The sequence below is a fragment of the Oerskovia sp. NPDC060287 genome, assembly GCF_042726775.1.
Taxonomy (GTDB): domain Bacteria; phylum Actinomycetota; class Actinomycetes; order Actinomycetales; family Cellulomonadaceae; genus Oerskovia; species Oerskovia merdavium.
In genome coordinates, this window is the sequence record NZ_JBHXBO010000007.1 from 1 (window position 1) to 44,449 (window position 44,449).

Here is a 44,449-nt window from a genome sequence, read left to right on the forward strand (position 1 = left end):
GGGCCGGGCTCAGTCCTCCGAGCCTGCCGGCTTCGCGAGCCCCGACGCGATGAGCGTCATGACGGACGAGTCCGCGAGCGTCGTCGCGTCCCCGACCGTGCGGTTCTCCGCGACGTCGCGCAGCAGGCGGCGCATGATCTTGCCCGACCGCGTCTTGGGCAGCTCGGGGACCACGAGGATCTTGCGGGGCTTGGCGATGGGCCCGATCTCCTTGGCCACGTGGTTGCGCAGCTCGAGCTCGACGGCCGCGGCGCCCTCCGGGTCCGCCGCGCGGGCAGCGTGCTCGCTGCGCAGGATGACGAACGCGACGACGGCCTGGCCCGTGAGCTCGTCCGTGGCGCCCACGACCGCGGCCTCGGCGACGAGCGGGTTCGAGACGAGAGCGGACTCGATCTCCGTGGTCGACAGGCGGTGACCCGAGACGTTCATGACGTCGTCGACGCGGCCGAGCAGCCAGATGTCGCCGTCCTCGTCCTTCTTGGCGCCGTCGCCCGCGAAGTAGATGCCCGGGAAGCGGGACCAGTAGGTGTCCTTGAAGCGCTCGAGGTCACCCCAGATGCCGCGCAGCATGGACGGCCACGGCTCGGACAGGACCAGGTAGCCGCCGCCCCCGTTCGGGACCGGCTGGGCGTTGTCGTCGACGACGTCCGCGACGATGCCCGGCAGCGGGACCTGGGCCGAGCCCGGCTTGGTCGCGGTGACGCCCGGCAGCGGCGAGATCATGATGGCGCCCGTCTCCGTCTGCCACCAGGTGTCGACGATCGGTGCCTTGTCGCCACCGATGACGCGGCGGTACCACATCCACGCCTCGGGGTTGATGGACTCGCCGACCGAGCCCAGGACGCGCAGGCTCGTGAGGTCGAACTTGTTCGGGATCTCCTCGCCCCACTTCATGCAGGCGCGGATCGCGGTGGGTGCGGTGTAGAAGATCGAGACCTTGTACTTCTCGATGATCTCCCACCAGCGGCCCTGGTGCGGGGAGTCGGGCGTGCCCTCGTAGATGACCTGGGTCGCGCCGTTGAGCAGCGGGCCGTAGGTCACGTAGGAGTGGCCCGTGACCCAGCCGATGTCCGCGGTGCACCAGTAGACGTCGGACTCGGCCTTGAGGTCGAACACGTTCTTGTGCGTGTACGCGGCCTGCGTCAGGTAGCCACCGGTCGTGTGCAGGATCCCCTTGGGCTTCCCGGTGGTGCCGGACGTGTAGAGGATGAACAGCGGGTGCTCGGCCTCGACCCACACGGGCGTGTGCTGGACGTCGGCCGCCTCGAGGGCGTCGTGCCACCAGACGTCGCGTCCCTGCGTCCACTCGACGTCCTGCTCGGTGCGGCGCACCACCAGGACGTGCTCGACCGTGGTGGGCTCGGCGCCGTCCTTGGCTGCGAGGGCCTCGTCGACCGCGGGCTTGAGCGCCGACGCGGACCCGCGGCGGTAGCCGCCGTCCGCGGTGATGACGACCTTGGCCTCGGCGTCGGCGATGCGGCTGCGCAGCGCGTCGGCCGAGAACCCGCCGAACACCACGGAGTGCGGGGCCCCGATGCGGGCGCAGGCCAGCATGGCGACGACGGCCTCGACGATCATGGGCAGGTAGATGACGACGCGGTCGCCCGTGGTCACGCCGAGCGCGTTCAACGCGTTGGCCGCGCGCGAGACCTCGCGCTGCAGGTCCGCGTACGTGACGGTGCGCGTGTCGCCGGGCTCGCCCTCGAAGTGGATCGCGACGCGTTCGCCGTTGCCGGCCTCGACGTGGCGGTCCACCGCGTTGTAGGCGGCGTTGAGCGTGCCGTCGCCGAACCAGCGCGCGACGGGCGCGTTCGACCAGTCGAGGGTCTCGGTGAAGGGCGTCCTCCACGACACGAGCTCGGTGGCCTGACGTGCCCAGAACGCGAGACGGTCGGCCTTGGCCTCCTCGTACAGCGCCGGCCGGGCGTTGGCCTGGGCGGCGAACTCGGGGCTCGGCGGGAAGCTGCGCTCCTCGTGGAGGAGGTTCTCCAGTCCCGTGGACTCGGGCTGCCCGTCGACCTGGTTCTCGGTGGCGGTCACATTCTCAGGCACTCTTACCTCCGGTGCGCATCGACTCTGGTGCGGGGGCTCATGACGTGAGATCCCCTCGGCCTGCGAGCGGCGCGGAGGGGTGCGAGACACGTCGAGCGACGGGGCCTGTCCTGCCCCGACTGGGCGAGTCTAGACCCGATCGGGTGACCGGCGTCACTGCTTCTCGAAATGGGCGAGGGTGCTGACAAAAGGGTGATCGGCGTCGTCCGGCCCGGGTTCCTCATGCGACAACGTCGCAGGAGTGCCACGATGGCCGGAACCCGAACTACTGACCAGGTGAGCACCCTGTGCTCGCTGCGAAAGGAACGTCGTGGCGCGATCTCGAGCAGTACGTCCTGTTCTCCCGGTGATCGCCCTGACCGGCGTCCTGGTCCTCATGGCCTGCACCACACCGGGCGGGAGCGTCGACGGCGCGAGCGCGGCGGGGGCCGACGGCACCGACGGCATAGTGCTCGCCGACGGCTACGAGCTGGGCGGGTACAACCCCGTCGCAGGCTTCGGGGCCGCGGGCGAGGCCAAGATGTACGACGGTCTGGTCCGCCTCACGGGAGGCGAGGGGATGCCCGGGTTCGAGCCCGCGCTCGCCGCGGAGCTCCCCACGGCCAACGAGGACGCGACCGTCTGGACCGTGAAGATCCGCCCCGACGTGACGTTCTCCGACGGCAGCACGTTCGGCGCCGAGGACGTGGTCGCGACGTACGAGGCGATCCTCGACCCGGCGTCCGCGTCCGAGGCCCGGTCGTCGTTCGACATGATCGAGGAGGTCGTCCAGACCGGCGACGACACGGTCGAGTTCCACCTCGCGTACCCCTACGCGCCGCTCCTGACAAAGATGCTCATCGGCGTCGTTCCCTCGGAGTCCGTCGCGACGCCGGGCCTCGCGGCCGAGTCCACGCTCAACACCGCACCGATCGGGACCGGGCCGTACACGCTCGTCGACCTGTCCCCGGACCGCGCGGTCCTCGAGGCCAACGAGGACTACTGGGACGGAGCACCCGAGGTCAAGAAGCTCACGCTCCTCTACGTCCCGGACGACAACACGCGCGCGCAGCGCATGGCCTCGGGCGAGATCGACGGCACCAACCTGCCGCCGCTGCTCGCGAACACGTTCGAGGGCAAGGACGGCATGACCGTCACGGCGCACACCTCGGCCGACTGGCGCGGCCTCTCGCTCCCCACCGACAACCCCGTCGCGGGCGACCCCGCGGTCCGCATGGCCCTCAACCTGGCCGCGAACCGGCAGTCGATGATCGACAATGTCCTGGGCGGGCACGGACGCGTCGCGGCGACCCCGATCCCTGAGGTCTACGGCGACGCCTACGAGCCCGGCGCGATCTTCACCTACGACCCCGCCCGGGCCGAGCAGATCCTCACGGACGCGGGCTGGATCGAGGGCCCGGACGGGATCCGGGTCAAGGACGGGCAGCGCGCGCAGATCGCGCTCATGTACAACTCGGTCGACACGGTCCGCCGGGACCTCGCGCAGGCCTTCGCGTCCGACGCGCTCGCGGTGGGCGTCGAGGTGAACCTCGAGGCGCTGTCCTGGGACCGGATCGACCCGCGCATCAACACCGACTCGACGCTCCTGGGCGGCGGCGACGAGCCGTTCGACCCGGACACGCAGGCGTACGGCGCCCTGAGCTCGGTGTTCGTCCAGCCCGACGTCGGCAGCATCTACGACAACCCGAGCGACTACCAGGACGCGACGGTCGACGCCGCGCTCGAGGTGGGGCGCCGCAGCCTCGACCAGGCCGAGCGCGACGCGGCCTACCGCGAGGTCCAGGACGCCTACGTCGACGACCCGGGCTACGTGTACCTCGTGTTCCTCGACCACACGTACGTCTCCAAGGACGCGGGCTGGACCATGTCGAGCCCCGTGCTCGAGCCGCACGCGCACGGCGTGACGTGGGGGCCGTGGTGGTCGCTGCAGTCCTGGACGCGGGACTGATGACCACGGTCCAGGCGGGGCGCGAGGAGCACCCGGCCGGTACCGGTCAGGACGCGGGGCAGGCAGGCACGGTGCCCGACGACGCCCCCCGCCCCTCGGAGGGCCAGGCACCCTCGGTGCAGGACCTGCGCCGGGGGCGCCACCGCGACATCTGGGCCATGGTGGGGCGCCGCCTGCTCTTCATCGTGCCGGTCACGGCGGCCGTCTCGGCGGGACTGTTCGCGGCGGCCAAGTACTCGCCGTTCGACCCCCTGGTCGGGTACCTCGGCACCCGGTACATGACCACGAGCGACGCCGACAAGGCGATCATCTCGGAACAGCTCGGGTTCGACCGGCCCTGGTACTCGACGTACTGGGGATGGGTGCAGGACCTGTTCGGCGGGGACCTGGGGCTGTCTCGGTCGTTCAACCAGCCCGTCGCCCAGGTCATCGGCGAGCGGCTGCCGTGGACGCTGCTCCTCGCGGGCACCGCGCTCGCGCTCGCGGTCGTGGTCGCGCTCGCGCTGGGGATCGCGGCGGGCGTGCGCAGCGGCGGGATCCTGGACCGGGGAGTCACGGCGCTGTGCGTCGTGGTGCAGGGGCTGCCGCCGTTCGTCATGTCGCTCGCGGCGATCGCGGTGTTCGCTCTCGCGCTGGGGTGGTTGCCCGCGGCCGGGCTCACGGACGGGGGAGCGGACCCCACGGTCGGGGGCGTGCTGCGGCACCTGGTCCTGCCGGTCGTGGTCCTCGCGATCTCGCAGGTGCCGTGGCTGCTGCTCGCGGTGCGCGAGTCGGTCGTGACGTCGAAGGGCGAGGACTTCGTGGCCGGCGCGGTCTCGCGCGGCATCCCGACGCCGACCATCACGCGCCGCCACATCGTGCCGACCTCGCTCGCGCCGTTCGTCAACATCGTCGGGGTGCGCCTGCCCGAGCTGGTCGTGGGAGCCGTCCTGGTCGAGGAGGTCTTCAGCTGGCCCGGCGTCGCGGGAGCGATCGTCACGTCGGCCCGCGACCTCGACATGGCGCTCCTGGCGTTCCTGACGATCGGGACGACGGTCGTGGTCATGGTCGGTTCGCTCCTCGCGGACGTCGTCGTGGCCCTGATGGACCCCCGGGTGAGCACCGATGGCTAGGCGCAACCTCGTGATCGCGGGCTCGGTCCTGGCCGTCGTGGTGCTCTACGCGGTCCTGGTCCCGTGGCTCGCGGGCGTCGACGACCGCGTCACGGACTTCGCGCAGGCACGCCAGGCGCCGTCGGCGGACCACCTGTTCGGCACCGACTCCGCGGGACGCGACCTGTTCGTCCGCATCGCGTCGGGCATCCGGACCTCGCTCGTCGTGGCGCTCCTGTGCGCGCTGCTCGCGACCGTGATCGGGGTCGTGGTCGGTACCGCCGCGGGGTTCTGGGGCGGGTGGCCGGACCGGATCATCATGCGCAGCACCGACGCGGTCAACGCGCTGCCGCACCTGCTGCTCGGGATCGTGATCGTCGCGATGTTCCGCGGCAGCCTCCTCGCGATCGTCCTGTCGATCGCCCTGACGCACTGGACGCAGGTCGCGCGCATCATCCGCTCGGAGATCCTCAGCCTGCGCCAGCGCCCGTACATCGACGCGGCGGTCCTCGCGGGCGCGAGCCGCTGGCAGGTCGCGGTGCGCCACCTGGTCCCCGCGACCGCGCCGCAGGCCATGATCGCCGTGGTCCTGCTCCTGCCGCACGCGGTGTGGCACGAGTCGACGCTGTCCTTCCTGGGCTTCGGGCTGCCTCCGCACGAGCCGAGCCTCGGCACGCTCCTCGAGGAGGCGCGCAGCTCGCTGCTCCTGGGCGGCTGGTGGACGCTCGTCTTCCCCGCGGCCGTGCTCGTGATCGTCACGCTCGCCGTGGCGTTCGCGGGACAGGCCCTGCGCAAGGTCATCACCCCACCCCAACCCTCGGAGCTGAGACTGTGAGCCTGCGCGTCGAGAACCTGACCGTGCGCCTGCCCCTGCCGAACGGGTCGGTCGTGCACGCCGCGAGCGACGTGAGCCTCGACGTCCCGCGGGGCACGATCACGGCCCTCGTGGGCGAGTCGGGCTGCGGCAAGTCGATCCTCGCCTCGGCCGTCATGGACCAGCTCCCGGCAGGGGCGCGCCGGAGCGGGTCGATCACGGTCACGACCCCGCAGGGCGCTCTGGACGTGTTCGCCGGCGAGCCCTTCCGGGGTCTGCATGCCGCGCTCGTCCCGCAGTCCGCGGCCACGCACCTCACGCCCGTGCGCACCGCGCGCTCCCAGCTCGACGAGACGATCACGACGCTCGGCTCCCCGCGCACGAGCGACGAGCTGGCCGTGCGCGTGGGCCTCGACCCGTCGGCGCTGGACTGCTACCCGCACGAGCTCTCGGGCGGGATGGCCCAGCGGGTGGCCGTCGCGGGGGCGCTCGCGGGCGACCCCTCGGTGATCGTCGCGGACGAGCCCACGGCGAGCCTCGACCGGGCCCTGACGGACAGGGTCCTGGGGCTGTTGCGCGAGTGCGCCGACGACGGTGCGGCGGTCCTGCTCATCACGCACGACCTCGCGTCCCTGGTCCGCACGGGCGTGGCCGACCGGCTCGCCGTCATGTACGCCTCGCGCCTCATGGAGACCGGCCCGGCGGCCGAGGTGTTCGACGACCCCTGGCACGACTACACGCGCGACCTCCTGGGCGCGCTGCCTTCACGCGGGCTGCACCCGCTGCCGGGCTCGCCGCCGCAGCTCACCGACCTGCCCGACGACTGCGTGTACTTCCTGCGCCGCCCCGAGACGCGGCAGTCGGGAGGCCCGACAGCCCTGGTCCAGGTCGGCGACCGTTCCTACCGCACGTTGCGCGAGGTGGCCTGATGAGCCTCGAGGCGCGTGGCGTCGTGGCGGGATACCGCCGCAAGCCCCCGGTCCTGACCGACGTCTCGATCAGCGTCCCGGCGGGCACGATCGTGGGACTCTCCGGGCCCTCGGGCACGGGCAAGACCACGCTCGCCCGTGTCCTGGCGCTGCTCGACGCACCGCGCGCCGGGACCGTGACCATCGACGACCAGGTCGCGACGGGCACGCGGTTCGCGGTCCAGGGGGACCTGCGCGGATCGGTCGCGATGCTCTTCCAGTCGCCGCGAGCCTCGACCGACCCTCGCCTGACGCTGCGCTCGATCATCGCCCAGCCCGCCGAGGTCGCCCGTCGCCCGGTCGACGTCGAGGGGGTCGCGGCGCGCGTCGGCCTGACCCCCGACCTGCTCACGCGCAGGCCTTACCAGGTCTCCGACGGGCAGCTCCAGCGGGCCTGCCTGGCCCGGGCGCTCGCGCAGGAGCCGCGCTACCTGATCTGCGACGAGGCGACCGCGATGCTCGACGCCGCGACGACCGCCACGCTCGTGCGCCTCGTCGAGGCCGAGGCCGCCGCGCAGGGCGTCGGGGTCCTGCTCATCAGCCACGACGAGGAGCTGCTCGCCGCGTGCTGCTCGCAGGTCAGCGCGCTCGCGGACCTGCGGCGGGCGCCGGCCCCCCGCTGAGCGGTCCGCGTCCGGGCGGGGCGGCCGGGGGAGAGGCGTCCTGCCCGACGGCGGTGCGCGGCGCCGTCGGGCACGTCGCCCCGACGAGAGGTCCAGCCGGGCCGGGCGTCGGTCAGACGACCGACGCGGCGGCCTCCTCCTCGCGTGCCGCGGCCTCGACGGCCGCCGCGACGACCGTCGTGACCTCGGGGTTGAACACGCTCGGCACGATGTAGGTCGGGTTGAGCTGGTCCTCGTGGATCGTCGAGGCGAGCGCTCGGGCCGCCGCGAGCAGCATGGTGTCGGTGATCTTGTGCGACTGCGCGTCGAGCAGACCGCGGAACACCCCCGGGAACGCGAGCACGTTGTTGATCTGGTTCGCGAAGTCGCTGCGGCCCGTGCCGACGATCGCGGCGTGCTGCGCGGCGTCGACCGGGTCGACCTCGGGCTCGGGGTTGGCCATGGCGAACACGATCGAGTCGGGTGCCATGGTCGCGATGTCGTCGCCCGTGAGGATGCCCGGCGCGGAGACGCCGATGAAGACGTCGGCCCCCGCGAGGGCCTCGACGAGCGTCCCGCTCACGCGCCGCGGGTTGGTGCTGATCGCCGTCCAGGCGAGCGCGGGCGACAGGCCGGGCCGGTCGGGGTGGATCACGCCGTCGACGTCGGCGACCACGACGTCGTGCGCGCCCGCGGCCAGGAGCAGCTTGAGGACCGCCGTCCCCGCGGCCCCCGCCCCCGACAGCACGATCCGCACCTCGGCCAGGTCCTTGCCCACGACCTTGAGCGCGTTCGTCAGGGCCGCGAGCGCGACGATCGCGGTGCCGTGCTGGTCGTCGTGGAACACCGGGATGCTCAGCTCGGCGCGCAGGCGACGCTCGATCTCGAAGCAGCGCGGCGCCGAGATGTCCTCGAGGTTGATGCCCGCGAAGACCGGCGCGATGGCCTTGACCGTGCGCACGATCTCGTCGACGTCCTGCGTGTCCAGGGCGATGGGGAACGCGTCGATGTCCGCGAACCGCTTGAAGAGCGCGGCCTTGCCCTCCATGACGGGCAGCGACGCGAGCGGGCCGATGTCGCCCAGCCCCAGGACCGCCGACCCGTCCGTGACGACCGCGATCGTGTTGCGCTTGATCGTCAGGCGCCGCGCGTCCTCGGGGTGCGCCGCGATGGCCTCGCAGACCCGCGCGACGCCCGGCGTGTAGATCATCGACAGGTCGTCACGGTTGCGGATGGGGACCTTGGACTCGATCTGGAGCTTGCCGCCCAGGTGCAGCAGGAACGTGCGGTCCGAGACCCGGTCCACCGTCACGCCGTGCAGGGTACGCAGCGCCGCGACGATCTCCGCGGCGTGCGACTCGCCGCGCGTCGCGACCGTGACGTCCACGGTGATGCGCTCGTGCCCCGAGGCCGTGACGTCGAGGGCCGAGACGATCCCGCCCGACTGCTCGATCGCCGTCGTGAGCTCGCTGACCGCGGTGGGCCTGGCCTCGACCTGGAGGCGGACGGTGATGGACGAGGAAACGCTCGGCGCTGAGGTCATGTGGTCAGCGTATTCGCCTGTCGTGCGCAGCTGGTGCACCGAGCAGGTGAGCGGCGGACCCGGCGTGGCGGTGGCGCCGGAAGAGGCCCCGGGCACGGGAACGGCGCCCCCGGAGGGGCGCCGTGCTCGCCAGCGGGACGGGGGTTAACAAGCGTGCTGCGAGGGTAGGTGCTGCAACGGGGCGAGCCCGGTCAGCCAGTCCTATGCGTGGACTTCTCGCGCGTGGGTTCCGCCCGTCCCTGATGCTGTTGTTCCTCAGTGATACGCCGCTCCGGGACGCCGCGCAAGGGGTGGCGGGGAGAACGGGAGAACCTCCACCGGGTGTTCGATCCCGAGCCGGGAGGAGCCGGACAACGGGGACCCCGCGGGTTCGAACAGGCCACGTTCCGGCCCGCTCGTGCGGACCGCCGGGAGAGCCCGGGGCATCGCTACCCGGCACGCCCCGAGCGCTTGCGCACCGCGCGCCACACGAGCCAGCCGACGACCGCGACCGTCACGGCCCCGCCGACCACGACCGCGCCCCGAGGCGGCGCGAGCTGGGTGCGCAGCGTGACGGGGCGCACGAAGGTGAGCGTGCCCCAGCCGCTCTCGCCCGCGAGGCGGCGCAGCGTCCGGTCGGGGTTGACCGCGAACCCGTGGCCGACCTCCGCGAGCATGGGAGCGTCGGTGATCGAGTCCGAGTAGGCGTAGGACGCGTCGAGGTCGTAGCCGTGGGTCTCCGCCAGCTCGCGGATCGCGAGGGCCTTGTTCTCGCCGTACGCGTAGAAGTCGATCTCGCCCGTGTAGCGGCCGTCGACGATCTCCATGCGCGTCGCGACGTAGTGGTCCGCGCCGAGCACCGCGGCGATGGGCTCGACGACCTCGGAGCCCGAGGCCGAGACGATCACGACGTCGTGCCCCCGGTCGTGGTGGCTCACGATGAGCTCGACGGCCTCGGCGTAGACGACCGGATCGATGTACTCGTGCAGCGTCTCCTCGACGATCTGCGAGACCACGCGCACGTCCCAGCCCGTCACGAGCGAGCTGAGGTGTGCGCGCATGCGCTCGGTCTGGTCCGCGTCCGCGCCGCCGACCATGTAGAGGAAGTGCGCGTACGCGCTGCGCAGCACGTCGCCGCGGCTGATGAGCCCGCCCGCGTAGAACGGCTTGGAGAACGCGGCGGTCGACGAGGTCGCGATGATCGTCTTGTCCAGGTCGAAGAACGCGGCGACCTTGCGCGGGCGCGTCTCGCGGGCGCCTGGACGGGGAGGCGCGAGGGGCGCGCTGCGCGGACCGGTCTGCGGTGAGTCCTGGGGCTGGGTCACCCGGTGAGCCTAACCGGCGAGCGCACGAGATGTCCCGGTTCGGCAGCGTCGTCGTGCCGCGGGTGCCGTGCGGTCCCGGGCAGATCCACCCGACGGGATGTCGTCGTGCCGCCCGCGCGGTACGTTCGGCCGGACGGACCGTGGCCCAGCCCCGTGGGAGGCACGCATGATCACGCTCGACGAGCTCCGCGCCATCACGATCTTCGAGCCCCTTCCCCCCGAGCCGCTCGAGTTCCTCGTCGGGGCGGTCGAGGACATCCGGCTCCTGCCGGGCGAGTACTTCGCGCACGAGGGCGACGAGCGCGCGTTCTTCGTCGTGATCGAGGGGCGTGCGGAGATCACCAAGATGATCAACGGCGACGAACGCGTGATCGGGGTCCGCACCCCGGGCATGTTCTTCGGCGAGGTGCCCATGACGCTCAGCACGAGCTTCCCGGCGAGCGGGCGCGCGACCGAGGCCACGCGCATCATGAAGCTCGACGCGACGGTCTTCTACGGTCTCGCGGCCATGGCGCCGGCGGTCCCGGCCCACGTCGCGACCCTGGCGCGCAGCTACCTCGACGCGCTCCAGGCGCACGCCTCGGAGAAGCCCGTGGCCGAGGCGCACGTGATCGGGCCCCGGCTCGACGCGGGCGTCCGCGACCTGGCGACGTTCCTCACGCGCAACCACGTGCCGTTCGACCGGGTCGTGGTCGAGGCGCCGGCCGAGGTCGCGGCGAGGGTCGCGCCCGCGCACCCGGTCCTCGAGCTGCGCGACGGGTCGCGGCTCGTCGCGCCGACCATGCGTGAGGTCGCGCACGCGGTCGGTCTGGCAGTGGAGCCCACCGCACCGGACTACGACGTCGTGATCCTCGGCGGGGGGCCCGCGGGGCTGACCGCGGCGGTCAACGCTGCGGCCGAGGGCCTGCGCACGCTCGTCGTCGAGAGCCTCGCGCCGGGCGGCCAGGCAGGGACTTCGACGCGGATCGAGAACTACACCGGGTTCCCCTACGGCATCTCGGGGGACGACCTCGCGAGCCGCGCGCTGACCCAGGCGCAGCGGTTGGGCGCCGAGATCGTCGTGACGCGCACGGTCGAGTCGATCGACCCGGGATCGCACCGGGTCGTGCTCGACGGCGGGGACGCGCTCGGGGCGCAGGTCGTGATCGTCGCGACCGGGGTCGAGTGGCGCACGCTCGCGCTGCCGGCCGTGGACCGCTACCTCGGCAACGGCCTGTACTACGGGGCCGCGCGCAGCGACGCGGCCCTCGCCCAGGGGCAGGACGTCTGCATCGTCGGCGCGGGGAACTCGGCAGGGCAGGCGGCGATCTTCTTCTCGCGGCACGCCCGGTCCGTCACGATGCTCGTGCGCGGTGAGTCGCTCGCTGCCAGCATGTCGCGCTACCTGATCGACCAGATCGCCGCCAACCCCGGGATCCAGGTCGAGACCCGGGCCCAGATCGTCGACCTGCACGGTGACGAGGGACTCGAGCACGTCGACGTGCTCGACGGGCGGACGGGGGAGACCGCTCGCCGTGCGCTCCCGGTCGTGTTCGTGATGATCGGCGCGGACGCCGTGACGGGCTGGCTGCCCGCGGAGGTCGCGCGCGACTCGCACGGGTTCGTGCTCACGGGGGCCGAGGCCGCGGCCGCGCCGCAGTGGACCGCCGAGCGCCGGCCGTTCGCCCTGGAGACGAGCGCCCCGGGGGTCTTCGCGATCGGCGACGTGCGCTCCGGGTCGGTCAAGCGTGTCGCGGCCGGGGTGGGCGAGGGCGGGATGGTGATCGCGTACGCGCACCAGTACCTCGCTCTGGCTCACTGACGTCGGGCTCGTCCACAGGGGCACGGCGGGCGCGGTCGTCCACAGGCCCGACGGCGCAGCCCCCGCCCTCGGTCGTCTCGCCCCAGGATGAAGGTCGGCCCGTGCGGACGGGCCGGTGCGGAGGAGGTCCGCGGCCCGCTCGTCGAGCCCACGGCTGCCCCGCGCGTCGCGACGAGAGGGGGAGCCGTGGGACGGGAAGAGGCCGACGTGGTGGGGGTCGTCGGGGCGTGCGGCGGGGCCGGGGCGAGCACCGTGGCAGCAGCGCTCGCGGACGGGTTGCAGCGGGCCGGGCGACGACCGGTCCTCGTGGACCTCGCGACCACGGGCGCAGGGATCGACGTGCTCCTCGGGATCGACCATCGGGACGGCCCGCGCTGGGCGGACCTCCGTGACGCCCGGGGCGAGGTGGACGGCCGAGCGCTCGTGGAGCTGCTGCCGACCTGGTCCACCGTGCCGGTCCTCAGCGCCCACCGCGCCGACCCGGTGGTCCTCGACCCGGGCGTGGTCGTCGACGTGTGCTCGGCGCTCGCGGACGCGTGCGACGTCCTGGTGCTCGACCTGCCGCGCGCGGCGCTCGCTGCGGGGGCGGTCGCGTCCGCGCCGACCGCGGCCGGGGCCGGGGCGGGAGCCGGGCCCTGCGAGAGGGGAGACGCCGACCACGCTGCGCTCGTCGGGGCGTGCGACACGCTGTTCCTCGTGACCCCGCTCGAGGTGCCCGCGGTCGCGGGAGCCGTCGCGGCAGTCACGCTCGCGCGCCGCACCGGAGCCGACCGGTCGATGCGCCTGGTCGCACGGCGACCCGCGCCCGGGCGGCTGGACCCGTGGGAGGTGAGCGACGTCGTCGGGCTCCCGCTCGCGTGCGTCGCCGGATGGGACCGGACCCTCGCGGCGCGCGTCGACCGCGGGCAGGGCCCACCCGTCGGAGCACGTCGCCCCCTGGGACGCGCAGGACGCGAGCTCGCGGCGCTCGTCACCGCCCGGACGGTCACCCGAAGCCCGGTCCTTGCGTGAGCCCGATCGACGACGGGCTCCTGGCCGAGGTGCGCGGCCGGCTCGTCGGGGGCACCACGGCCGACGACTCCGAGCTCCGGGCGGCGCTGCGCGGCACCGGGCGCGTGCTCGGCAGCGACGCCCTGACCGACCTGACCCGGCGCGCACGTGCCGAGCTGTACGGGGCCGGACCGCTCCAACCCTTGCTCGAGGACCCCGACGTCACCGACGTCCTGGTCAACTCGCCCGCCGAGGTCTGGGTCGACCGCGGGGCGGGCCTCGAACGTGCGCCCGTGCACCTCGGGAGCGTGGCCCAGGTCCGGGCGCTCGCGGTCCGGCTCGCTGCCGCGGGCGGGCAGCGGCTCGACGACGCGAGCCCGCTCGTGGACGCGCGGCTGCCCGACGGCACCAGGCTGCACGCAGCGATCGCTCCCGTGTGCGAGTCGGGGGCCGTGATCTCGCTGCGCGTGCTGCGCTCGCGGGCCTTCACGCTCGACGAGCTCGTGGACTCGGGCGGGCTGCCCGCCCCGTGGGGCCCGGTGCTGCGGCGCCTCGTCGCGGCGCGCGCCAACATGCTCGTCTCGGGCGGCACGGGGACGGGCAAGACGACGCTGCTCGCCGCGCTGCTGTCCCTCGTGCCGGGGCACGAGCGCGTCGTGTGCGTCGAGGAGGCGCGCGAGCTCGTGCCCGACCACCCGCACGTCGTCCCCCTGACCGCGCGGCGCCCCAACGTCGAGGGCGCGGGGGCCGTCGACCTGGCGGACCTGGTCCGCAACGCCCTGCGCATGCGCCCGGACCGGATCGTCCTGGGCGAGTGCCGTGGTGCCGAGGTCCGCGAGGTCCTCATGGCCCTCAACACGGGTCACGACGGCGGGCTCGCCACGATCCACGCCAACTCCGCGTCGGTCGTCCCCGCGCGGCTCGAGGCCCTCGCTGCGTTGGCGGGGATGACGCGCGAGGCCGTGGCCGCCCAGGCAGCGGGGGCGCTCGACGTGGTGCTGCACCTGCGCCGGTCCGGGCGGGTCCGGTACCTGGCGGAGATCGGTGCCGTGCGGCGCGACGTCCGGGGCGAGCTCGTGGTCGAGCCCGTCGCGACCTGGGACGGCGTGCGGGAACCGGTCGCGGCCGAGGGATGGGACGCGTTCGCCGACCGGTGGAGCGGGGTGTGAGCGGCGATCTCGCGGTCGCGGTCACGGTCGGGTGCGCGGTCTGGGTGGCCGTGGCTCCTGCGGGTCGGCGAGCCGCAGAGGTGACGGCCGGTCATCGGGTGCGGTCGGCGGGGTGGCGAGAGGGCTCCGGGGTGGTCGCGCGGGCTCTCGGTCGACGTCCGGTCGCCGGGCGTTCGGTGCGCGTGCTCGTCTCGCACGTCGCGTCGTTGGTGCGCTCGGGGAGCGCGCCCGGCCACGCGTGGGCGACCGCGGCCGGCGTGCGGGTGGACCCCCGGGGTGTCCCCGAGACCGCCGACCTGCGCGTGGTCGTGGGCGCACACGGCTCGGACGAGGCGTCGGGGCAGGTCGCGGCGGTCGTCGCGGCGAGCCGGTTGGCGGCCGACGTGGGGGCACCCCTCGGGGCGGTCCTCGAGTCGATCGCCCAGGCGCTGTCCGCGGAGTCGGAAGCGCGGGCCGACCGGGAGGCGTCGCTCGCCGGCCCTCAGGCGACGGCGCGCGTGCTGCTGTGGCTCCCGGCGGTCGGGGCGCTGCTCGGCGTGGTGCTGGGGGTCGATCCTGTGGCGACCGCGCTGGGTGGCGGGGTGGGATCTGCTGGGCTGCTGGCGGGCGGGGTGCTGCTCCTGGTGGGTCGCCGGTGGTCAGGTCGACTGGTCGCGAGGGCCAGGGCGGCGGGGGCGCCGCCGTGAGCGTCGACTGGCCGCTCGCGGTGGCGTTGTCGTGCGGGTTCCTGGTCGCCGCGAGCCCGTGGTGCGTCGCCCGGGCGGGAGTGCGGGCTCGGCTCGGTGGCCTCGTGGCCGTCGCGGCAGCTCCCGGCCGGACGCCGGGGACGGGCGGGCCGGTCGAGATCGGTGTCCTGCTCGAGCTGCTCGCGGCTGCGGTCCGCGCGGGGACGAGCGTCCTGCGTGCGCTCGAGGCGGTGGGCCAGGCGGTCGGGGGGCCCGACGGCGTCGCCCTCCACCGCGCCGGAGCGGCGGTCGTGCTCGGGGCCGGGTGGGCCGAGGCGTGGTCCGGGGCGCCGACGCGGCTGGACGTGGTGCGTTCGGCGCTGGCACCGGCATGGGAGCAGGGAGCCGCTCCGGGGGAGTCGTTGCGCGTGGCGGGCGAGCAGCTCCGGCGAGACCAGCAGGCGGCCGCACGGCAGGCCGCAGCGAGGCTCGCGGTGCACCTGGTCCTGCCGCTGGGGGTGTGCTTCCTGCCGGCGTTCGTCCTCATCGGGCTGCTGCCCGTGCTGCTGTCGTTGGGCGGTGGGGTGCTCGGTGGTGGGTGAGGGGTGGCTGGTGCTGGTGCTGGTACTGGTGGTGCTCGTGCTGACGTGCGAGCGGTGGCGTCCGTGGGACTGCTGCCGATGCTGCTGTCGCTGGCCGAGCTCGGCGGCGGGGAACGGATGCCGGGTGATGGTGCGGACGGTCGTGCCGAGGTGAGCGGCAGGGGCGGTGACTGATCGCAGCCCGGCGCGCGGCGAGCCGAGGACGCGGGGCTGGCGGCGTGGTAGCCGAGGGTGGGGGTCAGCGGCGCCCACGCTGCGAGCCGTCGTCGAGGAGGTCGTCGACTGGACAGCCGAACGCTGCGGCGATGGTGCCGAGGTCGTCGAGCGACCAGGCGACCTTGCCCGTGAAGCGCTGCGAGATCGCGCTGCGCGACCGACCGAGCAGCTCGGCGAGGTCCTCCTGGCTGATGTCGCGCCGTGCGGACTCGAGCCGGATCGCGCCGGCAGCGACCCGGCTGAGCGGTACCCCGTACCCGGAGGGCAGGGGGAGATCGTCGAGCGGCCACGACGGGCCTTCCGGGATCATGTGGGCGAGTGGTCGGGGGAGCATGTGTGCCTCGCAGGGGTGTGTGGGAATCGGGAGTCGTGTTCGATGAGCGGGCCGTGGTTTCGCTGAGCGAACAGCGCTCGCCACAACACTTGGGGACTCGCCAGACGTTCCTGGACTGCTCGCCGCGGAGTCCTGAACTCGTGGAGTCTCCGAGGCAGCCAGCCACGTGGACGAGGTTCAGCGATGCTGCTGATCGGATGCCACTGATCCATGCTGGCCGGCAGGCGGGCCATGGGTCAGGCTTTCCACAGGTCCACAGGTCCACAGGTCCACAGGTCCACAGGTCCACAGGTCCACAGGTCCACAGGTCCACAGGTCCACAGGTCCACAGGTCCACAGGTCCAGTCCGCCCGAGCTAGCCGACCAAATCCTCACGGACCTCCGCGAGCCGCCGCGTCAGATGCTCTCGCTCGGCCGCGTTCCCGCACCGGCCGATCGCCTCCTCGAACGACGCCACGGCCTCGGCAGGTCGGCCCGCACGCGCCAGCAGCTCGGCACGGGTCGCGGGTAGCCGATGGTTGGTCCGGAGCGCCTCGTCGATCCCCTCGAAGTCGTCGATCAGCGTGAGCCCGGCGGTCGGCCCCTCGGCCTCCGCGACCGCGACCGACCGGGCGAGCCGGACCATGGGCGAGCCCGTGGCCGTCTCCAGCTCGGCGTACAGGTCGGCGATCCCGCCCCAGTCCGTGTCGGTAGCGCGTCCCGCGACAGCGTGTGCGGCGGCGATCGACGCCTGGAGGCGGTACTCGTGCGCGAGGCCAGTGACGCCGTCGGGCACGGAGGCCAGCAGCGCGAGACCCGACGCGATCTCGCCGCGGTGCCACCGCGACCTGTCCTGGTCCGCCAGCAGCACCAGGGCCCCCTCGACGGAGACGCGTGCGTCGCGCCGCGAGTGCTGGAGCACCATGAGGGCGAGCAGCGCCCGCACCACGGGGCGCCCCGGCAGGAGCTCGTCGAGCAGGCGTGCCAACCGGATCGCCTCGCCCGCCAGGGCCACCCGCAGCACGTCGGGCCCCGTGCCCGGCGCGTACCCCGCGGTGAAGGTCAGGTACAGGACCGAGGCGACGTCGTCGAGCCGGTCGTCCAGGCGCTCGGGCGCCGGCACCTCGAACGGGATGCCCGCCGCCACCAGACGCTTCTTCGCACGCGTCAGACGCGCCGCCATGGTCGCGTCCTGGACCAGGAAGAGCCGCGCGATGTCCGGCACGGGCAGGCCTGCGACGAACCGCAGCGTCAACGCCGCACGCGACTCGACCGACAACGCCGGGTGGCAGCACGAGAAGACGAGGCGCAGCCGGTCGTCGGGCAGGTGCGCGCCGTCGTCGACCATGCCCGGCGTGCCGTCCGCCGCCTCGGCCGCGGACTGCGCCTCCACGATCATGAGCGGCTCCTTCTGGGCCGCGACCGCCTCGGCGCGCAGACGGTCGAGGACGCGCCGCCCGGCCGCTGTCCGCAGCCAGGCGGCAGGAGAGTCCGGCACGCCGTCGACGGGCCACGTCCTCGCCGCGGCCGCGAACGCGTCCGCGAGCGCGTCCTCCGCGAGATCCGGACGGCGGTAGCGCGCGACGAGCATCGCGAGCAACCGCGCCCAGTGGTCGCGCCACGCCGAGGCGAGCGCGTCGTCGACGAGCGTCACGGCTGCGCGACCGACGACGACGTCACAGGCCGTCCACGTCCACGACCGGACGCAGCTCGACCGTGTACTGCGGCAGGAGGGTGACGGCCTCGATCGCGGTGTCGATGCTCGGCAGCACGGCGACGTAGAAGCCCCCGAGCTGCTCGGCGAGCTCGGCGAACGGCCCCTCGGTCACGACCACCGCACCCTCGCGGCTGTGGACCGTCGTGGCCGCGGCGATCGTGCTCAGCGCCTCCGCGGCCACGATGCTCCCGTGGTTCCTGAGGAACGCGGCGAACTCGTCGTGCTGGGCCATGTACCGCGAACGTTCCTCCGCGGAGGCATCGGCCCAGACCTGCTCGTCCCCGTACAGCAGGAACATGACCTTCACGGCTCAGGCCTCCGCCCGTGCGCCGGCGGTCGCGGCGGCGTCGTCGACCCCGCCGTGATCCACCGTGGGGCGGATCTCGTACGTGCAGCCGTCGCCCGCGAAGACCTCGTCGATGATCGTCACGAGGCCCGGCAGGTCGTCGCTCACGACCAGGTAGATGCCGCCGATCTGCTCGGCCAGCTCGGTGAACGGGCCCTCGGTCGTCCCGACCCCCGGGCGGACGAGGGTCGCCGTCCCGGCTGCCTCGAGCTCGACACCGCCCGAGATCCGGTGACCCTCCGCCTCGACACGGCGCGAGAACTCCTCGTGCTGGGCCATGATCTCCTCGGCCAGGTCCGGGCGCATGGCGGGCGTGCCGTCTTCCGGGGCGTGGATGAGGACTGCGTACTCGGTGCTCATGATTCCTCCAGGTGGTGCGGATGGATGGTCCTTCATCACGATGACGCGCGACCACCGACGGAATCGACAGCCCCTCGCGACCAGTTTCGCGGGTGGTCGCGGCGGGCGCGAGAGACCGCGGGGTACGGGCGTGCGCAGTACCGGTCACAAGCTGACCTGTACTGGTCGCACGATGGCGGCATGAGCTCACCGACAAGTCCCGGTACCCGATGGAGAGAAACCCCGATGCCCGACCTCAGCGACTTCCCCGAACCCACCCTCGTTCCTGTCAACGGAGTGGAGCTCGAGGTCTTCGAAGCCGGCCGGCACAACGCAGGACGGCCCGTCGTGCTGTGCCACGGCTGGCCGGAGCATGCCTCTTCCTGGCGCCACCAGGTGCCCGCCCTCGTCGCGGCGGGCTATCACGTCATCGTCCCGAACCAGCGAGGTTACGGCGGCTCGTCCCGCCCGGCCGACGTGACGGCGTACGACATCGAACATCTGTCGGGCGATCTCGTCGCGCTTCTCGATCACTACGGGTACGACGACGCCACGTTCGTCGGTCACGACTGGGGTGCGTTCGTCGTCTGGGGGCTGACGCTGCTGCACCCGCACCGCGTCAACAGGGTGATCAACCTGAGCCTGCCGTACCAGGAGCGCGGAGAGCGGCCCTGGGTCGAGCTCATGGAAGAGGTGCTGGGCGGCGACTTCTACTTCGTCCACTTCAACCGACAGCCAGGCGTCGCGGACGCCGTGCTCGACGCGAACACCTCCCAGTTCCTCCGCAACCTGTACCGGAAGAACGAGCCCCCCAGAGCACCAGAGCCCGGCATGGCGATGATGAACCTCGCCCGGGCGCAGACGCCGCTCGGCGAGCCCGTCATGAGCGACGGCGAGCTGGCCGTCCTCGTGTCCGCGTTCGAGTCGACCGGTTTCACAGGAAGCATCAACTGGTACCGGAACCTGGACCGCAACTGGCGTCTCCTGGCGGGCGTGGACCCGATCATCCGGCAGCCGACACTCATGATCTACGGCGACCGGGACCAGGTCGCGCGGTCCGAGAGGCTGGCAGAGTTCGTCCCCCAGGTGGACGTGGTCACCCTGGACTGTGGTCATTGGATCCAGCAAGAGCTGCCGGAGGAGACCAACCGAGCGATCCTCACCTGGTTGGCGCAGCAGGAGGCCGTCAGAGGGTCATGACCCCGCCTCGCGGGAGCGCCTGGCCCCTGCGAGCGGGCTGTCCACAGGATCTCCCGCGGGGTGCCGCTCCACAGCGGCGACCCTCGGCCCAGCGCGCGAGGGCCGCCGTTCGCCACAGTGGGCGGCACGGCCCGCGACAGGCGGGCCACGAGAGCCAGGAGGCACCCATGAAGGCCATGCACCGAGCGAGAGCGACGGGAGCGGGGCTGCTCGTCCGCGTCCGCGGTGACGATCCGGAGTCCGGTCTCGCGACCGCCGAGTACGCGGTGGCGACCATCGCCGCCGTCGGGTTCGCGGGCCTGCTGATCGCGATCCTCAAGAGCGGCGAGGTGCGCGAGATGCTGCTCGGCATCATCCAGCGCGCCCTGTCGATCGGGTGAGCGTGACGGCCATCAGCACGTGGGCGCCACGGTCGGCGACCTCGCGGCAGCGGACGCGGGGTCGGTCGCGGCGTCGGCAGGGGCGGGGACGGAGGTCACCGGACCGTGAGCGCGGCACCGTGACCGCCGAGCTCGCCCTGGCGCTGCCCGCGGTCGTCCTCGTGCTGGTGGCCGTCCTCACGCTCGCCGCGGCGGCGAACGCGCAGCTCCAGGCCGCCGACGCCGCTCGCGCCGCAGCCCGGGCCGTCGCGATCGGTGAGGACGATTCGGTGGTGCGTGCCGTCGTCGGGCAGGTGGCCGGTGCGGACGCCACGGTCACCGTCTCGCGCGGCGACCCGTGGGTCGAGGTGCGGGTCGCCAAGCCCGTGGTCGGCGGCTGGCTGTCGAGCTCGCCGCTCCAGGCACGCGGGGCCGCGGTCGCGTGGAACGAGCCGTGAGGCCCGGCGACCGGGGTTCGGGGACCGTGCTCGCACTCGGTCTGATCGCGGTCGCGCTCGTCCTGGGGCTCGCGCTCGCGGCCTTGTCGTCCGCGCAGGGCGCGCGGGGACAGGCTCAGACGGCAGCGGACCTCGCGGCCGTCGCCGGGGCGACCGCCCTCCAGGGGGGTTGGGACGCGTGCCCGACGGCGCGCGAGACCGCGGAGCGCAACGGCGCCGTGGTCGTGGCGTGCGTCGAGCAGGGCGACGGGGTGGTCAGGGTCGACGTCACGCGCGAGGCGACGGGATGGGCCGGGGCGCTGGGGACGGCGCGGGCCGCGGCACGGGCGGGACCGGCGTCGGCACGGTGACTCGTCGGGCTCGGGCCACGGTCACGCAGGCGCGTACGCGAGCACCGCGTCGAGCAGGCGGACAGCCGCGGCCTTGTCGAGCGGGTTGTTGAAGTTGCCGCACTTGGGCGACTGCACGCACGCGGGGCAGCCGTCCGTGCACGGGCAGCGCGAGATCGCGGCCCGGGTCGCGCGCAGCCACGTCGCCCCCAGGCGGAAGCCCCGCTCGGCGAAGCCCGCGCCGCCCGGGTAGGCGTCGTACACGAACACGGTCGCCTGCTCGGTGTCGACGTGCATCGCGGTCGACACCCCGCCCAGGTCCCAGCGGTCGCACGTCGCGAGCAGCGGCAGGAGGCCGATCGACGCGTGCTCGGCCGCGTGGAGCGCTCCCGGCGCCGTCTCGGCGTCGATGCCCGCGGCCTCGAGGACCTCGGCCGGGACGGTCCACCACACGGCGGTCGTCGGGAGCGTGTGCTCGGGCAGGTCGAGCGGTTCGACACCCAGGATCTGCAGGTCCGGCAGGCGTCGGCGCTGGAAGCTCACGACCTGGCTCGTGACCTCGACAGGCCCGAACCCCCAGCCGATCGGGCCCCACCAGCGCTGGATCGCAGGGTGTGCGGCGTCGTTCGGTGCCGAGCCCTGCGGGACGGACGGCTCGTCGCCCGGAGTGGGCTCCGCCGTCGGGCCGTCGTCCGACGGGGCTGCCTCCGCCGTCGGGCCGTCGTCCGACGGAGCCGAACCGACCGAGGCCTGGGCCTCGCCCTGGCCCTCGTCGCGGATCCCGTGGATCGCGATCTCCGTGACGGATCGCGACCACGTCCCGAAGTCGACGTCCCGGCGTGCGACGAGCGCGACGCCGTCGCGCAGGTCGAGGGTCTCCACGACGTAGCTCACGCCCTGGTGCACGTAGACCGCGCCGTCGTGGACCGACCCGTCGGCCGAGGCCGCGTCGACCGTGCCGAGCAGGCGGCCCGTGCCGGACTCGACCACGCGCACGGGCGAGCCGCCCGAGCCGCGCAGGTCCGTCATCGCGGCGGCGGACTGGGCGTGGGTCCAGTACCACCCGGACGCCCGACGGCGCAGCGCACCCCGCGCGACGAGCACGCCCAGGAGCTCGGTCACCGCGGCGGGGTCGCCGAACACGGCGAGGTCCGACTGTCGCAGCGGGACCTCGGCGGCCGCCGCGCACAGGTGCGGCGCGAGGACGTACGGGTTGGCGGGGTCGAACACCGTGGCCTCGAGCGGGGCCGCGAAGATCGCCTCGGGGTGGTGCACGAGGTAGGTGTCGAGCGGGTCCTCGCGCGCGACGAACGCGACCAGGCCGTCGGCTCCTGCCCGCCCCGCGCGGCCCGCCTGCTGCCAGACCGACATGCGCGTGCCCGGCCAGCCCGCGATGAGGACCGCGTCGAGGCCCGAGATGTCGACGCCCAGCTCGAGCGCGTTGGTCGTCGCGAGGCCCCGGATCGCGCCGCTGCGCAGCGCCTGCTCGAGCGCTCGGCGCTCCTCGGGCAGGTACCCGCCGCGGTACGCCGCGACGCGGCGCGCGAGCTGGGGCGAGACGACGCGCAGGTGGTCCTGGGTCTGGGTCGCGACGGCCTCGGCCCCGCGGCGAGACCGGGTGAAGGCGAGCGTGCGGGCGCCCGCGGCCGTGAGGTCGGCCAGGAGGTCCGCGGCCTCGGCGGTCGCGGACCGGCGCGGGCGCTCGGGCGGGTCGCCGGGGGTCGCGGGCTCGTCGGGGTCGCTCGTCAGGCCCAGCTCGTCGTGGGCCGTGGGGTCGATCAGCAGGGCCTCGGCGAGTGCCGCGTCGGCCGCCGGGTCGTTCGCCGCCGCGGCGCGGGCCTGCGCGGCCTCGTATCCCAGGACCTCCGGGGGCTGCCAGAGCGCGAACGTCTTGCGCCCCGCGGGGCTCGTGTCGGTGTCGACCGTGACGATCTGCTCGGGCGGGACCCCGATGAGCCGGCCGGCGCTCGCCGCGGGGTCGGCCGTGGTGGCCGAGGCGACGACGAAGGTGAGGCGGTTCCGGGGGGTGCCGGCCGGAGCGGACGACCCGGCTGGTGGCGCCGGCGCGTAGTGCGCCTGGAGCCGGGCGAGCCGCCGCAGCACGAGCGCCACGTGCGCCCCGAACACGCCCCGGTAGGAGTGCCCCTCGTCGACGACGACGTAGCGCAGGTTCCGCAGGAACCGCGCCCAGCGGCGGTGGTTGGGCATGAGCGCGAAGTGCAGGAAGTCGGGGTTGGTCAGCACGACGTCGGCGTACTCCTGGACCCACTTGCGCTCCTCGAACGAGGTGTCGCCGTCGCACGTCGAGACCTTGACGTCGTTCGCGCGCGACGCGTCGAGCAGGCGCTGGAGACCGTTGACCTGGTCGGCCGCGAGGGCCTTGGTCGGGCTCAGGTAGAGGACCGTGCCGCGCGACCGGGTGCTCTCGATCCGGCCGGGGGCCAGCGTCTCGGCCGCGCGGTCGGCGCGCACCGCGGTGAGCGCGGGCAGCCAGAACGCGAGCGACTTGCCCGAGCCGGTCGAGGTCGCGAGCGCGACGTGCCGGCCCGACCAGGCGGCCTCGGCCGCCTCGACCTGGTGCGCCCACGGTCGCTCGACGCCCATCGAGCGGTAGCCCGCCACGAGCGAGGCGTCGGCCCAGCCGGGCCAGTCGGCGTGCTGACCGGGGCGCCCGGGCAGGTGCTCGACGTGCGTCAGCCGGTCGGCGCGGCGGCCGCCTGCGAGCAGGACGTCGAGCAGGGCGCCGGGACGGTCGGGCACGGTCGGGAGACCCGTGCTGGTGCGGTCGCGAGCGTCCGGGTCGCCGGTGGGCGAGGAGCCGCGCGACGGGCTGGTCGACGCGGCGTCCGGTTCCGGGGTTCGCGACGGGCTGGGCACGTCTTCGAGTCTCCCACCTGGGGCGTGCCGGGCCGAACCGTCGCGCGGACGCTGCCCCCGGGACCGCGAGGTAGAACGTCCTGCGCGACGTAGTACGCGAGGGGTTCTACCTCGCGCAGGACGTTCTACCTCGGCGACTCGGGCAGGGCAGGCAGGGCCGCCGTAGCGCCCGCCCGCCCTCCTCAGCCCGCGAACACCTGCCTGATCGCCCGCGACAGGTAGTACGGGTCCGCGACGGCCGTGAGCTCGCGCGCCGAGTGCATCGAGAGGATCGGCGCGCCCACGTCGACCGTCCGGATCCCGAGCCGGGTCGCGGTGAGCGGCCCGATCGTCGACCCGCACGGCACGGTGTTCTCCGAGACGAACTCCTGGCTCGGGACGCCCGCCGCGGCGCAGGCGGCGGCCCAGGCTGCCGCGCCGTGGGCGTCGGTCGCGTACCGCTGGTTGGCGTTGATCTTGAGGATGGGGCCGCCGCCGGCCAGCGGCCGGTTGGCCGGGTCGTGGCGCTCGGGGTAGTTGGGGTGGACCGAGTGGCCGACGTCGCTCGACACGCACAGCGACCCCGCGAGCGCACGGTGCCGGTCCTCCTCGCTCGCTCCGAACCCGGCGCTGATGCGCGAGAGCACGTCGGCGAGGAAGGGGCCGCTGGCCCCCGAGCGGGTCTCGCTGCCGATCTCCTCGTGGTCGAACGCCGCGAGCACGGCGACGGGCGTCTCGTGCCGCCCCCGGTGGCCGGCCCCGGCAGACGCCCCGGGCGCCCCCGCCGCCACGTCGAGCAGCGCCGTGAGCCCGGCGTGCACCGACAGCAGGTTGTCGAGCCGCCCCGAGGCGAGCAGCTCCTCGTGCGCCCCGAAGATCCGCGGGGCCTGGGTGTCGGCCACGACCAGGTCGTACCCGCCGACGTCCGCGGCCCGCACGCCCGCGTGCTCGGCGAGGAGCGCGAGCAGGTCCGCGTCGGGGGCGCCGAGCGCGCCGAGCCCCCACACCGGCTGGGTGTGGCGCTGCTTGTCGAGCGTCAGACCGTCGTTGGCGCCGCGGTCGAGGTGGATCGCGAGCTGCGGGATGCGCAGCAGGGGACCGGTGCGGACCAGGTGGCTGCGGCCGTCGAGCGTCACGAGGCGCCCGGCGAGCTCGAGCTCGCGGTCGAGCCACGAGTTGAGCAGAGGGCCGCCGTACACCTCGACGCCCGCCTGCCACCAGCCCTCGCGGCCCGTGGTGGGCTTGGGCTTGAGCTTGAAGCCGGGGGAGTCGGTGTGCGCGCCGAGGATCGCGAAGGGGGTCGTGGCGCTGGCCCCCGCGGGCGTCGTCCACGCGATGACGGCACCGTCGCGCACGACGACGTAACGCCCCTCCGCGCCCGCGAGCGGCCAGGCGTCGGCCTCGTCGAGCAGCGTGAAGCCCGCCTCGACCGCGCGGCGGGCGACCTCTCGGGCCGCGTGGAACGACGAGGGCGAGGCCTCGACGAACCGGGCGAGGTCCTCGGCGTGGGCGCGGGCCTGCGGGGACGGACCCCGCGGGGTGGCGACCACGGGAGAGGCGGGGCGGGCGGGGACGGGGGCTGCGGCGTCGGGCACGTGTCCATTATCCGCCCGCGCGTCCCTCCCACCGGGTAGTAGCGTGAGCCCCCCATGACCCCAGCAGAGATCGTGCTCACCCTCCGCGCCGCGGGCTGCGTGTTCGCCGAGGACGAGGCGGACCTGCTCGTCGCCGCGGCGACCTCTCCTGCGGAGCTCGACGACATGGTCTCGCACCGGGTCTCGGGGCTCCCGCTCGAGCAGGTCCTCGGCTGGGCCGAGTTCTGCGGCCTGCGCATCCTCGTCGAGCCCACGGTGTTCGTGCCGCGCAGGCGTTCGGAGCTCCTCGCAGGTTCGGCCCGGGACCTCACGGCCGAGCACGCGACGGTCGTGGACCTGTGCTGCGGCACGGGCGCGCTCGGCGCGGTGCTGCGTGCAGCCCGTCCCGGTATCGACCTGCACGCCGCGGACATCGACCCCGCGGCCGTTCGGTGCGCGCGCCGGAACCTTCACGGACAGGTCCACGAGGGCGACTTGTACGACGCGCTGCCCGAAGAGCTGCGAGGAACGGTCGACGTGCTCGTCGTCAACGCCCCGTACGTCCCGACCGACGCGATCGAGACCATGCCCCCCGAGGCCAGGCTCCACGAGGCCCGGGTCGCGCTCGACGGGGGTGCCGACGGGCTCGACGTGCACCGACGGGTCGCCGCCGACGCCGCGGCCTGGCTCGCCCCGGGCGGCCACCTGCTCATCGAGACGAGCGAGCGCCAGGCCCCCGTCGCGGTCGGGCTCTTCGAGCAGGCCGGGCTGGTCGCCCGGACGGTGACCGACGACGACCTCGGCGCGACCGTGGTGGTCGGCACGAACCCCGGGTAGCGGTCGACCGTCCCGGCCCGGCCCGGCCTGCACGTCCCGGCCCGTGCAGGTCCGAGGCCCACGTCCGGGGCCGGCCCGCGCAGGGCCGGCCCGTGAGGCCCGCCCCGTAGACTCGGGGGAATGCAGTGCCCCCACTTCGACGCCCACGAGTGCCGTTCGTGCACCCTCATGGGGCAGGGCTACGCCGCGCAGCTCGCCGACAAGCAGCGGCACGCGGGCGACCTCCTCGCGGCGCACGGGGGACTGCGGTGGGACCGCCCGTTCCCGAGCCAGGAGTCCGGCTTCCGCAACAAGGCCAAGATGGTCGTCGGCGGCACGGTCGAGCACCCGACGCTCGGCATCCTCGACGCGGGCGGGCGCGGCGTCGACCTCCAGGACTGCGGCCTGTACCCGGCGGACCTCCAGGCCGTCTTCCCCGTCCTCGCAGCGTTCGTCACGCGCGCCGCCCTCACGCCGTACGACGTGACGACGCGACGCGGTGAGCTCAAGAACGTGCTGGTCACGCAGTCGCCCGACGGCGAGTTCATGGTGCGCTTCGTGCTGCGCTCGCAGGAGCCGGTCTCGCGGCTGCGCAAGCACCTGCCGAGCCTGCTCGACGCGCTGCCGCAGGCGCGTGTGGTGTCGGCCAACATCCTGCCCGAGCACAAGGCCGCGCTCGAGGGGGACCAGGAGATCCTGCTCACCGAGGCCGACACCCTGACCATGCGCGTCAACGGCATCGAGATGCACCTGCGTCAGCAGAGCTTCTTCCAGACGAACACGGAGGTCGCCGCTGCGCTGTACCGGCAGGGGCGCGAGTGGGTCGACGAGGCCGCGCCAGCGAGCGTGTGGGACCTGTACTGCGGGGTCGGCGGGTTCGCGCTGCACTGTGCGGCGCCGGGGCGCGAGGTGGTCGGGATCGAGTCGAGCCGCGAGGCGATCGTGAGTGCCGAGCGCAGCGCCGAGCAGGCAGGGTTCGACGACCTGACGTTCCGGGCGGGTGACGCGACCGCGTTCGCTCTCGCGGCCGAGCGGGTCCCTGACCTGGTGATCGTGAACCCGCCGCGGCGCGGGATCGGCGCGGAGCTCGCGGGGTGGCTCGAGACCTCGACCGTGCGGCAGGTCGTCTACTCGAGCTGCAACGCCGAGTCGCTGGCCCGCGATCTCGCGGCCATGCCGTCGCTGCGCCCGGTGCGTGGCCGGGTGCTCGACATGTTCCCGCAGACCTCGCACTACGAGGTCATGGTCCTGCTCGAGCGCGCCTGAGCGCCCGAGGCCCTCAGCGGTCCCGGGCCGTGAGCCGCTCGGCCGCGTCGAGAGCCGCCGCGGCGAGCACGGCTCGCAGCCCTGCGACGTCGACGGGGGTCCCGTCGGGGGTCCGGTCCGGGACGCCGACGAGCAGGTCCGCCGCGACGGGCGGTTCGGGGACGTCGGGCGGGGGAGGCAGCTCGCCGAGGACCCGCGGGCCCGACGGCGTCGCTCCCGTCCCGGCGCCCCTCGCCGAGATCCCCTGCAACGCGTCGAGCACCTGCTCGCGCGACCGGCCGCGCAGGAGGAACAGCACGAACGGGTCGGCGTCGAGCAGCCAGCCGGCCTGGTAGCTGAGCGCCGCCGCGTGCAGGCAGGGCAGGTCCCAGGTGGGGCAGTCGCACTCGGGCTCGAGGTCACCGATCCCGGGGAGCAGCGTGACGTCGGCGTCGACGGCCGCGGCGACGACGTCCCGTGGCATCTCACCTGCGAGCAGGGCTGCGAGGCGTCCTGACCGTGAGGCGAGGGCTTCGAGGAACCTGTCCCACTCGTCGTCGGTCAGCGGCTCGAGCGACACGACCGTGTGGTACATCTCCCCATCGTCGTCTTGTACGCGGGCTTGGACTGCGCCAGGGCTGACCGTGATCGGACCGACCCGACCGGTCCGCGCGTAGGCGCGCCCCTTCTTGAGCGGACCCGCGTCGAGCGCGAACTCCTCCATCGCGCGCACCCACGAGCGTGCCCACCAGGACTGTCCGCGCCGTACGGCGCCCTTGGTCGCCGTACCGGTCGGCGGGAAGGCCGGGAAGCCCACGGCGCTCATGAGTGCCCCCTCTCTCCTGCAGAGGGAGATCGCTCGTCGCCGGCGGTGCCGGGCAGGTCGCTCGCGGGGAAACGCTCACCCTCGGACGCCCGCAGCGCCACGAGCTCGGCCAGGTCGTCCGTGCTGAGCTCGGAGATCGCGCCCTCGACCCCACCCGGTGCCAAGACCGCGTCGGCGAGCTCGCGCTTGGACTCGATCATGCGGGCGATGTGCTCCTCGATGGTTCCCTCGCTCGTCAGCCGGTGCACCTGGACGGGCCGGGTCTGACCGATCCGGTACGCCCGGTCGGTGGCCTGCTCCTCGACGGCCGGGTTCCACCAGCGGTCGTAGTGGATGACGTGGTCGGCCCGCGTGAGGTTGAGCCCGGTGCCTGCGGCCTTGAGCGAGAGCAGGAACACGGGCGGCATCTCCGTGGTCCTCTGGAACCGGGCGACCATCTGCTCGCGCTGGGCCACGGGCGTCCCACCGTGCAGCAGCATGGTCGGGACGCCGCGACGCGCGAGGCAGGACTCGAGGAGCCGGGCCATCGCGACGTACTGCGTGAACACGAGGATCGCGCCCTCCTCGGCCCGGACGGTCGCCACGAGCTCGGTGAACGCGTCGAGCTTGCCCGATCGTCCGGAGAGCCGGGGCTCGTCCTCGTGCAGGTACTGGGCCGGATGGTTGCAGATCTGCTTGAGGTGCGTGAGCAGGCCGCCGATCATGGCGCGGCGCCCCATACCCTCGGCGCGGTCGATCTCGTCGAGCGCCGACCGCACGGCGCCCTCGTAGAGCCCCACCTGCTCGGCCGTGAGGGGCACGACCTGGTCGGTCACGGTCTTGGGCGGCAGCTCGGGCGCGATCCCCGGGTCGGACTTGCGTCGTCGGAGCAGGAAGGGGCGGACCAGACGGGACAGCTTCTCGGCCAGCACGGGGTCGCGGGTCTGCTCGATCGGGTCGGCCCACCGGCGCCGGAACTGCCCGCGCGAGCCCAGCAGGCCGGGGTTGAGCCAGTCCATGACGGCCCACAGCTCGGTGAGGTTGTTCTCGACGGGGGTCCCGGACAGGGCGACGCGCGCCTCGGCGGGGATCGTCCGCAGGGCCTTCGCGGTGCTCGAGCCCGGGTTCTTGACGTGCTGGGCCTCGTCCGCGACGACGAGCCCCCAGCCGTGCGCCGCGAGCACGGGGGCGGCCTGGGACGAGTCCGACAGGACGGTCCCGTAGGTCGTCAGCACGAACCCGTCGGCGACCCCGCGCAGGTCGCGCGACGCGCCGTGGAAGCGCCGCACCGCGACGCCCGGTGCGAACCGGCGGATCTCCTGCTCCCAGTTGCCCAGGAGCGAGGCCGGGCACACGACCAGGGTGGGTCCGGTGCCCGCGCGCTCCCCGGTGGGACCTGCGACGTCGTCGGGCCGGGGGCGAGCGCGGTGCAGGTGCAGCGCGATGAGCGTGACGGTCTTTCCCAGGCCCATGTCGTCCGCGAGGCACGCGCCCAGGCCCAGCCCTGTCAGGCGTGCGAGCCAGCGCAGGCCGTCGAGCTGGTAGTCGCGCAGCGTCGCGCGGAGCCCCGGGGGGACGACGACGTCGCGCGCCGGGGCAGGGTCCTCGAGCTCGGCGCGCAGGCGGTCGAGCCAGGGCGTCGGGGTCACGGCGAGGTCCTGGTCGCCCACGCGGGCGACCCCGGTGAGCGCGGCCGCGACGGCGTCGAGCGCGGAGACGGGCTGGGGCGTGCGTCGCGTCGCGGCCGTGGCTGCGGCCGGGTCCGCGAGGACCCAGCGCCCCCGCAGCCGCACGACGGCGGAGCGCCCCTCCGCGTGGACGCGCGCCAGGTGCTCGCGCTCGGCCGCGGTGAGCCGTACACCGTCGAGCGTGAGCTCGTGCGTGAGAGTCATGGGCGACGACGGGACGGAACGCTGACGGCTGAGGCCGGACGATCCGAGCAGAGCGGGCAGGGCCCGGCGCTCACCGGCCGGGTCGTCACCGGGGACCTCGGTCGGGGAGAAGACCGCGACCGACCGGACATGACCTGCGAGGCCTGCGGGCCACTCGACCGCGATCCCGGTCGCGGCCAGCGACGCGGAGCCCTCGGCGAGGAGCTCGCGGACGTCGGCCGGGGCGAGCACGAGCGCGCGGGGGACGGGTTGGTCGAGCAGCTCGTCGAGCGGAGGCCAGGCCGTCGCTCCCGCGCGCAGGCGGACCAGGACGTCGCCGACCTCTTCCTGCGCCTCGCGCGTTCGTGTGCCGGACCGGGCCGCGGCCCAGAGCTCGTCAGCGGTGCGGGACCCGGCGGGGCCGCGGACGACCACGGTCGCGCGCCAGTCGCACGTGGCCAGGTCCTCGTGACGGTCGTCTTCGGCAGGCAGCGGGTCGTCCTCAGCGGCCCGTGGACCGGCGGTGCGGAGCACGAGCGGCTCGAGCCGCAGGCTCACGGCCACGCGGGGGTCGAGGAGGGCCGTGGCATCGTGCACCCAGGCCACCAGCTGGTCGGGGACGGGGGCCGCGTCGGCGGCGACCCGCCGGCCGTCGACCGCGTCGGCGGCGAGCGCCTCGGCGGCACCCCGGCTCGTGCCGGCTCCCGGCCTCGCGACCAGGCCGCGCGCCACCCCGCGAGGTGCTCCGACGCTCGCCCCGACCTCCCGGACCAGGGTGTCGGCCACGGCATCCATGGCGCCCCGGACCAGGGAAGTCCGGGTGCCCGTGCCGCTCGTCGCGCCCGGTCCTCGCCCGTCGGACGGCATGGCCTCGGTGAGCGCGTCCAGACGGTCGAGCGAGGGGCCGTCGAGCGGGCCGACCCGCCACCCCACCGAGGGCGGCGCACCGTCGGCCTCGGCCGGTCTCGCCGCTCCGGCCGAGGCAGCCGGCCCGCCGGTGCCCGTCGACCTCCCGGTGTCCTCCCGGACCACGGGAACCAGGCGCCCAGCCGCGACATGGCTCAGTGCCTCGGCGCACACCGCGCCCCAGAACACCTCGTCGGGTGACGCGTCGCCCGACGCCCACGCGTCGAGCAGGTCGTCGACCGTTCCCCGGTCCCAGTGCTCGGGCGAGGCGAGAGCGGCGGCGCCGGCGCCCCGTCGTGGCGCGGTCGGTCCCGTCGAGAGGGGGGCTGCTGGGGTCACGAGGCCTTCCTGGTACGCCGTCCGTCGACGTTTCCCGAGCCGATCAACGTACGATGTACGCAGATCATTCCCGACAGTTCGGGTGAACGTCGGGCACTCCTCGATGATCCCTGACCCCGACCGAGGAGGCAGCCCGTGCCGACCCCCACGCCCAGCCCAGCTCCCCCCGCGCCGCGCGACCCCGCGCGGACCCTCGCCCTTCTCTGGGGTCTGCACGCCGACCGTGGCGCGCGGGGCCCCCAGCAGTCCCGGACGCCCGACGACGTGGCACGTGCCGCCGTCGGGCTCGCGGACCAGGACGGGGCGCTCACGGGGCTCTCGATGCGCAAGGTCGCGGCCGCGCTGGGCATCGGCACCATGTCGCTCTACACCTACGTGCAGAACAAGGACGACCTCGTGGACCTGGTGGTCGACCGTGCCTACGGCGAGCTCTATCCCCAGGGGCGTGCGACGGGGACGACGTGGCAGGACCGGCTGCGATCGGTGGCCCGCGCGAACTGGGACCTGTTCGCGGCCCACCCGTGGCTCCTCGACGTCGACCTCGCGCGCCCCGTCCTGGGACCGGGCGAGACCCGCAAGTACGACGTCGAGCTCCGAGCGATCGAGGGAGTCGGACTCGACGACGTCGCGATGGACGCGACCGTGACGCTCGTCGTGGGCCAGGCGACCACCGCTGCACGCCGCGCTCGCGCGGCCCGCGCCGCACACGAGGCCAGCGGCCAGACCGACGACGAGTGGTGGGCCGCGAACGCCCCGCTCCTCGAGCGCATCAGCGCGATGAGCACGTTCACGGTCGCGGGCCGCGTCGGCGCGACGGTCGGCGAGGCGCAGCAGTCGGCGTACTCGGCCGAGGCCGAGCTCGACTTCGGGATCGAGCGCATCGTCGCGGGCGTCGAGGCCCTGGTCGCATGAGCTCGAAGCCCTCACCCGATGGGTCGCGCGCGGGCCGTCCGGGCGCTCGGCTGGTCTCGGCTGCGCAGGTTCTGCTCGCCCTCGCCGGGATCCTCTACCTGGGGGTCGTCGTCGAGGCGGCGGCGGGCTGGCCCCTCGACCCCGCGCGGTCGTACCTGTCCGAGCTCGCGGCGCTCGACCAGGCCACCTCACCCCTCTTCCGGTCCACCGACGTGGCGTCGGGAGCCTTGGTGCTCGTGGGCCTCGCCCTCCTGGGGACGGCGTACGTGCGCGCCCGCCGGGCGGGCGCGCCGGCCGCGACCCTCGGGCAGAAGGTGACGTTCTGGGCGTTCGTCGCGTTCGGCCTCGCGACCGTGGCGGACGCCCTGCTGCCGCTCGACTGCGCGCTCTCGGTGGGCGACTGCGCGGCACGCGAGGCGGCCGGGGAGCTCAGCCTCGCTCACGAGGCGCACACCTTCTCGAGCGTGGCCTCGGGAGTCAGCTCGTTCGTCGCGAGCGCGGGGGTCGTGTGGCTCGCGCGTGCCCGACGGCGCACCCTCCTCGGCTTCTCGGCGCGCCTCGCGGGCGCGCTGGGACCGTTCCTGGGGGTCGTGACCGGCACGATCGGCCTGTTCGGCAGCCCGCTCCCCGTCGGGACCGGGATCGTGCAGCGCGTCCAGGTCGTCGCGTTCTCCGTGGTGCTCGTGCTGGCCGTGCAGGTCCTGACGCTGCGCCGGCCGCGCCGGCGCGCACCGGAGACAGATGCTCCCCAGGACGGCACAGCGCGCTCCCCGGTGGCGCACAGCGAGCCGTGATGGACTGTGCCGCATGGCTTCGGCGATCATCGCACCGGCACCCACGACCTGGGTCGTCCTCCCGGGTCTCCTGCTCGCCCCCTCGGACATGGAGCCCGTCGCCCGCGTGGTGCGTGAGCAGTACCCGGACGCGACGGTCCTGGTGCTCGACTCCTGGGACACCGCCGTCACGGCCCCGGTCGGGGAGGTCCGTGCCCAGCTCGGGCTGGTCGAGGCCCAGGCGCCGGGCAGCGTCGGGCTCGTGGGGCACAGCGTGGGTGGCCTGGCCGCGATCGAGTGGGCGCTGACCCACCCCGAGGAGGTCGGCGCCGTGCTGCTGCTCGACCCCACGACCCCGTTCCTCCCGCGGCGTCCCGAGCGTCCGGCCCCCGTGGGACTGACGCTCCTCGCGGAACGGGTCGTCCACACGAGCGGCCTGCTGCTCTCTCGCTGCCCCGCGGTGACGAGGTGGGGGCCCGCGCTGCGTCGTCGGGCCTGGTACGACGCGACGCACCGCCCCGACCCGCTGCCCGACGACGAGGCCGTCCGCCGTTACGGCACGCCCGAGGCGTGGCGCCTGCTCACCGGGCAGTACGAGCAGAGCTGGGCGCAGGCAGAACGGGTCACCGAGCTCTTCGCGCGTGACGCGGGCGCGCTGCAGAGGCTCGCCGTGCGCCCGGTCCAGCTCGTCGGCTGGGGGCGGCGTGGCCAGGGGGCGTTCCTGCGCGAGGAGCGTGAGCTCGGCGCTCGGCTGGGCGCGAAGGTCTACGGCCTGCGCGGCGAGGGGCACATGTTCCCGCTCACCCGTCCGGACGTCGTCGCGCAGGTCCTGCGCGGAGAGGTTCCCGACGGGGCCGTGGCCCCCACGGTGGAGGCGGCGTTCGCCTGAGTGCCGGCTACCAGCCGGACGCGTACTCGAAGTGCCACGGCTCGGGCTTGGAACCGTTGGTCCGGGCCCAGGCCGGGTTGTCCCATCCGTAGAGCGGGGCGTTGGCGCGCAGCCACTTGTACTGGGCCGAGCCGGGGTTCGACGCGGGAGAGGTCAGGTCGATCGCCAGGCCCCAGCCGTGGTTGGACGTGCCGGGCACTGCCGCGAGGCCGGGCTTGGCCGCGCGGGTCGCGACCTGGCTGGCGTAGGAGCGGTACGAGTCTGTCAGGCCGATCGGCTCGCCGAAGCGCTGCTGGTAGGCCGCGGACAGCTCCTCGAGCATCGCCGCCGCGTCGCAACGCAGCATGTGGCTGCGAGCGAACGAGAGCGTCGTCAGGGCGGAAGCCGGGATCTTGCCGTTCGCGTAGTTCGTGGACCCGCACTGGGCGAGCAGGTTCGCCGCGCGCACGCGGCGCTCGGCCGCGAGCTCGCCGGGGGTCGCCGGAGCCGGCGTGACGCCGGAAGCGCCCGTCTCGCCGAAGTCCTGGAGCAGGACCGCGACCCGGTTCGCCGCGCGGGCGACGTCCTCGCTGGTCGCCGGGGCGGCGGCCTCGGTGTCGACCTCTGCGGCGGTCTCCGTCGTCAGGGCTGTGCGCTCGCTCGAACGCGAGGCACGGTCCGTGCCCTGGGCGCGCTCGGCGATCAGGGACTCGGTGAGCGCGGCCAGCTCGGCCTTCGCGTCAGCGAGGTCCTGCGGGCTCGTGGCCCGGTCTGCGGCGGGGCCGTCGGCGCGGGTGAGGAGGTCCTGCGCCTGGCTGAGGAGCTGCTCCTCGGCGTCGACCTCTTGCTGGGCGAGCTCGGTCGTGGTGTCGCCGGCCTCGTCGTCCGCGAGGTCCGTCCGCATGCCGCCAGGGGCGAAGTCCCCCGAGGCCGTGCTGGGAAGCACCAGAGGGACGCACGCCAGGGCACCCACGAAGGCTGCACCCGTCGCCGCGCGGGCCACGAACTTGGAGCCGAACAGAGGTCCGCGCGTCGGTGCTGCCGTGGCAACGACCGGGGTGGGACCCGTAGCCGGTCCGCCGGTCTTGCGCTCACGTCGTGTGAGAGGGGCGAAGGGGTGCTCGACCGTCGCCGCGTCGTACGACGCGGGTTCGACGACCGGGCTCTGCGGGGCCGCGACGACGGGCGTGGGGGTCGAGCGCAGAGGGGTCGGGGCGGGTACCAGGACGACCGGGATCTCACCTGAGGGTGTCTGCAGCGGCGCGACGGGCTCGGCGGCACGCTGGATGCCCGTGGGCGGGAAGGGCGAGACGCGGGGAGCCGCGGGCCGGGCTGCGACCGGAGCCTCGACGGGGGCCATGGCGCGGGCCGCGGCGGCCGGGGAGACGGCCGGGCTGGCAGGGGCCGGGCGGGCGGGGGCTGGTGCCTGGTGCGAGCCGGCGAAGTGGGCCGGGACGGAGAGCGACGGCTCGACGGGGGCCGGAGGAGCGGCGACCTGGGGCACCGCGAACGTCGCAGGACGGGGCGCGGTGTGGCGGTGCTCGACGTGCAGCGAGTCCGTGTGGGCGCGTCCCTCGAGGCCTGCTGCGGCGAGCTCGCGTGCTCGGAGCTCGGCCTGACGTTGACGCCGCGTGGGGGTCGGCGCGGCGCCGTGCGGGCGCTGCTGGACCGGTGCGGACGTTTCCACCTGAGGTGACTCCTGTGCTCTGGACGGCCTCCCGGGGGAGGACGCTGCTGACTGCCGTGGTGCGGGAGCCAGTGGTCGTTGCCGTCCGTGCTGCGCCCGATCGTCGCCTACGTTACCCGTTCGTTATCGCTCTGTGTGACGCCATCCACACCCCACGACGATCTCTCCGCACGGTGGTGCGGAAAACTCGTGCGGAGCATCCCTCGGCGGCACGTCGGACTGGCCAGGACCGGTCCGATACGCGAAGGTTGGCCGGATGCCGACGGGCGGCACGGGAGCGAGGACGACGATGCTGTACCTGTTCGCCGTGGTGTTCGGTGCGGGCACGGGGGTGGTCCTCGACCATCTCAAGAAGCAGCGCTCGCCCGAGGGTCGCGTCGCTGTCCCCATGACCGCCCTCGTGCTGGCTTTCGCGGCCGGAGGCGGGGCCTTCGCCGCTGCGGGCCCGGGGGAGCCCTTCCTCGTCGGGGTGGCCCTGGTCTCGATGGCGCTCGGGATGGTGCTCGCTTCGAGGCGCCGTCGGGCGTGACGTCCCAGGGACGCCGGACCGGGATCGGTCGGGCTCGCCGTCGATCTACCCCACCGATCTCGGTCCCGCCCCCGACGAGCTCTCGCTCAGCCGCGGCCCGACGGCCGAACGAACGGGAACGCGAGCGTCTCGCGGATGCTCGCACCGATGAGCATCATGTAGACGCGGTCGACCCCGATCCCGAGCCCGCCCGTGGGCGGCATCGCGAACTCCAGGGCGGACAGGAACTCCTCGTCGACCTCCATGGCCTCGGGGTCGCCCGCGGCGGCCAGCAGGGACTGCTGCGTGAGGCGTTCGCGCTGGTCCACAGGGTCGATGAGCTCCGAGTACGCGGTGCCCAGCTCGGCGCCGAACGCCACGAGGTCCCACCGCTCGGCGAGCCGCGGGTCGCGGCGGTGCGTGCGGGTCAGCGGCGAGGTCTCGAGCGGGAAGTCCGTGTAGAACGTGGGCTCGACGGTCTGCCCTTCGACGAACGCGTCGTACAGCTCGGTGACGATCGCGCCGTGCGTCATGGTCGGGGTCCAGTGGACGCCCTTCTCCTCGCAGATCGCCTGGAGCGTCTCGAGGGGAGTGTCTGGCGTGACCTCCTGGCCCACCGCCCGGGACACGGCCCCGTGCACGGTGTGGACGGGCCACTCGCCGTCGAGCCGGACCACGGTCCCGTCGGCCCGGCGTGAGACCGGCTCGCCGTGCACCGCGATCGCGGCCTCGATGATGAGGTCACGGGTGAGGACGCGCATCGACGTGTAGTCGCCGTACGCCTGGTAGGCCTCGAGCGACGTGAACTCGGGGTTGTGGGTCGCGTCGGCGCCCTCGTTGCGGAAGTTGCGGCCCAGCTCGAACACCTTGCCGACCCCGCCGATCGCGAGCCGCTTGAGGAACAGCTCGGGCGCGATGCGCAGGTACAGGTCCACGTCGTAGGCGTTGATGTGCGTCGTGAAGGGGCGGGCGTTCGCGCCACCGTGCACGCGCTGCAGGATCGGGGTCTCGACCTCGATGAACTCGCGCGCCGCGAGCGAGTCGCGCAGCGACTTCACGGCCGCGCTGCGGCCCCGCAGGACCTGGGCCGTGCGGGTGTCGAGGGCGAGCTCCATGTGCTTGAGCCGGACCTTGGCCTCGGCGTCGGCGAGCCCCCGGTGCTTGTCGGGGGGTGAGGTCAGGGCCTTGGAGGCCATGCACCAGGCGGTGCCGTGGATCGAGAGCTCGCCGCGCCGGCTGCGGGTCAGGTCGCCCGTGACGCTCACCTGGTCGCCCAGGTCGACGGCCCGACGCCACAGCGCGAGGTCCGGGCCCGGCCGGTCCGCGGTGAACATGACCTGGATCTCGTCGGTGCCCTCGCGCAGGTCGGCGAAGATCACGCCGCCGTGGTCGCGCAGCCGCACCACGCGCCCGACGACGGACAGGTCGCCCGCGGAGGGCACGTCGCCGGGAGAGGTGCTCGCCCCCGCGGGTGCGCCGACGTCGGGCACGCGGGCGCCCAGGCGCACGGCCTCGCCGATCGAGACCGTCCGGGGGACCGAGACCGGGTAGGGCTCCATGCCCGCGGTCCGCAGGACGCCGAGCTTGGCGTGCCGCGTGGCCTGCTGCTCGGTCAGGCGGCGCGTGGGCGCCGAGACCGTGAGCAGCGCGGTCTCCTGGGCGCGCACGGCCTCGGCGAAGGCCGCGGAGACCTCGGGCCGGTGCAGGTCGGGGGACCGGTCGCGGCGGTGGAGGAGGTTCGGGGTGTTCGGCAGGAAGCCCTCGGCCTGGCCGACCGCGAAGATGACCTGCGTGAGCTGTCCCGCGTTCTGGTAGCAGAGCAGGCGCGGCTTCCAGTCCGGCAGGTACTTCTCGTTCGACTTGTAGAGCGAGTCGAGCTGCCAGAACCGCGACGCGATCAGCAGCACGCGCCGGTTGAAGCGCTGGACCGGGGTCGCCCCGATGCGGGCGCCCTGCTCGAACGACCCGCGGAACATCGCGAAGTTCATCGAGATGCGGTCGATCCCCATGCCGCGGCCCGCGGCCACGAGCTCGGTGACCATGAACTCGGTGACGCCGCTGACGGCCTGCGGGTGGCGGCGCATGACGTCGAGCGACAGGCCGCGGCGTCCCCACGGCACGAAAGACAGCAGGCCGCGCGGGTTCCCGTCGGCGTCGTGCGCCGAGACGATCATCTCGCGCGGGTCCGCGGGATCTCCGAGGCGGCTCAACGACATCGAGAATCCGCGCTCCTCGCCGTGGCGCCACTCGTCGGCCACGGCGACCAGCTTCGCGAGCTCGTCGGGGGCGATCTCCGACTGGCGGCGGACCAGGACGCGGTAGCCCTCGCGCTCCGGGCGCGCGACCGCGTGCCGGACGGACCGCATGGCCGGGCCGTCGAGGTTGAACGTGCGCGTGTTGATGATGGCCTCGTCGCCCAGCGCGATCGGGTGCAGGTCCACCGCCTGGAAGGCCTTGGCGCCGAGCTCGCTCGTCGACAGCACCGCGGGGACCCAGCCGAACCGGCGGGCGTGCGCACGCCACTGCTCGATCGCGTCGGGCCAGCTCGCCTTGTCACCGATCGGGTCGCCCGCCGCGAGGCACACTCCCGAGATGACCCGGTAGGAGATCGCCGCCCGCTGGTCCTGCGAGAAGACCGCGCTGCGGTCCCAGCGGGTCGCGAAGTACTCGAGCGAGTCGTCGCTCGGGTGCTCGAGCAGGAGCTTGCGCACCGCGAGCTCGTCCGCGGCCTCGACCTTGGCATCGTGCGGGGCGGAGCGCATGAACACCGCGATCGCCAGGACCAGCGCCAGGGCCGAGATGAGGCCTGCGAGCAGGGCGAGCCATGCGGGGCCCATGCCGTCGGCGTGCAACGGGTAGTCGCTGGGCGCGAGGCCCGTCGCGACCGACAGGCTCCAGTTCACCCGGTTGCGGATCCCGTGCAGCGTGTTCGGGACGACCTCCAGGAGGAGGAGGGTGACGAACGCGGAGAGCGCGACACCGATGACGAGCACGAGGATCGCCCGCCACCAGGCCCCCTTGCTGACCTTCGCCGGGAACGCCGAGCGGGCCGCGATCAGCAGGATCACGGCTGCGACCGCCACGATCCAGGACGCGACCTCGAGGGGAGTCAGGACCAGGCCGTCCGACCGCAGGGCCTGCTTGTCGTCGTCGAACACCCACAGGAGGCCGACGGCGAGCCCCAGCACCGCGACCGGGAGCTGCCACAGGAGGACCACGAACCACAGGGCCGCACGCTGCCTGCGTAGGAGACCGCTCGCGATCACCCCGACCAGGACCACCGAGAACACGCTCGGGAAGGTGGGGAGGTTCAGCACCGCGAGCCAGTCGCTCACGGTCCGCACGAAGCCCGGGGCGAACAGGAGCAGGATCAGCGCGAGCACGAGCCAGAACGCGACGGCCTGCACGATCCGGCCCGTCCAGGACGCGACCGCCTCCGCCCAGGGGGGAGCAGACGTGCGAGAGAGTGAGGTCGAGCGGGGCATGCGTGCTCCTTGAGGACGACGGTGCACCCATTCAAGCGCAGGAGCTCTGGTTGCGAGAGGTGGAGCGAGTCCGGCCGTGGCACTGACCGTCGCCGGGAGCCGGGCGGCCCGCTCGCCGTCGGAGGTTTCTCCGGGGCGAGCGGGGCCGCTGCGTCCAGCGTCGGTCAGTGGCTCCAGTAGCCCCCGCAGGCTCCCATGATCGCGTCCCCACCGAGGTGCCAGTTCCGTATGGTCTCCGCGCTCGACTGGATCGCCCACCAGACACGCGGTGAGGCGATCCACCGAGCCTTGATCTCTCGGTAGACCGAGGAGTCCACGGCTCGCGCCGGGTCGGCGGCGAGCGCAACGACGTCGGCTTGGGCGATGGCGCTGACCTCTCCCGTTCCGTTCAAGCTCGACTCGAAGGCGGAGCAGACGGCCCGGTCCTCGAGTGCCGGCGGTGGAGCCACCGGTGTCGCGCCGACGATCTCCTGGAGCGTGATGATCGGCTTGGCCCCCGAGCCGTCGAAGGTCGCGGTAAAGGTACCGAGCAGCCGGGAGAAGCTCTCCCAGTCCTGCAGGTCGTCGGGGACCAGGGCGCCGCCGTGAAGCTCCAGGCTCCACCCGTCGTCGCTCGTCGTACGAGGCCGTCCGCCGGTCTCCGTGTTCGGTTCGATCGTGAGAGTTCGCACGCCGGCAGGGCCGTCGGTCAGGGGCGTGTGCGCGAACAGGTCGAGCGAGACCGGGGCGCCCGTCGTGGCGGCCCTGCGCAAGGCCGCGAAGACCGCCGAGGTGTCGGCACCGATCGCGTCCCGGACGACGACCGGCTCCTGTGCGGGGGTGACCGGGTCCGGCTCGGGAGCGATCGTCAGCGGGACCGGTTCGGCGACGAGCCACCCGTCGAACAGGGCCCCGGTCGTCTCCTCGTCCCAGGTCCCGTCCGCTCGGAGGGCCGAGTAGCCCGTGAGCGGGAACCGGTGCAGCGCGAACACCTCGTAGTCACCCGCCGGGAGCGGCGACGGCTGCGTGGTGGTCGGGTCGCACGACGCGGACGAAGCGAGCTCGAGCTCCCAGGTCGCCGAGGAGCCTGGGGCAGGCGTGGCCTCACCCGTGGTCTCGGCAGCAGGGAGCGGCGAGCTGACGATGACCCCGCCCTGGGTGACGATGTACGCGCCCGTGGCCGAGTCGGCGTACCGGAGGCGCGCGTCGCCGTCGAACCGCAGGAGGACCGGTGCGGTCACGGAGCCGGCTGTCTGCGCCGTGAGGGCGGGCACCCCGACGCTCAGGTGGGCGGGCAGGTCGTCGCCCGTCGGGATCGGGGCAGGCTGCTGGCACGCGAGAGCCGTGGCGTCGATCCCTGCAGGGAAGGTCGGCGATGCGGGCGTCTGCGTCGGGATCGCCGAGGGGGACGGGGACTCGGCCGGAGCGACGGGCGTGGGTCGGACTCCCTGCGGGAGCGTGATCGCCGCGACGCCCAGCGCCCCGGCGACGCACAGCGTGGTCGCCCCCAGGGCGACCTTCTTCGCTGCCCGACGGCGGCGCGTGCGTCCGCGGACGACGTCCAGGTGGGTGTCGAGCCCCGGGAGGGACGCGTCGTCGACCAGGTCGCGCAGGGCGCTGCGCAGCTCGTCGTCGTGGTTCCAGGGGCCGATGTGGGTGGCGTTCACTGGGTGTTCCTCCCGTTCGTCGCTGCGGGGGTCGGCAGGTCCTGTGCCGGTGTGGTGGGTGGCTTCGCGCGGGACGGCGAGGCCGGTTCCGTCGTCCGTTCCGCCTTCCGGGCCGGGCCGGGCCGGGCCGGTGTCGTGGCGTCGACCGGCAGCGCCGGCACGGCCGGGGCAGCTGCCCCCAGCGTCTGCTGCATGACGGTCATCGCATCGGACAGGTGCCGCTTGACGGTCCCCTCGGCGCACCCGAGCTCCTCGGCGATGCGGGGGACGGTCAGGTCCTCGTAGTACCGGAGCACGACGCACGCGCGCTGGCGCGGCGTCAGCCCCGCGAGCGCCTTGGCCGTGTCGGCGCGGGCCGACGCAGGTGCCTCCGGGCCGGGGACGGACTCCCGCTGCCCGACGAGGTGCCGCAGCCCGAGCCAGCTCCGTCGACGGCGGTAGCCGTCGAGGTAGAGCGTGAGGATCGCCCGTCGCACGTACCCCTCGAGGTGTGCGACGGGGCGCTCGGCCTCGCTGCGGGGGGCGTCGTCGAGCGTGAAGAGCCTCGTCCCGCCCGAGGGCGACGTCGGCGCGGGCTGTCGGGACGCCGTCGGGCCCCTTCCACGAAGCCGTGAGAACACCTTGACGAGTGCGTCCTGCACCACGTCCTCCGCATCGCGCCTGTTCCCGCAGAGCAGGTAGGCGTACCCCGTGAGCGCTTGCCCGCGCTGTGCTGTCAGCGCGGCGAGCTCGTCGTCCCAGGTGGCCACCGATCCCCCTTCGTCCTGTGCGTGACCACCCGTGGTGGGTGGTGTCACTGATCATGACGGTCGGCCGCGCCGGATCGTTGGGGTGCTCTCTCGTGAAGACCTGCACGACGTCGCGTGACGTGCGCCACACATGGCTAGACTCGGGCGCATCCTCCGGGGGTGCCGGAGGTCAGCCGGTGACCCCGGTCCAGCAGTCGTCAAGGAGGACGGATGCTCACGCTCAGCTCCACCAGTCTCACGATCGTCGCGGTGATCGGGGCCATCGGGCTCGCCGCGCTGGTCTTCGCCTTCGTGCTCAGACGTCAGGTCCTCGCGGCGCCCGAGGGGACCGCGAAGATGCAGGACATCGCGCAAGCGATCCAGGAAGGGGCGTCGGCCTACCTCAACCGGCAGTTCCGCACGCTCGCCCTGTTCGCGGTCATCGTGTTCGGTCTCCTGTTCCTGCTGCCGGGGGACGCCGGCATCAAGGTAGGGCGTTCGGTCGCGTTCCTCGTGGGCGCCGGGTTCTCGGCGTGCATCGGGTACCTGGGGATGTGGCTCGCGGTGCGCGCGAACGTGCGCGTCGCGTCGGCCGCGACCAGACCCGGCGGCCGTGCCGAGGGGGCCCGCGTGGCCTTCCGCACCGGAGGCGTGGTGGGGATGTCCGTCGTGGGTTTAGGGCTGCTCGGTGCGGCAGGGGTCGTCCTGCTGTACCGAGGGGACGCGCCGGCTGTGCTCGAGGGGTTCGGGTTCGGGGCTGCTCTGCTCGCGATGTTCATGCGCGTGGGCGGCGGGATCTTCACCAAGGCGGCGGACGTCGGTGCCGACCTGGTGGGCAAGGTCGAGCAGGGGATCCCCGAGGATGACCCGCGCAACGCGGCGACCATCGCGGACAACGTGGGCGACAACGTGGGCGACTGCGCGGGCATGGCCGCCGACCTGTTCGAGTCCTACGCCGTCATGCTCGTCGCGGCCCTCATCCTGGGCAAGGCCGCGATGGGTGAGCAGGGGCTCGTCTTCCCGCTGATCGTCACGGCGATCGGCGCGTTCGTCGCGGTGCTGGGCGTGTTCATCACGCGTATCCGCGGCGAGGAGAACGGCCTGCGGGCCATCTACCGCGGGTTCTACCTCTCGGCGCTGCTCGGCGCGGTCCTGGCCGGGGTCGCGGCGTTCGCGTACCTCCCGTCGTCGTTCTCCGAGCTGTCGGGCACCGCGGACCTGGGCGACGTCACGAGCGACCCGCGCGTGGTCGCGGCGCTCGCGGTCCTCATCGGCGTGGTCCTGGCGGGCATCATCCTGTGGGTCACGGGCTACTTCACGGGCACGACGTCGAAGCCCACCCTCCACGTCGCCGCCACCTCGCGCACGGGGGCGGCCACGGTCGTCCTGTCCGGCATCGGGGTCGGGTTCGAGTCCGCGGTCTACACCGCGGGCATCATCGCGGCTGCCATCTGCGGCGTCTTCCTCATCGCGGGCGGCTCGGTCTGGCTCTCGCTGTTCCTCATCGCGCTCGCAGGCTGCGGGCTCCTGACGACCGTGGGCGTGATCGTCGCGATGGACACGTTCGGTCCGGTGTCCGACAACGCGCAGGGCATCTACGAGATGTCCGTGGGCGAGGCGGGCGACGGCGACCCGGAGGCCGCGCAGATCCTCACCGACCTCGACGCCGTGGGCAACACGACCAAGGCCATCACCAAGGGCATCGCGATCGCGACCGCGGTCCTCGCGGCGACCGCGCTGTTCGGGTCCTACGCGGACGCGGTGGGCGGGGCGCTCGCGGACATCACGAACCCGGCCGGTGGGCTCGTGGTCTCGATGCTCGACTACTCGATCATCTCGCCCATCACCCTGGTCGGCGTGATCCTCGGGGCGGCGACCGTCTTCCTGTTCTCGGGCCTCGCGATCGACGCCGTGACCCGCGCGGCCGGTGCGATCGTCTACGAGGTGCGCCGCCAGTTCCGCGAGCACCCCGGGATCATGACGTACGACGAGCGCCCCGAGTACGGCAAGGTCGTCGACATCTGCACGCGCGACTCGTTGCGCGAGCTCGCGACGCCCGGCCTGCTGGCAGCGTTCGCGCCCATCGCGGTGGGCTTCGGCCTGGGGGTGGGCCCGCTCGCGGGCTTCCTCGCGGGGGCCATCGGCGCGGGCGTGCTCATGGCGGTCTTCCTGGCGAACTCCGGGGGCGCGTGGGACAACGCGAAGAAGATCGTCGAGGACGGCGCGTACGGCGGCAAGGGGTCCCCGGCGCACGAGGCGACCGTCGTCGGCGACACCGTGGGCGACCCGTTCAAGGACACGGCCGGTCCGGCGATCAACCCGCTGCTCAAGGTCATGAACCTGGTCTCGGTGCTCATCGCCCCCGCTGTCGTGCTCCTGAGCGTCCCCGAGGACGCCAACCACACCCTGCGCATCGGCATCGCGGTGGTCGCGGCGGGCATCGCGTTCGGGGCGGTCATCCTGTCGAGGCTGCGCGCGGCGCGCGTCGACCGCGAGCAGATGTCCGAGGAGCCGCAGGCGGTGCGCACGAGCTGAGGCTCGTCCGCCGACCAGCCGTCAGGAGCGGGCAGGGCGATCGCCCTGCCCGCTCCCTCAGCCCAGCAC

Annotated in this window: 36 protein-coding genes; 21 read left to right on the forward strand and 15 right to left on the reverse strand. The window is 73.7% G+C overall.

Annotation, left to right across the window (positions count from 1 at the left end):
• Positions 1-9: 9 nt before the first annotated feature.
• Entirely contained in the window at positions 10-2,040 is a 2,031-nt protein-coding gene (gene acs / locus ACFWFR_RS01275; protein ID WP_377620678.1) for an acetate--CoA ligase, read from the reverse strand.
• Positions 2,041-2,398: 358 nt separating this feature from the next.
• On the opposite strand from acs, the gene ACFWFR_RS01280 reads away from it, so the two are divergent.
• From ACFWFR_RS01280 to ACFWFR_RS01300, 5 genes are read left to right on the forward strand one after another with little or no spacing between them, the layout of a single operon-like run.
• Complete coding sequence (locus tag ACFWFR_RS01280) at positions 2,399-4,000, forward strand: ABC transporter substrate-binding protein (RefSeq protein WP_377620680.1); 1,602 nt, start codon at positions 2,399-2,401, stop codon at positions 3,998-4,000.
• The gene (locus ACFWFR_RS01285; protein ID WP_377620682.1) at positions 4,000-5,112 is read left to right on the forward strand and encodes an ABC transporter permease; all 1,113 of its coding nucleotides are present in this window, start codon (positions 4,000-4,002) and stop codon (positions 5,110-5,112) included. The genes ACFWFR_RS01280 and ACFWFR_RS01285 overlap by 1 nt, the downstream gene beginning before the upstream one ends.
• Complete coding sequence (locus ACFWFR_RS01290) at positions 5,105-5,926, forward strand: ABC transporter permease (protein WP_377618292.1); 822 nt, start codon at positions 5,105-5,107, stop codon at positions 5,924-5,926. Before ACFWFR_RS01285 ends, ACFWFR_RS01290 begins: the two co-directional genes overlap by 8 nt.
• Positions 5,923-6,834, forward strand: a complete 912-nt coding sequence (locus ACFWFR_RS01295) for an ATP-binding cassette domain-containing protein (protein WP_191800703.1) — start codon at positions 5,923-5,925, stop codon at positions 6,832-6,834. The genes ACFWFR_RS01290 and ACFWFR_RS01295 overlap by 4 nt, the downstream gene beginning before the upstream one ends.
• Positions 6,834-7,496 (forward strand): ABC transporter ATP-binding protein, encoded by a 663-nt coding sequence (locus ACFWFR_RS01300; protein ID WP_377620684.1) that lies wholly within the window; start codon positions 6,834-6,836, stop codon positions 7,494-7,496. Before ACFWFR_RS01295 ends, ACFWFR_RS01300 begins: the two co-directional genes overlap by 1 nt.
• Positions 7,497-7,608: 112 nt before the next feature.
• Here the strand turns inward: ACFWFR_RS01300 and ACFWFR_RS01305 are convergent, their stop codons facing one another.
• Together ACFWFR_RS01305 and ACFWFR_RS01310 are read right to left on the reverse strand one after the other, a co-directional pair.
• The gene (locus tag ACFWFR_RS01305) at positions 7,609-9,018 is read right to left on the reverse strand and encodes an NAD-dependent malic enzyme (protein ID WP_377620685.1); all 1,410 of its coding nucleotides are present in this window, start codon (positions 9,016-9,018) and stop codon (positions 7,609-7,611) included.
• A gap of 428 nt (positions 9,019-9,446) precedes the next feature.
• A complete protein-coding gene (locus ACFWFR_RS01310; RefSeq protein WP_377620687.1) occupies positions 9,447-10,322 on the reverse strand; it encodes an HAD family hydrolase in 876 nt (291 codons plus the stop codon).
• Positions 10,323-10,488: 166 nt separating this feature from the next.
• On the opposite strand from ACFWFR_RS01310, the gene ACFWFR_RS01315 reads away from it, so the two are divergent.
• From ACFWFR_RS01315 to ACFWFR_RS01335, 5 genes are all read left to right on the forward strand, one after another.
• Entirely contained in the window at positions 10,489-12,123 is a 1,635-nt protein-coding gene (locus ACFWFR_RS01315; protein WP_377620689.1) for an FAD-dependent oxidoreductase, read from the forward strand.
• Positions 12,124-12,309: 186 nt separating this feature from the next.
• Complete coding sequence (gene ssd, locus ACFWFR_RS01320) at positions 12,310-13,134, forward strand: septum site-determining protein Ssd (RefSeq protein ID WP_377620691.1); 825 nt, start codon at positions 12,310-12,312, stop codon at positions 13,132-13,134.
• Positions 13,131-14,282, forward strand: coding sequence for a TadA family conjugal transfer-associated ATPase (locus tag ACFWFR_RS01325; RefSeq protein ID WP_377618301.1), 1,152 nt, complete (start codon positions 13,131-13,133; stop codon positions 14,280-14,282). The genes ssd and ACFWFR_RS01325 overlap by 4 nt, the downstream gene beginning before the upstream one ends.
• On the forward strand, positions 14,279-14,968 hold the full coding sequence (locus ACFWFR_RS01330) for a hypothetical protein (protein ID WP_377620692.1): 690 nt from the start codon (positions 14,279-14,281) through the stop codon (positions 14,966-14,968). The genes ACFWFR_RS01325 and ACFWFR_RS01330 overlap by 4 nt, the downstream gene beginning before the upstream one ends.
• The gene (locus ACFWFR_RS01335) at positions 14,965-15,549 is read left to right on the forward strand and encodes a type II secretion system F family protein (RefSeq protein WP_377620694.1); all 585 of its coding nucleotides are present in this window, start codon (positions 14,965-14,967) and stop codon (positions 15,547-15,549) included. Before ACFWFR_RS01330 ends, ACFWFR_RS01335 begins: the two co-directional genes overlap by 4 nt.
• A 238-nt stretch (positions 15,550-15,787) precedes the next feature.
• On the opposite strand, the gene ACFWFR_RS01340 is transcribed toward ACFWFR_RS01335, so the two are convergent.
• From ACFWFR_RS01340 to ACFWFR_RS01355, 4 genes are all read right to left on the reverse strand, one after another.
• Positions 15,788-16,099: a helix-turn-helix transcriptional regulator gene (locus tag ACFWFR_RS01340; protein ID WP_377620696.1), complete on the reverse strand. Its 312-nt coding sequence runs from the start codon at positions 16,097-16,099 to the stop codon at positions 15,788-15,790.
• 355 nt (positions 16,100-16,454) lie between these two features.
• The gene (locus ACFWFR_RS01345) at positions 16,455-17,732 is read right to left on the reverse strand and encodes an RNA polymerase sigma factor (RefSeq protein WP_377620698.1); all 1,278 of its coding nucleotides are present in this window, start codon (positions 17,730-17,732) and stop codon (positions 16,455-16,457) included.
• Positions 17,733-17,754: 22 nt separating this feature from the next.
• Positions 17,755-18,093: a YciI family protein gene (locus ACFWFR_RS01350; RefSeq protein ID WP_377620721.1), complete on the reverse strand. Its 339-nt coding sequence runs from the start codon at positions 18,091-18,093 to the stop codon at positions 17,755-17,757.
• 12 nt (positions 18,094-18,105) lie between these two features.
• A complete protein-coding gene (locus ACFWFR_RS01355) occupies positions 18,106-18,501 on the reverse strand; it encodes a YciI family protein (RefSeq protein ID WP_191800720.1) in 396 nt (131 codons plus the stop codon).
• Positions 18,502-18,726: 225 nt separating this feature from the next.
• Here ACFWFR_RS01355 and ACFWFR_RS01360 point away from each other — a divergent pair, with 225 nt between their 5' ends.
• The 4 genes from ACFWFR_RS01360 (at position 18,727) to ACFWFR_RS01375 (ending at position 20,847) form a co-directional block, all read left to right on the forward strand.
• A complete protein-coding gene (locus ACFWFR_RS01360; protein ID WP_377620700.1) occupies positions 18,727-19,680 on the forward strand; it encodes an alpha/beta fold hydrolase in 954 nt (317 codons plus the stop codon).
• Between the two features lie 167 nt (positions 19,681-19,847).
• Positions 19,848-20,060 (forward strand): DUF4244 domain-containing protein, encoded by a 213-nt coding sequence (locus ACFWFR_RS01365; RefSeq protein WP_225219868.1) that lies wholly within the window; start codon positions 19,848-19,850, stop codon positions 20,058-20,060.
• A gap of 119 nt (positions 20,061-20,179) precedes the next feature.
• Positions 20,180-20,497 (forward strand): TadE family type IV pilus minor pilin, encoded by a 318-nt coding sequence (locus ACFWFR_RS01370; RefSeq protein WP_377620702.1) that lies wholly within the window; start codon positions 20,180-20,182, stop codon positions 20,495-20,497.
• Complete coding sequence (locus tag ACFWFR_RS01375; protein WP_377618315.1) at positions 20,494-20,847, forward strand: Rv3654c family TadE-like protein; 354 nt, start codon at positions 20,494-20,496, stop codon at positions 20,845-20,847. Before ACFWFR_RS01370 ends, ACFWFR_RS01375 begins: the two co-directional genes overlap by 4 nt.
• Positions 20,848-20,868: 21 nt before the next feature.
• Here the strand turns inward: ACFWFR_RS01375 and ACFWFR_RS01380 are convergent, their stop codons facing one another.
• Both ACFWFR_RS01380 and ACFWFR_RS01385 read right to left on the reverse strand, forming a co-directional pair.
• A complete protein-coding gene (locus tag ACFWFR_RS01380; RefSeq protein ID WP_377620722.1) occupies positions 20,869-23,586 on the reverse strand; it encodes a DEAD/DEAH box helicase in 2,718 nt (905 codons plus the stop codon).
• A 299-nt stretch (positions 23,587-23,885) separates the two neighbouring features.
• Positions 23,886-25,232: a M18 family aminopeptidase gene (locus ACFWFR_RS01385; protein WP_377620724.1), complete on the reverse strand. Its 1,347-nt coding sequence runs from the start codon at positions 25,230-25,232 to the stop codon at positions 23,886-23,888.
• Positions 25,233-25,331: 99 nt separating this feature from the next.
• Here ACFWFR_RS01385 and ACFWFR_RS01390 point away from each other — a divergent pair, with 99 nt between their 5' ends.
• Positions 25,332-26,093, forward strand: a complete 762-nt coding sequence (locus tag ACFWFR_RS01390) for a putative protein N(5)-glutamine methyltransferase (RefSeq protein WP_377620704.1) — start codon at positions 25,332-25,334, stop codon at positions 26,091-26,093.
• Between the two features lie 120 nt (positions 26,094-26,213).
• Positions 26,214-27,338 (forward strand): 23S rRNA (uracil(747)-C(5))-methyltransferase RlmC, encoded by a 1,125-nt coding sequence (rlmC, locus tag ACFWFR_RS01395; RefSeq protein WP_377620706.1) that lies wholly within the window; start codon positions 26,214-26,216, stop codon positions 27,336-27,338.
• A gap of 13 nt (positions 27,339-27,351) precedes the next feature.
• On the opposite strand, the gene ACFWFR_RS01400 is transcribed toward rlmC, so the two are convergent.
• Positions 27,352-28,143: an SWIM zinc finger family protein gene (locus tag ACFWFR_RS01400; RefSeq protein ID WP_377620708.1), complete on the reverse strand. Its 792-nt coding sequence runs from the start codon at positions 28,141-28,143 to the stop codon at positions 27,352-27,354.
• A complete protein-coding gene (locus tag ACFWFR_RS01405) occupies positions 28,140-31,238 on the reverse strand; it encodes a DEAD/DEAH box helicase (RefSeq protein ID WP_377620710.1) in 3,099 nt (1,032 codons plus the stop codon). The genes ACFWFR_RS01400 and ACFWFR_RS01405 overlap by 4 nt, the downstream gene beginning before the upstream one ends.
• A gap of 135 nt (positions 31,239-31,373) precedes the next feature.
• Between ACFWFR_RS01405 and ACFWFR_RS01410 the strand changes: the two genes are divergently transcribed.
• Genes ACFWFR_RS01410 through ACFWFR_RS01420 form a run of 3 tightly spaced genes read left to right on the forward strand, consistent with a single transcriptional unit; the run spans position 31,374 to position 33,812 of the window.
• Positions 31,374-32,150, forward strand: coding sequence for a TetR/AcrR family transcriptional regulator (locus ACFWFR_RS01410; protein WP_191800735.1), 777 nt, complete (start codon positions 31,374-31,376; stop codon positions 32,148-32,150).
• Positions 32,147-32,944, forward strand: coding sequence for a DUF998 domain-containing protein (locus tag ACFWFR_RS01415; RefSeq protein WP_377620712.1), 798 nt, complete (start codon positions 32,147-32,149; stop codon positions 32,942-32,944). The genes ACFWFR_RS01410 and ACFWFR_RS01415 overlap by 4 nt, the downstream gene beginning before the upstream one ends.
• A 13-nt stretch (positions 32,945-32,957) precedes the next feature.
• On the forward strand, positions 32,958-33,812 hold the full coding sequence (locus ACFWFR_RS01420) for an alpha/beta fold hydrolase (protein ID WP_191800739.1): 855 nt from the start codon (positions 32,958-32,960) through the stop codon (positions 33,810-33,812).
• A gap of 7 nt (positions 33,813-33,819) precedes the next feature.
• Here ACFWFR_RS01420 and ACFWFR_RS01425 read toward each other — a convergent pair whose 3' ends face one another.
• Positions 33,820-35,478 carry a D-alanyl-D-alanine carboxypeptidase family protein gene (locus ACFWFR_RS01425; protein WP_377620714.1) on the reverse strand — a complete coding sequence of 553 codons (1,659 nt, stop codon included), beginning with the start codon at positions 35,476-35,478 and terminating at the stop codon, positions 33,820-33,822.
• Positions 35,479-35,767: 289 nt separating this feature from the next.
• Here ACFWFR_RS01425 and ACFWFR_RS01430 point away from each other — a divergent pair, with 289 nt between their 5' ends.
• The gene (locus ACFWFR_RS01430) at positions 35,768-36,007 is read left to right on the forward strand and encodes a hypothetical protein (RefSeq protein ID WP_377618331.1); all 240 of its coding nucleotides are present in this window, start codon (positions 35,768-35,770) and stop codon (positions 36,005-36,007) included.
• Between the two features lie 86 nt (positions 36,008-36,093).
• Here ACFWFR_RS01430 and lysX read toward each other — a convergent pair whose 3' ends face one another.
• The 3 genes from lysX to ACFWFR_RS01445 all read right to left on the reverse strand — a co-directional run bounded on the left by lysX (position 36,094) and on the right by ACFWFR_RS01445 (position 41,866).
• The gene (lysX, locus tag ACFWFR_RS01435) at positions 36,094-39,471 is read right to left on the reverse strand and encodes a bifunctional lysylphosphatidylglycerol synthetase/lysine--tRNA ligase LysX (RefSeq protein WP_377620716.1); all 3,378 of its coding nucleotides are present in this window, start codon (positions 39,469-39,471) and stop codon (positions 36,094-36,096) included.
• Positions 39,472-39,635: 164 nt separating this feature from the next.
• Positions 39,636-41,117, reverse strand: a complete 1,482-nt coding sequence (locus ACFWFR_RS01440) for a hypothetical protein (RefSeq protein ID WP_377620718.1) — start codon at positions 41,115-41,117, stop codon at positions 39,636-39,638.
• Positions 41,114-41,866: an RNA polymerase sigma factor gene (locus ACFWFR_RS01445; RefSeq protein WP_377618336.1), complete on the reverse strand. Its 753-nt coding sequence runs from the start codon at positions 41,864-41,866 to the stop codon at positions 41,114-41,116. Before ACFWFR_RS01445 ends, ACFWFR_RS01440 begins: the two co-directional genes overlap by 4 nt.
• Positions 41,867-42,076: 210 nt before the next feature.
• On the opposite strand from ACFWFR_RS01445, the gene ACFWFR_RS01450 reads away from it, so the two are divergent.
• The gene (locus ACFWFR_RS01450; RefSeq protein ID WP_056649293.1) at positions 42,077-44,380 is read left to right on the forward strand and encodes a sodium-translocating pyrophosphatase; all 2,304 of its coding nucleotides are present in this window, start codon (positions 42,077-42,079) and stop codon (positions 44,378-44,380) included.
• Positions 44,381-44,449 lie beyond the last annotated feature (69 nt).

Coding starts and splice junctions, on each gene's coding strand:
- ACFWFR_RS01285 (WP_377620682.1), top strand. CDS start 4,000: ATGACCACGGTCCAGGCGGGGCGCGAGGAGCACCCGGCCGGTACCGGT.
- ACFWFR_RS01290 (WP_377618292.1), top strand. CDS start 5,105: ATGGCTAGGCGCAACCTCGTGATCGCGGGCTCGGTCCTGGCCGTCGTG.
- ACFWFR_RS01300 (WP_377620684.1), top strand. CDS start 6,834: ATGAGCCTCGAGGCGCGTGGCGTCGTGGCGGGATACCGCCGCAAGCCC.
- ACFWFR_RS01305 (WP_377620685.1), bottom strand. CDS start 9,018: ATGACCTCAGCGCCGAGCGTTTCCTCGTCCATCACCGTCCGCCTCCAG.
- ACFWFR_RS01315 (WP_377620689.1), top strand. CDS start 10,489: ATGATCACGCTCGACGAGCTCCGCGCCATCACGATCTTCGAGCCCCTT.
- ACFWFR_RS01340 (WP_377620696.1), bottom strand. CDS start 16,099: ATGCTCCCCCGACCACTCGCCCACATGATCCCGGAAGGCCCGTCGTGG.
- ACFWFR_RS01350 (WP_377620721.1), bottom strand. CDS start 18,093: ATGTTCCTGCTGTACGGGGACGAGCAGGTCTGGGCCGATGCCTCCGCG.
- ACFWFR_RS01355 (WP_191800720.1), bottom strand. CDS start 18,501: ATGAGCACCGAGTACGCAGTCCTCATCCACGCCCCGGAAGACGGCACG.
- ACFWFR_RS01360 (WP_377620700.1), top strand. CDS start 18,727: ATGCCCGACCTCAGCGACTTCCCCGAACCCACCCTCGTTCCTGTCAAC.
- ACFWFR_RS01365 (WP_225219868.1), top strand. CDS start 19,848: ATGAAGGCCATGCACCGAGCGAGAGCGACGGGAGCGGGGCTGCTCGTC.
- ACFWFR_RS01390 (WP_377620704.1), top strand. CDS start 25,332: ATGACCCCAGCAGAGATCGTGCTCACCCTCCGCGCCGCGGGCTGCGTG.
- rlmC (WP_377620706.1), top strand. CDS start 26,214: ATGCAGTGCCCCCACTTCGACGCCCACGAGTGCCGTTCGTGCACCCTC.
- ACFWFR_RS01400 (WP_377620708.1), bottom strand. CDS start 28,143: ATGAGCGCCGTGGGCTTCCCGGCCTTCCCGCCGACCGGTACGGCGACC.
- ACFWFR_RS01415 (WP_377620712.1), top strand. CDS start 32,147: ATGAGCTCGAAGCCCTCACCCGATGGGTCGCGCGCGGGCCGTCCGGGC.
- ACFWFR_RS01420 (WP_191800739.1), top strand. CDS start 32,958: ATGGCTTCGGCGATCATCGCACCGGCACCCACGACCTGGGTCGTCCTC.
- ACFWFR_RS01430 (WP_377618331.1), top strand. CDS start 35,768: ATGCTGTACCTGTTCGCCGTGGTGTTCGGTGCGGGCACGGGGGTGGTC.
- lysX (WP_377620716.1), bottom strand. CDS start 39,471: ATGCCCCGCTCGACCTCACTCTCTCGCACGTCTGCTCCCCCCTGGGCG.
- ACFWFR_RS01450 (WP_056649293.1), top strand. CDS start 42,077: ATGCTCACGCTCAGCTCCACCAGTCTCACGATCGTCGCGGTGATCGGG.